The sequence below is a fragment of the Massilia sp. genome, from assembly GCF_046293535.1.
GTDB lineage: Bacteria > Pseudomonadota > Gammaproteobacteria > Burkholderiales > Burkholderiaceae_D > Telluria.
The window spans coordinates 1-50836 of the sequence record NZ_JBKBOV010000041.1 but is presented as its reverse complement, the minus strand read 5'-3'; the positions used below and the strand labels follow the sequence as shown (position 1 = coordinate 50836).

Here is a 50836-nt window from a genome sequence, read left to right as displayed (position 1 = left end):
GCCTTGAATTCTGCCGTGTGCACCTTGCGTTTCTTTGCTTCACCCATTTGCTGTCATCCTTTCGCGGACAACAGCTTAAACTACCCCGTGGTCGCTGTCTCAAAAGGTGGATCCACTATACTCGCGTACATCAAGCACCAGGTCGCGCCAGCGCTGGTCGATGTCGTTTTTGCCAGCGAAGCGCCTCACGAGCTTGCTAATTGCGGCATACCGCGCGTCAGCGGTTTCGGCGCTCTCTGCGGTGAAATTAGAAAGAACCTCTTTTAGCTCGGTCCGGAATTCCCGCACTTCAGGCCGGTTCTTGTCATTGGCGATAATCTGGATACGAGTGCCGACGTTAAAATCGACGGACTGGAGCGCATCGTTGACAATGTCGAGTCGCTCGCTGATTTCCTTCCTGGCCTGCACGATATGCGAATTAAGCGCGATCAGGTGCTGCCAAGTCTGGTTGTTCAAGAGGTTGACGAAGTTATCGAGGAAGCTTGGCAGGTTGTCGTTCTCCAGCCGGTCCAGCATCGCCATATAGTCGTCCGCGAACTCAACCCCGCTGCCAAGGTTGCCGGCTTGGTTCCGGAACGTCGCCACAAACTGTTGAAAAGCCGACGAGATTCGATGGTCGCAGCCGGCGACCGTCCTATCGTGCTGGAACCGCTGGGCCTGCAACGATTTCTCGACGCGCAGCACCATCTCGGGCAGCGATGCAAGAGTAAGCACTCCGTCGACGGCTTGGTAAGCACGCTCCAACCCTTCGAGTTGGGCGGGCGTAAGTACAGAAGGAACACGCCGCTTTAGTCTGGCCAGAGTCTCAGCAAGCGTGACGCGCTCCAGCTCCAGGCGTTTTGCCGCTGCCTCATGGGCAAAACGCTCTTTTTGAACATGGTTCAACCGCTCCCCCAACTCCACGATCCGCGCTTCAAGAGATTTGAGTTCCTCGTTCCCATCTTCAAGATCCCGGATGACTCCGCGCAGCAGCTTTGCCGACTGGACCAACGGGCTGGTGTCGATCTCGGCCCAGTCGGCATCCGAAACCGTGGCATACGGGACTAGCTTTGCCTGCTCGGCTGAGCGTGCGTTGTCGATGGCTGCCAACTTGTGCTTGATCTCACCATGCAGCTTATTCTGCTCGAGCAGACGGGCATGAAAGTGCGCCTGCTTTTCTGCGTTATCAAAACCCATAATCCAGTTGCTGCGGTCGTCGATTTTGTAACGGTCATTCTTTTCGTGGCGGCGGCTATTATGTTTTACCTGTCCTTCACGAGTCACGCCGCGTTCCACCTTGCGCAACTCTGCGACACTGCCAACGCACTGATACGCGAAGGACGCCATCAGTTCATTTTTCAGCCACTGGTCCCAACGCCCTGGCTTGAATTCGATTTTATGAACCAGATGGTTGGCAGGACTGGTGCGCAGTCCGTGCACCTCGTTTTTCGTCGTGCGCAGGTACACGACGTGCCCGCGCATGTTGTTGGCGTTGACAAACGCGGTGACATCCTCGTAGAGGCGCTGATCGTCGCCATCGACGAGGATTGTCAGAGCGAACCTGCGCAAGACCCGCTCGATAGCTCCGGTCCAGGCCTCCTCGCTCTTCTTGACTTGCATGAGTTCGCCTGCAAACGGCAACATCTCCTCAGGCACATTCACGCCCTTGGCGATCCTCGCACGCATTTCCAGATCAGCTCCTGGGATGCTCGACGACTGTCCCTCCATGGCGCGGATTTCCGTCACCAGTTTCTCGACCGCACGGCGTGCGTCGATCTCTTGCTCGGCTAGCTGGTCACGTTCGCTTTCACCATTCGTGCGGTGGTGGTTCGAGATCGCCGCAAGCGCCTCTACGGCGTTCTGCTTTTGCATCGCGAAGATCGTGCCGCTGCCAGGAAACTCCCACCCCAGTGTATTGAAGGCATCAACGACCTTCCGGCGCCTGCGCTCCACGCTGGCCTGCTCGTCTTCCAGCCGGCTCAACTCGTCTTTCTTGGCCGCGATGTCGCCTCCACCGATGCCGCGATGACGCATCTGCAGGTCGATTAGCTCAGTATTGAGTGGTCCTTGTGCCGCGATGGCCGCATCTTCCTGTTCTTTGGCGAGCGAGATTTCGCGGTCGAGCTGTCCTATCCGCTCACTGGTCAATCGCTCCTCAAGCTGGACCACAAATTCCGGATTGCCCTGCTCGAGGTCACGCACGCTGGCGACCTGAACAAGCGCGGTCTTCTTTTCGATAATGGCGTCGCGCGCGGGGCGCAATAGGGCCACTTGGTCGCGAGCTTCGATAACCTGGCGTCGCGCACTTTCAAGGTTCTCGAACTCGCTAACGAGGGCCTCCGCCGCGTCAAACGCACTTTGGGGCTTGTCCAGCATGTAGTTGCGCAGGAAGTCGTCGATATTTTCCAGGTTTTTTGCCGCCTGCGCCTTGTGCAACAGAGTCAGGGCCAGGTCGCGCTCAATCCCCAAGCGACTGCAAAACCGCTCCTTGTACGCTTTGAACTCACGCGCAAAGAACACATCCGGCAGCGCCGCCTTGGTCGCCTTGATGTTGAAGCCGCTCTTCACGAATACATCCAGCTCCTTAAGGTCAAAGGCGCGGTCCGCCACCAGATAATAACTATGGACGTCATCAGGCTGGCAACCGGCACCCTTGATCCAATAGATCTGTGCGAGCGTCACTGCACGGCCGCTTTCGGTCTCGTAGGTCTCCGCGATCGCAGACCATGTCGATCCCGACCGCAGATGCTGATGCACCGCGCGGCCGCTGGCTTCATCGGTCTGCTGTCCCCAGGTGCCGCGGACATACGTGACGAAACTGCGGTCGCGCGTCTTTTTGTTGCCGTCACGGGAAGCTGCATTGAAGTTGATATGCGTCGGCGGCGTAATGAGCGCCGAATGCGCATCCAGCAACGAGGACTTGCCAGCGCCGGATGGCCCCGTGATCAGGTGCCCCACGCGCGGGAAGGTGAATCGATGGTGCTGGCTCAAGGTGCCCCAATCGTACACCTGCATGCCAACACAAAAGTAACGATCCGCCCCGAACATGTCGTGCAGCCCATTCAATCCGCTCATTCTTACTCCATATCCTGCGGCTCAGCCGCATGTGCCGAAGGATCCGCATCCTTCAGATTTTTGTAAAGCTCGCGTAACGCGTTCACCTCATCGACCCCAAGCATGAGCTTGAGAACTCGCGAAATTTCGTATTGCTCGTGCACGCCGGGAACCTTGTGCAGGACTCCCACTTTCTTATGTACCCTAGTCACTGCGGCCGTCACCCGTGCGCGGAAATCGGCACTGTTGCGGTTCCCGGACGCGTCGTACACCACCATGTGGTCAAGAGTTTCTTCCATCGAGACTGTGGGCAACAAGCCCTGCGCATCGGCGTGGCTCAGCACTTGACGCAAATACAGCATGAGCAGCGAATCGTAGAGCCGCAACTGATGGTCGCGCAGCAAGCGCGGCGCTTCGAGCTCGCCTGTATCCGCCTGGCGCTGAAACGCAACACGCGCCTCGAGATCGATGATCAGTTCAAGATACAGGTCGCACAGGCGCCTCTGGATCTTCTCGCGATGCCTGATTAGCGTGTTCCATAAATTCGGGTGCCTGCGATGGTCGACATGACCATTTGCCAGCAGATGCACCAGGATGCGCCTCGCGTCGTTCGGCAACTCTCCGGTATCTCCCATGTAAAGCGCAGAAGCGGGTTTTGTTGGCTCGTCCTGCATGTCGTCGGTGCTGATATCGGAGAGTTCGACTACGTCGACCTCGTCGCCCGCCACATCATTCATTGAAGCGCCCTTTGATAAAAGTAATATGAGGAATGTCGCCGCGGCGCTGCACGTGATCGGTGCCAGTCCACTCGACGGTCTCGCGCGCATCGTGAACGACACCGTCTTTCGATCCGATCTCGATCAGGCCGATGATCGTCCCGAGCCCTTGGCTGGCAGGATGCACGCTCAAGATTTCACCGATGGTCGCGGATGGCCTGCTCGACAGGACGTCGGCAATCGCGGCGCGTAGGGCCCGGATATCTACATCGGATTGCTTGATCGCCGAGGCAATGTCGCTCAGCGATGCCGTCGATTCCGGCGCATCGGCCATCGGCACGTATGTCACCCGCAATTCAGGGTCATACATCTGAATCCCCATTGAACGGATTTTGGAGTACGGCAGATTGACTTTGAAGTCCAGCAAGGCATACGGCTTGGTCCGCTCCTGCAGCGCGATCGCCGAGCGTTGGGCATCGCGGATCATAGCGGTCATGCGGCGCTGTTCCATGTAATCGGAATTGCGCACGAATCGCTCCAGACTCTTGGAGAAGTGCGTGAACTCTTCCCGCACCGCGCCACTCTGGTCAAGGAGACTGCGCTTAATGCCACGCAGAAACGATCGTTCCTGTGGATTCAAGCCTTGCGTGAATTTACGCTGCAGGATCTGTTCGAGCTCATCGTCGAGCGCGGACGAGCTTTCGGGATCGTTCAGCAAATGCCAAAACGACTTGAATGTACGCCCAGCCTCGCTTGCTTCGATCCGCCGGATGCCATCGAACACGATCTGGAGCACTTCGCCGCGACTGCCCTCGTGTGACATGACATGTTCACGCAGTTCCTGATGCAGCCGGGTGATTTGATCACGCACACGGCGAAAATCGCCTGTCAGGTCACTGGCAAGGTTCATAATTTCGCGCAGGCGTTCCATCGCCACGTTATACGGGAGTACCCGGATACTGCCGCTCTCGATGCGTTCGATCTCGTCTTCAATGCGCGCCTTCTCAGCATTCAGCCTGCGCAGACGGCTGGCTTTGTCCGTGTCGGTGTCCTCGGACAGCTTGCCAAGCGCCGACAGCACGATCGATAACCGGCTTTCCGTCGCCGACGACTGCGGCCGGTCGATTGCCAACACGAAGTGGATCGCCGCCACAGCATCCGCGGTCAACTCGTACGTATCCTCGACCGCACCAGGGAGCTTGTCCTTACGCAGGTAGCCGGCGTTGTACCAGTTAGCAATATATTGCTGAGTCGTTTCAGGGAAATACTCCCCGTTAGCACGTAGGTCTTCGAGGTCTAGCTCGACCTTTTGGAAAAACGTCGATGCCGGCAACTGCCGCTCGCGACCGTTGAGGTGGGTGTGCAGAATGCCAAGTACCTCAGCTGACAAGTTGGCCTGCAAAACGCTCCAGACCACGCTCTTGCGAAGACGCCGAAGCGATTGGATGATGCGATAGGACTTCACCGCGCCACTCCCATGCTGACCAGTGCAGTACCAGTCTGCTTCCTGCTGAATTGCACCACCACAGTTTCATCCGCCATACGTTGAGCTCCAGTGTTTGCCACAAACAGCAGCGTACCATCCCTGCATTTCCATCAGGATACATCATCATCTTGATGATGTAAATGATGTATTTTGATCTGATAGCGTCGCATGGTAATATCCGTTTATGTCACGCTCCTCTCTTGCCCCCCAAGATCTCTCCCGCAATCAGCTTGAACGGCTCGCGCACATTGATTTCCGTTTGTACTTCTTAGGACAACTGCGCCGTCTAGATTTGCAGGATCGGTTTGGCATTGCGCCGGCTGCGGCTACACGGGACATCGCCTTATATAAGGACATTGCGCCGTCAAATATCGTATTTGAAGGATCAGACAAATCGTATGGCGCCTCGGACACCTTCGTTCCGAGATTTGAGCATCATCCGCTTCGCGTGCTGACCATGTTGTCTCAAGGTTTTGGTGATGGGGTGGGAGACGCACTCGGTCCGATGGTGCCATGTGATTTGCCTGCGCCTCTGAGCCTGCCGAAAGTTCCGATCCTGGCGGCCGTGACTCGAGGGATTAACCTGGCTCAGCCATTACGGGTTACCTACTTTTCGCACAGCAGTGGCGTTACGACACGTGATATCGTCCCGCTCGCACTAGTGAATTCAGGCGTACGCTGGCATGTACGTGTATTTGATCGAAAAAGCCAGCAATTCAGAGACTTCGTTCTCACACGGATTACGGACCTCCAGCTCCTTCCTGACAACACTGTTCTAGCGCACGAGAGGCTCAATCACGATCTCCAATGGAACCGGGTTATTGAGCTCAAGCTCGTTCCCCATCCGCGAAATTCCCGTGCCGAGCTCGCGCAACTTGACTATCAACTGGATGAAGGCGTTCTCACGGTCCGGGTGAGAGCTTCCAACGCGGGATACATACTTCGTCACTGGAGCGTTGATTGCTCTCCGGACCACAGTCTGAAAGGGCGCGAATATGTCTTGTGGCTACCTGATTCCCTAGCACTGTATGGCGCTGAAAGCGCAGTGGTCGCGCCCGGTTATGTACGGCCCGAGCTTGATAATGGGCTGCCGGTTTTCCGAGCCGCCTCCGAATGCATTTGAGTCAGGCAATCCATCTCGTCTTCTGGCACTATGCCAGCCCATTCAATACGTGAGCCGCCAATGCAGCTACTAAGAGCGCCTAACAAAACCTCTCGACATACCGCCAACAGATGAGCGAGCAGACAAGCGACAGGAACGCCTGGCGCATGTCTGCTCGCCGCTCATACCGGATGCGCAATCTTCGGAAGCGGTGTAGCCAACTCAAGGTTCGCTCGACGACCCAACGCCACCGTCCAAGCCTTTCGCGCGACTCCACGCCATAGCGCGCGATACGAGCCGCGATGCCCCGACTGCGGAGCCAAGCCCGATGGGATCTCGAAGCGTACGCTCGATCCGCATGCAGCTTACCTGGGCGTTTGCGGGCACGGCCTGCCAGGCCCTTAACTGCCGGGATTGACTCTACCAACCGGATGAGGAAACGAGAGTCGTGCACCTGCGCGCCCGAGATCTGGGCCACTAGGGGAAGCCCACGCTCATCCACCAGCAAATGGTGTTTGCAGCCGAGTTTGCCGCGATCGGTTGGATTTCGGCCTGTGTCCTCGCCTCCAGCAGGTGCCGGTACGGCTGCAGCGTCAACGCAAGCTCGATCCCACATGATCTGGTCGTGCTCTCGGAGCCGTTGAAGAATCGCCTCGTGGATGCGCTGCCAAACGCCGGCTAGCATCCATTCGTGAAGGCGACGCCAGCATGTCATGCCGCTGCCGCAGCCGAGTTCGCGCGGCAGGTACTCCCATGGTATTCCAGTTTTGAGAACAAACAGAATTCCAGTCAGGGCCGCGCGATCATCGATTCGCGGGCGGCCGCCTTTCGGCGATGAGCGATGGGTTGGAAGATGAGCTGCTATAAGGGACCACAGGTCTTCGGAAAGAAGTGCGCGGGCCATGGCATCAGTCCGTCTAAAAACACGGACGCCATGTTAGTGCTCTGACTGAGCCTGCGTACGTCCGCTATCGACCCGAAGCGGACTGTTATGCGTTGTCAATCGATGAGCTGCGTCCTAACTTCGATTCCAGCTCGCATACGCGTGCGCGCAATGCAACGACAGGAGCTTGCGACAACCAAATGGTGCCGATTGCGAATGCAAAAATCGCGGGCACGGACATTTCACCCTCAATGCGCTGCCCGACGTAAACGCCTCCAAGACCCATCAAAAAAGCTCCCGCCGCAATCATCAATTTGGACAACATCCAATCTCCAGTACTTGTTATGGCTGACTACGCAGTATAGTTTACGAGCACAATATTGTGTCAATGTCGACCAGTGCGAAGGACCGCTCCTGGCCGATAGCGGACGGTCGGCACGGCTCAGTGTACCCGCCTGTTGCCCTTGGAGCAACTACAGGGTTTTGTTAGGCATTCTTAGCGGCATTCCATACTACGACGCACTGGTCGAGCATGCCGGCGCCAACAGTGTGCATCCTGCTGCTGGACGAAGGGTTGGGTGAGCATTGAAATACGCAGCCCAAGAAAGCACTGCTTGATCAGCCAAGACGTACATGCACACAATTTCCCCGTCGACTTCTGCTTCTAAGCGGTTAAGACGCTGATACGCACCATCAGGGCCCACTTCAATCGTGAAAGTCATATTGAAGGGGCCGATATTCGTTTTGGGCCTGCTCAGAGTTCGATGCTTTAGTCGGTTACAGACATCATGGAGCGTCCGAAGAGGCTTTGATTGGTTGATATAGACGTCCACATCGTCGCAGCGCATATCATATCGGGGATCGGACTTTATCCAATCTTTCAGGTGAAAACAGACTTCGAAGAACACATAGGCCTCGAACTCGACATTTGCGCCAGCGTCTGTCGCCGGCAGCCGTTCGCGTGTCATCTGAAGTTTGCGATAGTGATAATTGACCCGCGCGATGTGGTATTCCATTGCTCGATTGTACGATAACTCGACCGCGCGACTAAGACCAAGCTTGCCACCTATGGTCGATCTGACTGAAAGAAGTCAATACCGTCAGTACGGCTCTCGAGTGGTGTGTCGAGCGAAGAGTTTTTCAAAGAAGTTCACGATGAGTTGCGTTGAAACTGGGCCTACAATATAGCGGCCGTCGTCCTTACGTTGGACGTCCACGAATTCTGCAGCGCCAAACCGGTAGACCTCGTACCCCTGAAGGCGCAATCGGCGGTCCTCCGCTGCCATCTCAGCGTACCGCCGGGGCGACGCCACTTCGCCATTGGCAAAGTGATGCTGGCCGTCCACTTCGACGACAACACGCGTGCTGTGTTCAAGCAGGAGCAGGAAATCCATTCTCTGTCGCGGCAGGACACGATTCTTCCCTCGCTCAACTGCCGCTCGGGGATCGTAATGCAAATACACTTGAGGGATTAGCGCCGGCAACTTTTCGCCCATTTTTTGGGCGAAATACGCATAGTACGTCTTAAACACGGCAAATTCTCCTGGCGAGTTGGCTGCCGACACCGCTGCCAGCAAGTGCTGATACAAAGTCTTGTTTGCAGTGTCACGATCATCATGCCGCTCGCGCTCTCTCCACCAGTCGGCCAGTGACGTCCAAAGGAGGCCGCTGGCCGAGAGGGGGCGATCGTAGATAAGCGCATCGGAATCGTTCGCGATGGCGATGTCATTGTTGATGGCATCCGCAAAGTACAAATCTGGTTTGCAGTTGACGGAAGCGAAGATCAAGTTCTTTGGCGAGCCCGCCACACCTGACTCGGCGCGCACGATGCCATACTGTGGATGGCGGGAGATTTCGCCCGTTACGCTGAGCGCGAATCCGTCAGCAATTAGCAGCTTGTTCAAGGCCTGTACAAGGAGCTCCTGATCCTGGCCGCGACGGCAGACAGGATCAACCACTTTCTCCAGCAAATTGAAGAAGCGCTGCTGCGAGCTGGTGAGCGCTCCACAAAGTTCGAGCAACTGGTAGTTGGACAGATCGTTATCTTCGACGTAGTGCCGCTGAATATCCTCACGCAGCGTCGCGTAAAAGCGGTCCGAGTAGAAACTCGGCTTCTCAAGGTTTGGGGACAGCACTGCTATACCGTCCCACACCGGCAAGTCGCCGAACAGCTCACCCACCGAATTGAGCTCAGTAAGCACGGCCCGTCTCGTGAGATCGGTGACACGATGCTGGGAATGAGTTGTCAACTCGCTGACAAAGTCTGCGAGATCGGGAACGTCGTACTCTTCAATGACCCGGTGTGCAAGCGCCAGAAGATCCGGGCCTTTAAAGGTCGTGATTCGTGTGCGCACGTACTTACGCTTACTATTCATCGCTTCGGATGAATCTCCGTCTCGCAAACCAAGCGCGACGCAGGCTGCCGGCAGCGAGGGAGCACTGACTGCACCCCACAAAGCGTCAGCAATCGCCTCGCGGAGCGTCTCAAGCGGAGGTGTACGGTTTGTATTCGCCATTACGTTACTGGTCTCGAAGGACGGATGGCAAGCTCCAGACGGCTAATGTAATCGGTCATCGGTCAGCCGTATTTTGCTGGCTTTGAGCAAATCATACCCCAGGGCAGTTATCAATCAAGTTCTCAGCGTCGCTCACGTTTTGTCCGAATTGAATCAGTCTGCAATGTTACGAGCAAGAAGACCACTTGGGCGGGTAGCTGGACCTATCTGCTGCAACCAGCTGCTCTTGGCCGAACCCGGCCGTTCGCAAGGCTCAGTGCACAGCCCATGTCGCTCTGCTGGCAAGTATAGGTTTTGATAGAGATTCTAAAGGCTTGAAAATAGTGGAGATTCAACTCGACTTTCCACCTATATCGAGCCCCGTGTCTCACGGCCATCTGCAAGTTGCGTTTGCTCAAGTTTCACCTGCGCATAACCTTGAATAATTAAAAGGTTTTCATCACAGCAGGTAGCGACTCTCGCAACCGTAGACGGTCACCATGGCAGATACCCGGTCTGGCGTCCCTGAAGTAGAACTTGTGCCTCGCGCCAGCGTTCCCGCAGCCGAGTACGCCGAATACAAGGTGCTGCGGCACAAGCTCCCGACCAGCGTCCTGGGCCAACTCGATCCGGCGATACGGGCGAGCACGGTGGTAACGCTGGACGGTCTCCCTTTTCCGGTCAAGTTCCGCAACCAGGAGCGCTGGAGGAATGGCAGCGCCTGTTTACTGCCCACGACTGGAGCCGGCGCGTGTGGAACGACTGGGCCGGCGCGCGCGCCACTTGCCTCGACTGCATTAATGAGCTGTGCTGGCAGGTGAACCAGCACCTCGAGCGGCATTCGCGCTACCAGCGTCCGCCTGGCTGGGCTGACTCCACGCTCGCGATCGTCGCCAGGTGGGCGGCCAATATTCATTTCGATCGAAAAAACGGCGCGTTGATCGAGACGACGCCGGCGCTCGATGCGCTTCTGATGCAATCTGATATCGATGGCACGCTGCCGATGCAGTGGTTCTCGCCGCCATTCGATGCGCAGTACCTCCAGCTGAACCGTGCCACGGCGGAGCATTTCAGAACGCTCGAAGACCGCGCCAAGGGACGCTGGATCGAGGGCATTTTCTGTTTCGTGAGCAGGCCAGGGCCGTCCGAAAACCGCAATGAATTCATCACTGTGATTGAACTGATGGTTGTCTACGCCTCGAGCGACAGGGGCATCAGTACGCGACTGCTGCGCGGCCCCTTGCTCTCGCCGGAAGAGACCGTCATGAAGTGGGCCGAGGGGATCTTGACGCCTGAGAGCGGCCAGCGCGCCACCTACGACGATGTGCTAATAAAACTGATCAACAACATGGTGAAGGTGTTTCTGTACCTCGGCCTGAAGGACGCGCGCAAAGAGGTGAATACGGAACACAGCGTTGCACTGAAGCGCTTGGCGGGCGTGGGGCCGAAAAAGCAGGCCAAACTGCAGCGCTGCATGGATTCCTTGTATGACCGCATCACGGTCGGCCCTGCGACCGCACCGGCGATTCTGCCGGCGCCCGGCGCGACCGGCATCAGGGCGCCGCACTGGCGGCGCGGCCATTTCCGAGCCCAGCCGTGCGGCCCCGCGCGCAGTTCACGCAAGCTGATCTTTGTCGCTCCAATCCTCATCCATGCTGACTAGCTCGGCGGCCAGGCGCCGCCACCGAAAGCGTACGAGCTCACAACAGGCCGGACCGGGCATTAAAGCGACAGCGACCGGCAACGAAGCAGCGCATTCACCCTGCCGGGTTCACGGCAGAAACAAAGCGATTCGATCTACGCGCCGACAACTGATCGCGGCGCAGAAGTACGGTTTCACGGGGAAGTCAGCGCTCTGGAGCAAAAACTACCGAGAAACTGCTGCGCGGCGCGACTTCGCAAGGGCTTGCGTTTTGTCACTGGCCAATCGCAATTTAATAACTACAGTCAAGAAGTTCGTCGCAAGTTCAGACGCGCTTTAGTAGCGACGTCGAACATCTCGAATTCAACAATGCCCAGCTCAACCGATGAGCAAAACGATGACTGACCTGCAAGCACTGCTGGAAGCCTACCGCAGCACCCGCCTGTTGCGCTTGTCGTTCCCAATGAGCGACGGCCCGCACGCCATGCTCGTGGTGAACCGGTTTGAAGGCACGGAATACCTGTCGCGTGACTTCGAATTCAAGGTGGAACTGCTCAGCGACGATGCCGGGATCGAACTCGAGGCGATGCATGGCAAGCTGTTGTGCGTATCGCTGGTACAGGACGACGGCAGCTTGCGTCCCTTCACCGGTTATGTCGCTTCGTTCAAGCTGGTCAAGACGGACGGTGGCGTGGCCTTCTATGACGCCGTCTTGAAGCCATGGCTGGCGTACACGCGCCTGCGCCGGAACAACCGCTTGTTCCATGCGCAAAGCTTGCACGAACAGGCGGAGACGATCTTCGCCGACTACGGCGGCCTGCCCGCCTGGGAATGGGAAGTCGCTGGCGAACAGCCGCAGTTCACGATGGCCACGCAATGGGACGAGACCGACCACAACTACCTGTGCCGTCGCTGGGAAGCGGCCGGCTACAGCTATTGGTACGAGCACAGCGGCGAAGGCCATACGCTCAGGGTCTGCGACGACACCCGCGCCGCGGCCCCGGTCGACGGGCCGTCGCCCGGCATCCGCTTCCATGGTGCCGGTGGCGCGGCCGAAGAAAATTCGATCGACCACTGGAGCCCGTTGCGCCAGTGGGCGTCCGGACAGGCAGCGGTGAGCGGCTTCGACTTCAAGAATCCACGCCCGGTACATGCGAATACCGTCACCATCAACCAGCAAGGCGATATTCCGCAGTTGGAGGTGCACAGCTACGAGGGGCATTACGGCTTCAAGCACCAAGCGGGCGGCGACCAACTTGCGCGCTTGCGCATGGAAGAAATCGAATCCCGCGGCAAGCTCTATGAAGCCCGGGGCAACAACCGGCAAGTCGCACCAGGCAGATGGTTCAAGCTGTTTGAGCATTTCAGCGAAAGCGAGGACAGCGAATTCCTGATCCTGGAAGTGCATCACGAAGCCAGCAACAATTACCTGCAAGGCAAAGGTGCACTCGCCGAGTACAAGAACCGCCTGGTCTGCCAAGACAAGGCCGTGCCCTGGCGTCCGGGACGCGGCTTCAACAGTACGGACACCAGACTGCTGGCCCTGCAGACCGCCACCGTGGTCGGCTTGGGCGGCCAGGGCAGCCTGAACGTGGACCGGTACGGGCGCATCCAGGTCAAGTTTCACTGGGACCGCGACGAAAGCGGTAGCTGCTGGGTACGGGTAAGCAGCAACTGGGCCGGCGGCGAGAAGGGCTTGACCAGCCATCCGCGGGTCGGGTCGGAAGTGATCGTGCAATGGCTCGATGGCAATCCCGACCATCCGATCGTGACCGGTTCCGTGTACAACCAGAGCTATATGCCACCGTGGAAGCTGCCCGAACAGCGGGCGCTGACGGGGTTCAGAAGCCGGGAGCTGAGCGCCGAGGGCGGCAACACGCCCGGCGGACGCAGCAACCATCTGGTGCTGGATGACACACAGGGGCAGATCCAGGCCCAGCTCAAGAGCGACCATCTCGCGAGCCAGCTCAGCCTCGGCCATATCCACCGCATCGAAGACAATGCCGGGCGCAAGGACGCGCGCGGCCAGGGCTTCGAACTGCGTACCGACGGCATTGGGGCGGTGCGCGCCCAGCAGGGCCTGCTGCTCAGTACCGAGGCGCGGCCGAATGCCCGCGCCCATATCACCGACATGGCGGAGACGCTGGGGCGCATGGCGCAGGGGCAGGAGTTGCACGACAGCCTGTCCCAGACGGCGCAGCAGGCGCAGGCGCACCAGCCGGGCGACCAGGACCAGGTCGTCGCCGCGCTGCGGGCGCAGGTCGACGCCATCAAAGGCCAGGGGGGCGCGCCTAGCCAAGGCGAATTCCCGGAATTCCAGGCTCCCCACCTGCTATTAGCCAGCCCCGCCGGCATCGAAACCAGTACGCAGGGTTCCACCCACCTGATGAGCGTGGAGCACACCGCCCTGACCAGCGGCGGCCATGCGAGCCTGAGCGCGGGAAAGAGCCTGCTCGTCAGCGTCAAGGAAGCGGTGCGCATGTTTGCCTACAAGGCCGGCATGAAGCTGGTGGCGGCCAGCGCCGACATCGACATCACGGCCCTGAAGGACAGCGTCAACATCCTGGCCAAGCTCAACATCACCCACACCGCCAACCGGATCACGATCACGGCAAAGGAAGAGGTGGTGATCAACGGCGGCACCAGCTTCAGCCGCTGGAACGCATCGGGGATCGCCCATGGCACCAGCGGCAAATGGGTCCAGCACGCGGCGCACCACAGCTTCGAACCCGCCAAGAGCGAAGGCACGCCGAGCTTGCCGCAGCCCGTGCAGCTGGCGCCGGGGCAGCTCGACCTGTATCACCAGTACGTAAACCTGGAAGGCGGCAAGAAGCAAGGCATCCAGCAAGGCGAGTACACCGTCGTCGACGCCGAAGGTGGCGTCCACCAGGGGACGCTCGATGCCGACGGCTTTGCCAGCGTGGCTGGCCTGCCGATGGGGATGGCCACGGTCAGCTACGGCAAGGACCCGCGCGACCCGTGGGATGAAGGCAGCTACTTCGGCCAGGGAACCGAATGGCCAACTGTGGCGCTGCCCGAGGTTGGCGCCGCTGCGGTGGCGACGCCTGACCGGCCTGCACCGAAGGCGCCGAACCCCGGACTGCTCGCCAGCGCCAAGGCTGCGGCAGGCAGTCTCAACGGCGCAGCGGGTAAGCTCAGCGCAGTAGCGCAAGCTTCGGAGCAAGCGGCAAATGCGGTGCAGTCGCTGCCAAAGGGCGGCGCGCAAGCATTGCTGGCACCGGTCGGACAGGCGGCCATGGCCAATATGGCGGGTAAGCTCCCCGGCGGCGCGACGGGCCTTGATACCTACGGCGCGTTCAATGCCGGCAAGCCTGCCGCCGCCGTCGCGTCCACCTTCGGTTTGCCCGGATCGCTGCCGCGCATCGGCGCTGAAGTTCCACCTTCGATCCCGAAAAAATCCGTCATATAAAAAGATAAAAAGCCACCATGACCGAACCCACGCAGGCCCCGTCCAAGCCCGCCGAACGCGCGCCGGAAGTCGCAGTCGCCCCGCTCAACACCATCGACCAGCAAGACATCGGCGCCGCTGCCGCCGCCTTCGACAAATGGCTACGCAAGATCAGCCATGACTACGTCACGCTGGAGCGCCTGAGCACTGTAGCCGGCAGCCTGCCGGTGATCGGCAACATCATGGCGCTGATTGACGCTGTCATGGATATCGTGGCGATCATCCAGAAAGGCCTCGCCAAGGGTGCCAAGGAAATCGATTTTCTCCTATGGGTAAGCCTCGGCATCAACCTGATCGGCATAGCCCCGGGGGCAGGCAACGCAGCGCGCATGAGCCTGCGGCCGGCGCTGCACCTGGTCCGGCAAAAGCTGCGCTCGGGCGCCAAGGATCTCGGCAGCGCGCTGGTCGAGGTGCTGGTCGTGCATCTCAACGCCAGGCTGGCCGGAGAGATCGATACCTTTGTCGACAGCGCGATGGGCAAGCTGGCTGGTATCCTGGACGATTGCGCCAATACTGCCGACGGCATCGCCGACGATCTTGTCAAGACCCTCAAGCGCTGCATCGGCCAGGAACCGCTGTTCGACGTGGCCACCCCGGCGGAAGTGGAGACCAAGCTGCACGACCCAAAAGCGCAAAGCAGCTGGCGCCGCATGATTGGCGCCCTCGGCCGGCAATACAAGATGAGCGCGAACTATGTTGTCGCGGCGGCGGCCAGCCAGCTGCCGAAGAGCGCGACAGAAGGGGTCAACAACCTCATCGGCCACCTGACCGCCTTCAAGCCGGCGTTTCGCAACAAGCTCGCCGCCCTGGCCGACGAGCAGAAGCAGATGAGCATCCGGTGGATACTGGCGCGGCTGCGCGACGCCGTCACCAAGCACAAGCGGCGCTACCCAGCGCTGGTCCCATCCAGTAAGGGCGCGGACCATAGGAAGAACAAGCCCGAACACGAGCTGGGCGCCACCAGCCGGCAACGCCCGGCCACGGGTGACGCCAATGCTTGCAAGCTGTGCCCCGCCAAAGGCGGCACCGCGCACTCGATCAGCTTCGCCACCGGCGCCGAAACCTTCACCCACCTTGACTTCGTACTGGACGCGCCGATGCCCATCGGCTGGAGCCGCACCTACCGCAGCCAGATGGTCGCCTATGACCGCGGCAATCTCGGCGCGCGCTGGCTCACCCCGTACAGCACCCGCATCGACGTCGTCGGTCAGGGCAAGCCGACGGCCCTGCTCTATCACGCCGCCGACGGCCGCAGCCACTGCTACCCATACCTTGGCGTCGGCCAACGACACTACGACCCGGTCGAGCAGATCACGCTCACCCGCATGAGCGCCACCCTGCTCACGCTCGACTTTGGCAAGCCGCTGCCAGAGGGCGAACGCAGTCCCTGGCGCGAAACCTACGAGCTGGTCGACACCGTGCGCGCCAAGGCGGGCGAGCTGGGCAAGGAGCATTTCCGGCTGATCGCACTGCATTCCCGCGACGGTGCCGCCCTGGGCCTGCGCTACGACCACGTCGTCGCCAATGGTCCATACGCCGGCGAGGAGGTGCTCAGCGACATCATCAGCAAGCAGGGCGAGATCATCGTCGCTCATGCCGGCACCCAGATCGACCCTGATAGCGGCCGCATCCTGGCGCTATGGGAAATCCGGGACGGCAAGCTGCTGCGCCAGCTGGCCGCCTACGACTACGACGATCACGGTGACCTGGTCCGCGCCCAGGACGAAAATGCGGCCGCCTGGCAGTACCAGTACGACCGCCACCTCGTCACCCGCTACACCGACCGCACCGGGCGCGGCATGAACCTCGCCTACGACACCAGCATCGACAGCGGGCTTCACGCCAAGGCGATCCGCGAGTGGGCCGACGACGGCAGCTTCGACACCCGGCTCGAGTGGGACAAGAACATCCGGCTGACCTACGTCCTTGATGCGCTCGGCCACCAGACCCGCTACTACTATGACATCGCCGGCTACACCTACCGCATCGTGTATCCGGACGGGAGCGAGGAATGGTTGTTCCGCGATGACGCCAAGAACGTCGTCCGTCACATCCATACCAACGGCAACAGCGAGCATCACCGTTACGACGACCACGGGAACCTGCTCACGCACACGCGCGCCGACGGCAGCCAGGTCCACTTCGAGTATGACAGCCAGCACCGCGTCACCGGCATCCGCGACGCCGAAGGCGGCGCTTGGCGGCGCGACTACAATGCCCAGGGCCACCTCGTCGAGGAAATAGACCCGCGCGGCAACAAGACCCAGTACGCGTACGACAAGGCCGGCCGGCCGATCGAAGTCCTTGACGCCAAGGGTGGGGTCAAGAAACTCGCCTACACCCTGGACGGTCAGCTCGCCAGCTACACCGACTGTTCCGGGCATAGCTTTCAATGGGAGTACGACGAGCGCAAGCGCCTGGTCAAGAGCATCGACGCCGCAGGCAACGTCACCCGCTACCGCTATACGCCGTTGAGTAGCGAAACGCTGGCGCAAGCGCACAGCGAAGGCAGCGGCAACCATCCCGGCCAGCTGGAGGCCGTCATCAATCCCGACGGCAGCCACGAGCAGTTGCGCCACGACGCCGAAGGCCGGCTGCTGGCGCACACCGACGCATTGCAGCGCACCATCGCCTACCGCTACACTGCGGCTGGCCTGATCGCGACGCGCACCGACGCGCTGGGACAGAGCCTGCGCTACCAGTGGGATTTGCTCGGCCGCCTGACCGCCCTGGAAAACGAAAACGACAGTGTCTATCGCTTCCAATACGATCCTGTCGGCCGCCTGCTGCAGGAACAGGGCTTCGATGGAAAGGCAACCGAATACCGCTACGACGAAGCCAGCGGCGTGCTGGCGGAAACCGTCGAAGCCGGCGTGACGACACGGCTCGACTATGACCCCATGGGTCGGCTCGTGCAACGCCGTGCCGCAGCGCCCGGCAAGCCCGAGCAAATCGAAACCTTCGCCTATAACGCTAACGGCCAGCTGGCCGAAGCGAAGAACGAACACGCCAGGCTGCAATGGTTCTACGACGACGCCGGCAACTTGGTGCGCGAGCACCAGAACTACCAAGGCCCGTTCCATCCCGACAAGCGCACCGCGGTCTGGCACCACCACTACGACGAACTCAACGAGCGCACCGGTACGACCCGCCCCGATGGCCACCACCTCGAATGGCTGACCTACGGCGCCGGCCACGTACACGGCCTGCTGCTCGACGGGCGGGACCTGGTCTCCTTCGAGCGCGACGCCCTGCACAGGGAAACCGACCGCACCCAGGCCAACGGCCTGCTGCAAACGATGAAGTATGACCCGCTTGGGCGCCTGATCGAACAGCAGCTCGGCGCCATCGCACAGGCCAGCCGGAAGGACCGGCATTTCTTCCCCGGCACATACCGTCCCGACGTCCAGGTCGGCATGCAAGCCGCGATCCTGCGGCGCTACCGCTATGACCTGTCCGGCCAGCTGACCAGCGTCGAAGACAACCGGCGTGGACGCGTCGAATACCGCTACGACCCGGTCGGACGGCTGCTGGCGGCAAACAGTGCATTGGGTCATGAAACTTTCGCTTTTGATCCGGCCGGCAACATCCAGGCAGCCGATACCGCGCGGCAGGATCCCATCACCCGCCGTCCCCCGCTGCCGAAACTGCTGGACAACCTACTCAAGGAATACGCCGGCGTCCGCTACCGCTACGACGAACGCGGCAACCTCGTGGGACGTACCCAGGATGGCCTTCGGTCCGAATATGAATGGGATGCGTTCAACCGGATGACCCGCGCCACCACTTGGCATGGCGTCGCCAACTTTGCCTACGATCCGCTGGGGCGGCGCATCGCCAAGCACAGTGGGGCGCTGGAAGGCGCTGGCTTCCGGGAGACGAGCCGGACCATGTACGGCTGGGACGGCGACACGCTGGCGTTGGAAAGCAGCGTGCACCAAGGCTTTGCGGCCGGCGAACGGACGGTGCATTATGTGTACGAACGCGACAGCTTCGTGCCGCTGGTGCAGGCCACCCGAAACCAGGCGCTTCGGCTGGCGCCCACCACCGATGTAAAAGCGCTGATGGCAGGCAACGACGGCAAGTACGATATTGCGCTTGATCCGTTATGGAACGGTGAGTATGAGCAAGAAGCCGAGCCGTTTGGTAAGGATGAGATCGCCTTTTATCAATGCGATCATCTAGGTACACCGCAGGAATTGACCGACCATGAAGGCAAGGTTGCGTGGTCGGCACAGTACAAGGCGTGGGGGCAAGCGAAGGAGGCGATTAGCGAAGCGGCGCGCAAGGCCGGGATGCGCAATCCGATTCGGTTTCAGGGGCAGTACTTTGATGAAGAGACGGGACTGCATTACAACAGATACCGTTACTACGATCCCGATACGGCGCGGTATCTGACGCAGGACCCGATTGGATTGGCGGGTGGCTTCAATGTATATTCGTACACACGTAACCCAACTGGTTGGACTGATGCCCTTGGTCTGTCTGGCAGTTCCGCTCAGCGCAGAAATAAAAGGCGAGCGCAAGCCAAAAGCGGCAATGTGACCTGCCCCACAAGTTGCCCGTGTCCGTCGACACAAGGAAGCGTTGATACTCCTTATGGTCCTGCGTTGCAGAGTAATGCGCCAGAAGCTTTGGCAGCAAGAAAGCAGGTGCAAAGTGGGGTTACTTTGTATAGGGCTGGAACAATGGGCAAAAGCCAAGCTGCTGAGGCTCAGTTCTGGTCACTTGAGCATCCAGACAGCCCAGGTTATGCGCAACGCTATGGAATTCCGCAAGAGAACATCGCAAACGCGGACTTTGTAGAAACTGGTGTTCTTAAACCGGGTACGCCCTTTGTGACGAGGGCTGCTCCCGCTGTTGGTAATAATCCAGGAGGGGGAATTGAGGTCGTCACTCCTGCTCACGGAGTTCGTCTTAAAAATTTTTGTACGAGATAGCCAAAATGAATTCATATGACCACTACTCTCAGGCAAGAGAATTAGCCAAATTACTTGCACGTGATGGAGCTGCCGCTCTTTCAGAAGAAGTGCTTGATGCAATGGTTATTGGTTCAACAGGGACAGAAATCTTTATGTTATTGCGAGTGGCAGTAAAGAAATCTTTAGCTCAACCTAACCTATCCAGTGATGCAATGCAGCTTGCACAAACACTTCTGACTCACCTAGAAAAAGCACTGCAATGAGGCAATAACAAGATAAGCGTTGGATTTTTCATTCCGAGCAGCCATCGGAGGCAGCGAATGGGCGAAAGCCAGTAATCGCGGCCGGTGCCGCGCTGTCGGCGTTCAGCGGGCAATCGCAGCACAAGCGCCTCAGCGCTTGGACATTCGGTTCAAAGACGGTCCGTCCGCGATCCGGCTACCCAGCAAGTTGGTCGCCCACGAGGAAGTCTCGCGCGGCTTCCGCTTCGTACTCGAGGTGCTGTCGGACGACTCGCGCATCCCGCTGGAGATCATCATGGGAAAAATGGTGGCCATCTCCCTAAACAAGATAGAAGAGGTTTAATCATCTGGCGTTACCCGCAAGCCCAAACTGAAAACTGATCGATGAGGCGGAGTGGTTGATACCTAGGTACATCCGTCCGAGCGAAGTTGTAGCGCAGAGGAAAGTGCCATGATAATTATTGCGACTCGCGATCTGAGCAAGGGAGATGTGCCACAAGGAGATTTCAACTGGTCTACATTTTCAATGTTTGCCTTGACGTTTGATCCTCTGTCCGAGGCTAAAGACGAGTTCAATCAAGTACCTGCAAGCGCAACACCATCTGACACATGGACTGCAGTGGAATTGCGGTACTTTCTCTACTGTCGGCAACGCATTGGAAGTAATCAGGGAGGGTTGAGACCGGAGGCAATTGACAAGGTTCAGGCAGCTCTGAGCATTCTTCGTTCAAAGATCTGAATACGCGGCCGCAGCAACCGTTATCCGTCACCGATTCCACTGGAGAGCCAAATGTCATTAAAGATCATTACAGTCGGGGACAAGACCGATCATGGCGGCACAGTTGTTAGCGGTTCGCCCAACCACGACATCAGAGGAAGAGCGATCGCCCGACTGGGTGATAAAGTTGATTGTCCGCTGCCCTACCCTGGTGGCAAACCGCACGGCGTAAACAAGATCATTACCGCCCACAGCACGTTCACAGTCGACGGGGTGCCGGTTGCGGTCGAGGGATGCACGACGGAATGCGGGTGCAAGTTGATCGGCAGCGTGCCTGCAACGGTCGGTTGAACCCGAATCGTCACGTGACGTACTTGTGACGTGACTCCTGATAAGCTACCATTCCTCCCCCTTTGGCATGACTGGTTATCACAGTTGGCAAGCGTTGCAAGTCATTGATTAATAAAGAATGCTCATTTCGACCCGGCGACTTTTAATCCGTTGGTCGCTGGTTCGAGCCCAGCACGGCCTACCAGAATCAGCAGAAACGCCAGCCTTCAGGCTGGCGTTTTTGTTTTCGGTAACTGCCGCCCCTGCCTCATTGCCGGATCGCACGTCCGTCCCCGCACCCGGCGGAACATGATACAAAAAAGGCAATGACCCCTTGTTTTTTGTATCATTTCCCGAACTCGCGCTGACCTCGCCGGTCATATCATTCCCGAGCCTGCAGCCGCTACCGTTGGTTACTCCCTACGTATGAGCAGAATTGCTTGACATTGCAGAGCGATAGGAAGATATTGTTTTTTACAAGCAACACCTTGAAGTCGTAAGCAATTGTGTGCGCTCTTGTATTCGTCCGACGCACATGTAAAATAGACAACATCAGATGCGCCTGCCCGTCAGGCGCATCGCGGACTGGATTTTTATTGTGAAGCGTAACTGGCCTTGCATGTCGACCACTTCTCATCTTCACGCTTCGGACGCGCGCAGGCACGCTGCCAGCACCGCCCGGCCTGCCTGAACGGCCGGTGCGCCCAGCGCCCCGCAGCCGGATTCTCCCGTCAGCAAACGCTCCAGCACTTACCGTCAACCCATTGAATGCTTGTCTCCGGTGGAGACGGCAGAAGGAATCAGCATGAATACCGAGCACTCGCACCCACGCACCCACACCGGCACCGTCGACCGCAGCAACCCCAAGGCGCCGAAGCGTACGTTTGCAAAAAGCATCGTCGCGAACAGCCGACGCCTGCGCCAGCGCATCGGCGTGGCCATCGGCCTGTGCCTCGGCATGACAGCCCTGGTCGTCACGCTCGGATAAGCCGGCACGCGCAAAAAGAAAAGCGGCAGGCCCTCCGGCCCGCCGCCCGATCGACGAGGCTTGCGAAACGGCGTCCTGCCGGCCGCCGCGCCGCAAGCCGGTCTCGTCAGAACTCTTCCCAGCCCTCGGTCGCTTCCACGGCCCGCGCCTTCTCGGCCTTGCGGGCTGGTTGCGCTGCGGCCGCCTTCGGCGCGTTGCGTGCTGGCGCCTTGACCGCCGCGCGTGACGCTGGCGCCGGCACCCGCACCAGGCTTGCCGCCGGCGCCGCTGCCGCTGCCGGCGCGGCTTGCGCATCGAGGCGGAAGATGCCGACCGCCTGCGCCAGTTCGGCCGCTTCCTGCTGCAACGACTGGGCCGCCGCCGAAGCCTCCTCGACCAGGGCGGCGTTCTGCTGGGTCACCTGGTCCATCTGGGTCACGGCGCTGTTGATCTGCTCGATGCCGGCGGTTTGTTCCTGGCTGGCAGCGGTGATCTCGGCCATGATGTCGGTGACACGGCCGACGCTCTGCACGATGTCCGCCATCGTCGCGCCGGCCTGGTCCACCAGTTCGGAGCCGATGTGCACCTTCTCGACCGAATCGTCGATCAGCGCCTTGATCTCCTTGGCCGCCGCCGCGCTGCGCTGCGCCAGGTTGCGCACCTCGCCCGCCACCACCGCGAAACCGCGGCCTTGCTCGCCGGCGCGCGCCGCTTCCACCGCGGCGTTCAGGGCCAGGATATTGGTCTGGAAGGCGATGCCGTCGATGACCGTGATGATGTCCACGATGCGGGTCGCCGACGTGTTGATCGCGCCCATGGTGCGCACCACCTGCTCCACCACTTCGCCGCCCTTGCCCGCCACCTGCTGGGCCGACACCGCCAGGGCGTTGGCCTGGCGCGCGTTGTCGGCGTTCTGCTTGACGGTCGAGGTCAGCTCTTCCATCGACGAGGCGGTCTCTTCCAGCGAACCGGCCTGCTGCTCGGTGCGCGCGGACAGGTCGAGGTTGCCGGCTGCAATCTGACCGGACGCCGTGGCGATGGTATCGGTGCCATTGCGCACCCGGGATACGATCTGCACCAGGGACGCGTTCATCTCCTTCAGGGCCCCCAGCAGGCGGCCGGTCTCGTCGTTCGCGCTGACCTCGATCTTCTGGGTCAGGTCGCCCGCGGCCACCGCGCCGGCGATCTGCACGGCCTGCTCGAGCGGGCGCACGATCGCGCGCACCAGCATCCAGCCGACCGCGGCGGCCATCAGCAGGCCGAAGGCCAGACCGGCCAGGCACAGCAGGCGCACGGTCTCGTAGTTCTGCTGCGAAGCTTCGTATTCTTCCTTGGCGACGCGCTGCTGCAGCGCGATCAGGCCGTCGCCGGCCTGGCGCAGCGGCTCGAACAGGCGGGCCATGTCGCCGGACACGATCTGGTTCGCCAGCGCGGCATCGCCGGCGTGCACCGCGGCGATGGCAGGCTGCAGGGCCTGGGTCATGAAGGCCTTGTAGGCGTCGCCGAATTTGGCGCTCAGGACTGCTTCTTCCGGCGTCAGTTCGGTCGCCTCGTAGGCCTTCCAGTTCGCCGCCATTTCCACCACGTTCGCATCCACTTCCGACATCATCTCCTTGCGCCTGGCGGCATCCTCCAGGGGCGCGGCCTTGGCGACCAGCAACTGGTCCAGCGTAATCAGCTGCATCATCCGGCTCAGCTGGCCAAGCGCGACGACACGGTTGTCGTGCAGGTCCTTCAATTGGGCATTCGACTTGGCAAGGTTGTAGAGGCCGATCGCTGCGCCGGCGATCAGCTCCGCCGCCAGGAAGACGAGCACGAGGATGAGACGGGTCTTGATGGTGAGATTTCTAAACATGGAAATTGATGGTGATTTGACGACACGTTTATTGTATTGTGGAAATGCATTCCTACCCATGTGAAATACACTTAATTCCGGCCTTTCTCATACCGTAACGTTGCTCATGCACTACAAATAAGCGCGCGCGCATCAGACCGCGTCTTGTCCCGGAATCGACCAGGGAGCGGCCTTAGCCCTTGTCCCTACAGCGGAGCTGCCATTTTGCCTATAGAATGCTGCGATTGATTTCCGCAGCGCATGAGCTGCCCCGCAAAGGCTCCAATGAACTTCCCCGTCCTGATCAACCTGGTCCTCGCACTGCTGGTGTGCGTGCTGCTGTACCGCCTGCAGGCGAACCACGTGTCCTTCACCAAGCGCGTGTTCTCGGGTCTCGGGCTCGGCGTGGTGCTGGGCGCGGGCATGCAGGCGGTCTACGGCGCCGCCTCGCCCGACGTCGCCGCCACCAATGCCTGGCTGGACGTGCTCGGCAGCGGCTACGTGAAGCTGCTCCAGATGATCGTCATTCCCCTGATCATGGTGTCGATCGTGCAGGCCATCCTCAAGCTGCGCAATGCCGCTTCGCTCGGCACCATCAGCACCTTGACGATCGGCATCCTGATCGCGACCACCATCGTGGCGGCCGCGATCGGCATCCTGATGGCCAAGCTGTTCGGCCTGAGCGCGGTCGGCCTGACCGGCTCGGCCGCCGAAGTGGCGCGCGGCGAATACCTGCAGGGCAACCTGGCGACGGCAAAGGAAATCTCGTTGCCCTCGATGCTGCTCTCGTTTATTCCGGCCAACCCCTTCCTCGACATGACCGGCGCGCGCAAGACCTCGACCATCGCGGTGGTGGTGTTCGCGATCTTCATCGGCATCTCGGCCACCGGCATCGCCGGCAAGAAGCCCGAGGTGTTCGCCTCCTTCAGCGGCTTCGTGCACGTGGCCCACGTGATCGTGATGCGCATGGTCACGCTGGTGCTGCGCCTGACGCCCTTCGGCGTGTTCGCCCTGATGGCCAAGATGGTGGCGGGTTCGAGCCTGCAGGACATCCTCGGCCTGGCCAGTTTCGTTGTCGCCTCCTACTGCGCGCTGGCGCTGATGTTCCTGGTGCACCTGATGCTGGTCGCCGGCAGCGGCCTGAACCCGCTGCGCTACGTGGCCAAGATCTTCCCGGTGCTGGCCTTCGCCTTCACCTCGCGCACCAGCGCGGGCTCGATCCCGATGAGCGTGGCGACCCAGACCGCGCGCCTGGGCACGCCGGAAGGCATCGCCAACTTCGCCGCCTCGTTCGGCGCCACCATCGGCCAGAACGGCTGCGCCGGCATCTATCCGGCCATGCTGGCGGTGATGATCGCGCCGACCGTCGGCATCGATCCGTTCACCGTCTCCTTCCTGCTGCCGCTGCTGGCGATCGTCGCCTTCGGTTCGATCGGCGTGGCCGGCGTGGGCGGCGGCGCCACCTTCGCGGCCCTGATCGTGCTGTCCGCGATGGACTTGCCGGTAGCGCTGGCCGGCCTCCTGATTTCTGTGGAGCCCTTGATCGACATGGGCCGCACGGCCCTCAACGTCAGCGGCTCGATCACCGCCGGCACCTTGACCAGCCGCATACTCGGAGAGACCGACATGCGCGTGTTTCATAGCGACGCGGAAATCAATTTAGATAGCGAATCGCAAGCCGTGTAAGAGGGCTCCGACGCCGCGGCGAGCCTGTCCGGAAAGACCGCAATCGTGCGCTTTCGGCCCGTAGAATCCGTCTATGATGACGTCATGTCAATATCCGAGACGGGCAGGTAATGGAACAAAAGTGGCCACAAGAAGTCTGGCTGGTCAGGCATGGGCAGAGCGCCGGCAACGTCGCGCGCGAACTCGCGGAAGCCGCCGCCGGACATCTCATCGACATCGCCGACCGCGACGTCGACGTGCCCCTGTCCGAGCTGGGTGAGCGCCAGTCCGAGGCGCTCGGTTCCTGGTTCGCCTCGCTGCCGCCGGACCAGCAGCCGACGGTGGTGTTGCACTCGCCCTATGTGCGCGCTGCCGAGACCGCCAACATCCTGATGCGGCGCCTCGACCGTTCGCGCCTGGTGGTCGAATCCGACGAGCGCCTGCGCGAAAAGGAATTCGGCATCCTCGACCGCCTCACCACCTACGGCATCGCGCACCACCACCCCGAACTGTACGAACAGCGCCAGCACGTCGGCAAGTTCTACTTCCGCCCGCCCGGCGGCGAGAGCTGGTGCGACGTGATCCTGCGCCTGCGCAGCGTGGTCGACACCCTGAACCGCGAGTTCTGCCGCGAGCGCGTGCTGATCGTTGCGCACCAGGTCACGGTCAATTGCTTCCGCTACCTGTTCGAGCGTCTCGACGAGAAGACCATCCTCGAATTCGACCGCGCCGGCGATGTGCCGAACTGCTCGGTCACCTCCTACGAATACGACCCCGATCTCGGCAAGGGCGGCCATCTGGCCCTGCGCCTCGTCAACTTCGTGGCGCCGCTCGAATCGACCGGCACCCCCGTCACCGCCAGCAAGGACCTGCCTGCAGCACCGAAGGCCTAAGCCCATCCCATGGAAACGCTCATCGACACGCCTGATCGCGCCACCGCCGTGCATGACGTCGACACAGCCCTGCTGCAGGGCTGGCCGGTGCCGATGCCGGCCGTCGAAGGCGACAAGGAGATCCGCGGCCACGTGCTGGTGCTGGGCGGCTGCTGCGAGATGCCGGGGGCGGTCATCCTGGCCGCCACCGCGGCCCTGCGTGCGGGCGCCGGCAAGCTCACCATCGCCACCGGCCAGAGCGTGGCCCAGCTGGTGGCCCTGGCCATGCCCGAGGCGCGCGTGATCGGCCTGGCCGAACAGGCCAGCGCCGGTTTCAGCATGGAGGCGGTCGCCTGCCTCGACCCGTTGGCCGAGCGCGTCGACGCGGTGCTGATCGGACCCGGCATGCGCGACGAACCGGCCACCGCCGCGCTGGTGCATGCGCTGCTGCCGCGCCTGGACGCGGCCGGCACGCAAGTGGTGCTCGACGCCTGCGCCATGGGCACGCTGCTGCATCCGCCCGCGGGCTGGCCGCCCGGCATGCCCTGGCGTTTCGAGCGTCCGGTGATCCTCACCCCGCACGCGGGTGAAATGGCGCACCTGACCGGCACGCCCAAGCCGGACATCAATGCCGCACCCGACCCGCGCGCACTGGAGGCGGCACGGGCCTGGAACGCGGTGGTCGCATTAAAAGGCGCGCGCACTGTCATCGCAACGCCGGATGGAACGTTGTACCAGCATGAAGGCGGCAATGTTGGCCTGGCCATCTCCGGCTCGGGCGACGTGCTGGCCGGCGTGATCGCCGGCCTGGTCGCCCGCGGCGCGGCGCTGGACCAGGCCACCTGCTGGGGCGTGGCGCTGCATGCGCGTGCCGGCGAGCGCCTCGCCGAGCGCATGGGCACATTAGGATATCTAGCGCGGGAAATATCTCAGGAGATACCCGCGCTCCTGGAACAGGTCGCGGGCAAGGATGCCGGCGACAGCGAGACCATCCGGCCCACGCCGGTGGGATGGGGAGCGGAGTTCTAGTACGTCCGCTCTCCAGCAAGTACGACAGTGTGCGATCCGAACCGGCGGCCGGGCTGCCAGTCTAACCGAGTCGGATCGTGCACTGACCGGGGCCGCGTGTTGCGTCGGTTCCCTGATGGTTCCACTGCTGGGTTCCCGAACCCTCAGAGGACCTAACCTGGCGCCGTGGTAGTCCCGGGCCTCACCTGGACGCTGCGGCACAAGATAGACGTGAACGAGGAGTTTAAACAATGAAAGCACTGACCAAAGCACCAAAAATCCTGCTGACTGCTGCCGTGTTGGCCTCCCTGCTGGGCGCTTGCCGCAAGAACGAGCCGGCAACCGACACCACGACCACCACGCCGGACACCTCGGCCACCGCCCCGAGCAGCACCTCGGGCGCCACCGGCACCACGGGTGACACCGGCACCGGCGCAACCGGCACCGGCACCACCGGCACCGACATGGGCACTGGCGCCACCGGCACCGGCGCAACCGGCACCACCGGCACCATGACCGATCCGGCAGCCACCGGCACCGGCGCAACCGGTACCACCGGCACTGACGCAACCGGCACCACCGGCACCGGCGCAACCGGCACCGGCACCTCGGGCACCTCGGGCACTACCGGCACCGGCACCGGCACCGGCACGGGTGGCACCGGCGGCACCACCGGCGGCACCACCGGCGGCTGATCGAGCATCCGCCTGGCAACGAACGGGGCCCGCGATGCGGGCTCCGGGACTTCCGGTACTCACCGGGAGCTTGGTTTCGTGCCGTCATGCGCGGCGACCGCCAGCCCGGCCGGGCTGGCTTAGTCGTATTCTGTTTGCCCTCCCCCCTCCTCCATTTCCCACCTCCACGCTTCGCGCTTCAGCACCCTCCCCGCAATGAGGGTCAGGTCTGACATTTAGACACGGGCTGAGCACGACAGCAGCGTAACGGTCGAGCTCGTGTCCGAATGTCAGACCTGACCCCCATGGTGTGCGCATGAAAAAAGCCAGCCCGAAGGCTGGCTTTGTGCGGCTGATGCCGGTGCGGCTCAGGCTGGCTGCGGGGTGCCGCGGCCGCGGCCGCTCACGAAGCGGCCGATGCGCACGATGCCGCGGAAGACCAGGCGCACCATGACCAGGGTCAGGATGGCTTCGACGAAGGTCGTCAGGAAGGCCAGGGCCACGTTGTGGCGCTTGGCGCGGCGGTCGAACTTCGCGAACATGCGATCGCGCGCGATCTCGATGCTGTCGTAGAAGGTCGGCACCACCAGCAGGGTCAGCAGCGTCGAGGTGATCACCCCGCCGATGATGGCGATCGCCAGCGGCTGGTAGAACTGGCCGGCGTCGCCGAAGGCCATCGCCACCGGGAACATACCCGCGATCAGGGCGAAGGTCGTCATCAGGATCGGACGCAGGCGCTTGCGGCCGGCCTGCATCAGCGCTTCCTCGCGGTCCACGCCTTCCTTCTCCAGCGCACGGGCGGCGTCGATCAGCAGGATCGCATTCTTCGCCACCAGGCCCATCAGCATGAGCACGCCGATCATGCTCATCAGGTTGAGCGTGTTCTTGGTCAGGATCAGGGCCAGCACCACGCCGATCAGGGACAGCGGCAGCGACAGCATCACGCCGATCGGTGCGGTGAAGGAACCGAACTGCATCACCAGGATCAGGTACATCAGCAGGATGCCCGAGAACAGGGCGATCATCATTTCCCTGAACAGCTCCTGCTGGTCCTCACCCTGGCCGCCCAGCGCCAGGCCATAGCCCGGCGGGAAGTCGAAGCTCTGGGCCAGCTTCATGGCGTCGGCGGTCACTTCGCCGGCCGAACGGCCCTGGGCGTTGGCGGACACGGTGATCAGGCGCTCGCCATTCTTGTGGCGGATGCCGGCCGGGCCCTTGCCCATGGTGATGCTGGCGATCTGCTCGAGCGGCACCATCATGCCGGTACCGGCCACCGCGATCGGCAGGCGCTCGATGCTCTCGGTGTTGACGCGGTCGTCCGGATGCAGGCGCACGGCGACGTCGCGGGTCTCGCTGGTCGGGTCGACCCAGTCGCCCACCTCGATGCCGGCGAAGGCCACGCGCAGGGCCTGGGCGGCGTCGTTCACCGAGATGCCCATGGCGTTGGCCAGGCCGCGGTCGAGCACGATCTGCAGTTCGTTCTTCGGGTCCTGCTCCGACAGGGTGACGTCGACGGCGCCCGGCACCTGGCGCAGCTTCTCCATGTAGGCCGAGGTCAGCTCCATCAGCTTGCGCGAGTCCGGACCGGTAAACTCGACCTGGACCGGCTTGCCGCCGCCGCCCAGGTCGTCGATGACGGTGTACTCGGCACCCACCAGCGGGGCGATCTTGGCGCGCAGTTCGGCGCCGATCTCGGAGCCGCTGCGCTCGCGCTTGCTGCGCTTGCCGATGTCGACGTAGACACGGCCGCCGCTCAGGTCCACGTAGCTGTTGGTGTCCTCGGTTTCCGGGATCGAACGGGCGATCTCGGCAGCCGCCTCCACCTTGCGGCGCGAATATTCGAGGCTCGACGAGGCCGGCGTGCGGATCTCGACCATGATCGTGCCCCAGTCCGATTTCGGCATGAAGCTCGAGCCGCCGAAGAAGTGATGCAGGGTGATGGCGCCGATGAAGCTGGCGACGGCGATGGCACCCATCCACTTGCGGTGGTGCAGGGCCCATTCGATCACGCGGCCGTAGCGGTCGGCCTGGTGGTCGAACCAGACGTTGAAGCGCTGCAGCACCCGGCTCAGGCCCTTCTTCGGCGCATGCGCATGGTCAGGCGGGTCGCCCCAGTAGGCCGACAGCATCGGGTCGAGCGTGAAGGAAATCAGGAGCGACACGATCACCGAGCAGGTCACGGTCAGGGCGAAGGGGCGGAACCATTCGCCGGACACGCCGGGCATGAAGGCGACCGGTACGAACACGGCCATGATCGAGAAGGTGGTGGCGGCCACGGCCAGGCCGATCTCGGCCGTGCCTTCGAGCGCGGCGGTACGGCGGTCCGAACCCATTTCCATGTGGCGCACGATGTTTTCGCGCACCACGATCGCGTCGTCGATCAGCACGCCGATCGCCAGCGACAGGCCCAGCAGGGTCATGAAATTCAGCGTGAAGCCGCACAGCCACACGGCGATGAAGGCGGCCAGCACCGAGGTCGGCAGCGCCAGCGCGGTGATCAGGGTCGAACGCCAGGAATTCAGGAAGGCGTAGACCACGAAGATGGTCAGGATCGCGCCCAGCACCAGGGCTTCGATCACGTTGTTCAGGCTGCTCTGGGCTTCTTCGCCGCCATCCTGGACGACTTCCACCTTGGTGCCTTCCGGCAGTTCCTTGCTGACTTCCTTGACGACCTCGTGCACCCTCTTGGCCAGCGACACGGTCGAGGCATCCGGCGAACGGGCGATCTGCAGGCCGACGTTCGGCTTGCCGCTGCGGATCGACAGGCTGTTGATGTCGGCGAAGCCGTCCCGGATCTCGGCCACCTGGTTCAGGCGCACGATCTGGTCGCCGTTGCGCTTGACCACGATCTGCGAGAAATCTTCCGGGCGCTCGATGCGGCCGACCAGGCGGATGCCCTTCTCGTCCAGTTCGCTGCGCAGCTTGCCCACCGGCGCGTTGGTGTTCTGGGTACGCAGGGCATTGGTGACGTCCGACACCGAGACGTTGAACTCGCGCAGCTTCTCGGCGCGCAGCAGGACCGACAGCTCGCGGCGCAGGGCGCCGTTCACGGTCACGGTCGAGGCGCCCGGGATGGCGCGGAACTTGTCAGCCAGCACGTCCTCGGCATAGCGCGAAATCTCGGCATGCGACTGCGTGCTCGAGGACAGCGCCAGCTGCATCACCGGCTGGGCGTTGATGTCCCAGCGCCGCAGCACCGGCTCGCGCATCTCGACCGGCAACTTGTAGCGCACCGCGGCGATCGCGTTGCGCACGTCGTCCGAGGCTTCGATGACGTTGCGGCCGAAATTGAAGTCCATCCAGATCGACACCCCGCCTTCGTACGAGTTGGAGCCGATCTCGTTGACGCCCTGGATCGCCAGCAGCTGCTTTTCGATGCGGTTGGTGATCTCGCGCTCCACGGTCTCGGGCGAGGCGCCCGGATACGGGATGTTGACCGACAGGGCCGGACGCTCGACGTCCGGGTTCTGGTTGACCTTGAGCTTGGACAGCGCGAGCAGGCCGATCAGCATCATCCCCACGATGATGACGACCGTCGCGACGGGTCTCTTGACACTAAAATTGGAGAGGAACATTTTTAATTATCCTTGGTTGTCCTGTGTTCCTTACTTGCCCTGCACCGGGGCCGCATTGGCGGCGCTGGCGGCGCTGGCCACGACGGCGGCCGGCATCTCGACCTTCTGCCCATCCTTCAGGTTCGAGGTCGGCGAGCGCAGCACGATGTCGCCGGCCACCAGGCCCTGCTTGACTTCGACGTTGCCGGTGCGCGGATCGCGCGCGCCGACCACCAGCGGGACCTTGTTCAGGGTCTTGTCCTTGATGCGCCAGGTATAGGCGCTGTCGCCGGCCTTGACCAGCGCGGCTTCCGGCAGCATCAGGGCGTTCGTGCTCTGGGCGTCGATGCGGCCCTCGGCGTACAGGCCGGCCACGCGCGGCTGGGCCTTGTCGGCGAATTCCACCACCACCTCGACCTGGCGGGTGATGGCGTTGGCGGCCGGGTCGATGCGCTTGACCACGCCGGCGAACTGCTGCTCGCCGTAGCCGTTGACGCGGAAGTTGACCTTCTGGCCGAGCTTCACGTTGGCGATCTCGTCGGCCGAGACGCGGGCCTGGAAGCGCATGCTGTTCGGGTCGATGACCTTGACCAGTTCCTTGCCGATGGTGGCGGTGTCGCCGTTCGAGACCTTGCGCTCGGAGACGATGCCGTCGAACGGCGCGCGCACCACGGTGCGCGAGAGCTGCTGGCGCGCGGTGGCGGCGCGGCTCCTGGCGGCCGACAGCTCGCTCTGGGCGCTGTTGCGGCGCACCTCGGCTTCGTCCAGGCCGACGGCCGAGGTCATGCCCGAGGCGCGCAGGGTCTTCATGCGCTCCAGCTGGCGGTTGGCCTGGTCGAGCGCCTGGCTGGCGGCGCGCACCGCTTCGTCGGCGGACGCGACGGTATCGCGAATCGCGGTTTCATCCAGGCGCACCAGGACGTCGCCGCGCTTGACCGGCTCGCCGTTCTCCTTCAGGACCTGCAGGACCACGGCCGAGACTTCGGCGCGCAGGTCGGCCTTGCGCTCGGGCTGGATCGAGCCGGTGACGACCGGGCCGCTCGACAGGGTGTCGCTCTGGATGGTCAGCACGTCTTCCGACGCGACCTTCAGCTGCGCGGGACGCTTGTCCTTGGGATCGGACTTGCCGCCGGCCTGGGCGGTTTCCTGGCCCGGCTTGGCGGGTTCCTTGGACTCCTTGCTGCAGGCGGCGAGCGCCGAGGCAATGGCAAGGACGAGTAGTGTTTTGCGCAGCATTGTGGTTCTCCAGAGAAGGACTCAGTGGTTGTTCTTGTAAAAATTCGGGTATAGACAGCCAGCGCGCAGTATCAAGTAGTGCCCTTGCGACTTCAAGTGAGGACGCTGCGTACTGCGGAATTCGAGGGATGAAATGCGATATTTCGCGACGAGCTGCATTCCAGGCGGACTGGAATGTGGCCGATTCCGGACAGGCGGACGTCCGAAGCTGTCCGCCCCATGTATTTACAGGTCAGGCGCCGAAGAGCGCGTGGATCAGGAAGCCCATGCCGATGCCGGTGGCGATGCCGCCGCCGATCTCCACCAGGGTGTGGCCCATGCGCTCGCGCAGGACCACGTGGCCGACGGTGTCGCAGGCCAGCTTGTTGATCGCCGCGGCCTGGCGCCCCACGTGCTGGCGCAGGCTGTTGGCGTCGATCATCACGATGAAGGCCAGGGTCACCGCGACGCCGAAGGCCGGATGGCCGATCCCCTCGCGCAGCGCGATCAGGGTGGCCATGCTGGTGACCACGGAGCTGTGGTTGCTGGGGAAGCCGCCGTTGCCCACCAGGTTGAAGGCCCAGCGGCGCTGGCGCGCGCTGGTAATCAGGAACTTGATCGGGCCGACCACCATCCAGGTCAGCACGGGTGTTACGAGATATGCGAGATCCATGTCCAAATCCAGGTGAAGATGATTGCTGCGGGCAGGCCGGATGTCCCGCCCTGATGCCGGGCAGAATTATCTCAGAAGCAAGCCTGCACCGATACAGAAACCGGGCGTATCAAGGACATCCGTAGCGCCGCCGCATCCGGGACGCTAATATTCTCCCAACACACCAGACAGGCAAGGAGGCGGTATGCGGCATTTCCGGTTGTCGATTGCGGTGACGGTCATCCTGATGGCCCTGGCTGGCTGGTGGGGCTACGAGCAGCGCGGCATCCCGGGAATGTTGCAGGCGCTCTGGATCACGGGCGTGCTCGGCGTGCTCGAAGTGTCGCTTTCTTTCGACAATGCGGTCGTCAACGCCTCGGTCCTGCGCGGCTGGAACGAGTTCTGGCGCAAGCTCTTCCTCACGGTCGGCATCCTGGTGGCGGTGTTCGGCATGCGTTTGCTGTTCCCGCTGGTCATCGTGTCGGCGGCGACCGGGCTCGGCCTGGTCGAGGTCTGGCACCTGGCGATCGACAATCCCACCGAATACTCGCGCCACCTGACCGAGAAGCATGCCGAGGTGGCAGCCTTCGGCGGCGCCTTCCTGATGCTGGTCTTCCTGAATTTCCTGTTCGACGAACAGAAGGAGCTGCACTGGCTCGGCTGGATCGAGGAAAAGGTCGGCAAGTACGGCACCGAGGGCCTGGCCATCGCCCTCACCCTGCTGCTGGTGTGCGGCGCCATGTACCTGATCGAACCGGCGCGCAAACTGCCGGTGTTGATCGCCGGCGTCACGGGCGTCTTGATCTACATTGGGGTGAAATGGCTCAGCGCGCTGCTCGAGAAGGAAGAAGAAGACCCGGCGGTGGGCAAGATGATCGCCCAGGGCAGCATCGGCGGCTTCCTCTACCTCGAGGTGCTGGACGCCTCGTTCAGCTTCGACGGCGTGATCGGCGCCTTTGCGATCACCAACGACGTCGTGATCATCATGCTTGGCCTGGCCATCGGCGCCATGTTCGTGCGTTCGATGACGGTATTCCTGGTCTACAAGGGCACGCTGGAAGAGTTCGTGTTCCTGGAGCACGGCGCCCACTATGCGATCGGCATCCTGGCCGTGATCATGTTCGCCAGCGTCCACTACCACATTCCCGAATGGTTCACGGGCTTGTCGGGGCTGGCCTTCATCCTGGTCTCGCTATGGTCCTCGGTGCGCTACCGGCGGCGCATGGCGCACGAGAATGCAAAAGAGGCGGCCTGAGGCTTGCCGGCAGTTTGTGATTTTGCCCATCCGTGGCAGAATGTGCCCGGCTGCGATGCTGCCAACCTGACAATTCACACTCTTAATGCCGAAAACCATGCCGAAACGCGCTACCGCCCTCATCCTGTCCGCCCTCGCCGCGATCGTCGTGCTGTTCGCGCTGTATACCTGGTTCACCCTGAGCTGGTCGTATTCGGAAGGCGAACGCGCGGGCTACCTGCAGAAATTCTCCAAGAAGGGCTGGCTGTGCAAGACCTGGGAAGGCGAGCTCCTGCTGTCGAGCATGCCGGGTGCGATTCCCGAGCGTTTCGCCTTCACCGTGCGCGACGACGCCGTGGTCAAGCAACTGCAGAACGCAATGGGACAGCGGGTGCAGATCACCTACGAACAGCACGTGGGCGTGCCGACCTCGTGCTTCGGCGAGACGGGCTATTACGCCACGCGGGCCACGACCGGCCCGGTGAACCCGGTAGCGCCGAGCGAGGCGCCGGCCGCGCAGTGATACGCTCTATGTATTAATGGGGTACTGGTGATATGCGTGGCATATCAGAACCTGGAGTCATGGGCGCCAGTGGCGCGCATGACGGTCATTCCACCTGTACCCTCAGCACGTCGCTCCGGCGCAGGCCGGAGCCCAATGTGACCTTCGACGCGTCTCCGACGCATCGAGGAGATCACTCTCCGCTCTTCCTCTGATTCAGGATCACGTCCGCCAGCCGCGTCGCCGCCTGCGACGCCGAGGCCGGCGGCGCGCTCTTGAAACGTCCCAGCACCTCGCGCGTGATGTTCACCGACGCCACCCGGTGCTCGGCCTCCGCCTTGTGCTCGCCGATGGCGCGCTCGAGGGCCGCCAGTTCGCCCGCCTGCTCGTCGTGGCGCTGGGCTTCCAGCTCGGCCAGCTGCCTGCGCGCGTCCGCCATGCGCTGGGTCGCCTCGGCGGCCTTGCGCTGCATCTCGGCGTGGCGCTGGGCGTGTTCGAGCAGCGCGCGCTGGGCCTCGCGCTTCTCGACCGCGGCCTGCAGCGCGGCCTGTTCAGCCAGTTCCCGTGCACGCGCCAGGCTGGCCTGTTCTTCCTCGGCCGCGGCGCGCGCCTGGGCGGCCTGGGCCGCCGCCTGCTCGGACGCCAGGCGCGCGGCCGCCGCTTCGTTGGCGCGGGTGTCGGCCGCCGCCTGCTGGCGCTGCGCGGCCTGCTTGCGCTCGACCAGCGCCAGCGATTCGCGCGCGGCCTCGGTGGCGGCGCGTTCTTCCAGCAGGGCCGCCTGGGTCAGCTCCAGCTGGCGGCGCTCGGCCTCGGCGCGCTCGGCCTGGGCCCGGGCCAGTTCGGCCGCGCGCTGCGCCTGCGCCTGCTGGGCACTGGCGGCCGCTTCGGCATGCTCGGCTTCCTCGATCGCGGCGCGCGCCTGCGCCCGCTGCGCCGCCAGGGCCTCCTGCTGCGCGCTTTCGGCGCGGCGCTCGGCGTCCAACTGTTCCCGCAACTGTGCGGCGGTGGCCTGCGCCGCCGGGGCGCGCGCCGCGGCGGCGCGGGCCAGTTCACGCTCGGCCTGCAGGCGCTCTTCTTCGCGCGCCAGCGCCGCCTCCTCGCCCGCCAAGCGCTCGCGCTCGGCCTGGGCCAGGCGCTCGGCCTGTTCGGCGCGCAGCCGGGCGGCCGCCAGGGCCGCCTGCTGCGCTTCCGCCTGGCTGCGCGCGGCGGCCATGGCCGCGTCCTCCAGCGCGTTTTCCTGCGCTAATGCGTCGGCGGCGGCCTGCGCCAACGCTTCGCGTTCCTCGGCCAGCGCGCGCTGGCGCTGTTCTTCTTCCGCCTGGCGCGCCGCCGCCTGGCTGGCCGCCTCGTCGGCCGCGGCGCGCTCGCGCGCATGGCCGGCGGCCACGGCTTCGGCTTCCAGGCGCGCCTCCACCCGCGCGCTCGCCTCTTCCTCGAGCCGCGCGCGTTCCTCGGCCACCTCGCGCAGCCGGCGGTCGGCCTCGATGCGCGCCTCGGTCGCGGCCAGGATGCGGGTTTCGGCGTCGCGCCGGGCCTGCGCGGCGGCGGCGGCCGTCTGCTCCAGGCGTTCGCGGTGGGTGGCGGCGTCGCGCAATTCCTTCTCGGTCTGCAGGCGCATGCGCAGCGACTGCGCCGCGACGCGCTCGGACTCGGCCTGGGCCAGCGCGATCGCCTCGCGCTCCTGTTCGATGTGGGCCAGGGCGCGCGCTTCTTCCAGCGCGCGCGCCTCGGCGGCGGCGCGCGCGAAGCTGGCGGCCAGCGCCACCTGGTCGGCGCGCTCGCGCTGCTGGGTCAGTTCGAGCGCCTCGGCTTCGGCCTGGGCCAGCTTCTCGGCGGTCTGGCGGGCGCCGCGCTCGGCGCGCTCGCGCTCGCGCGCCAGGATCGCCACGCGCGCATCGGCGCTGGCGTTGTGCAGCACTTCTTCCTTGGCCGCTTCGACCGCCGCCATGCGTTCGGCCGCCTGCAGGCGCGCCTGCTCGGTCTGCGCCAGCAGTTCCTCGGCGGCGCGCGCGGCCTGGGCCGCCATCTCGGCCTGGGCCTCCACCTGGGCGCTGGCGCGGCGGCGCGCTTCTTCCTCGGCGCGGGCGCGCGCTTCCAGCGCCACCCGGGTCTCGGTTTCCTGCTGCACGCGGGCGCGCAGTTCGGTGGTCTCCTGGCGGATCGCCTCCAGGCGCTCGCGGGATGCCTGGGCGGCGGCGCGCAGCGACTCCAGGCGGTCGCGGTCGGCGGCGATGGCTTCTTCGGATGCCTGGGCATTGGCCAGCGCGGCGGCGGTCGCGGCCGCATCGAGGGCGGCGCGCTCCTCGGCCAGCGAACGGGCGCGCGCCTCGGCATGGGCGCGGCTCTCGGCGGCGACATTGGCCTTGGCTTCAGCCTCGACGCGGGCGATGGCCTCGTGGATCTCGCGCATGTCCATCGGGCCGCGCGCCGCCGGGGCCTCAGGGACGATGCTCCCGGCATGCTCCGTGCGCGCATGCTCCAGGTCGATCGTGAAGTCGGTGTCGTCGTGCTCGGGCTTGATGGGTTCCATGCTTGTTCTCGGTGAGGACGCAGGCTGCGTCTACGGGATTATCCGGGAAATCGCGCCCGCGTGTCACGCCGAACTGGACGGCAAAACCGCCCCAATTCCGGCTATACGGGCCACAGGGGCGGCTCATCCATCAGGGCCACCTGCTCGCGCAGCTCGAGGATGCGGTCCTGCCAGTAGCGCTGGGTGTTGAACCAGGGGAAAGCCGCCGGGAAGGCCGGATCGTCCCAGCGCATCGCCAGCCAGGCCGAATAATGGATCAGGCGCAGGGTGCGCAGCGCCTCGACCAGGTAGAGCTGGCGCGGGTGGAAATCGCAGAAATCCTCGTAGCCGGCCAGCACGTCGGCCATCTGGCCCACCATCTCCTGGCGCTCGCCCGAGAGCAGCATCCACAGGTCCTGCACGGCCGGCCCCATGCGACTGTCGTCGAAGTCGACGAAGTGCGGGCCGTCCGGGGTCCACAGCACGTTGCCGCCGTGGCAGTCGCCGTGCAGGCGCAGCAGTGGCAACTCGCCGGCCCGCTCGTAGCAGCGCGCCACGCCCGCCAGGGCCTGCTCGACCACGCTGGCGTAGGTGGCGGCCAGTTCCGGCGGGATGAAGCCGTGCGAGCGCAGGAAATCGAAAGGTGCGCGTCCGAAGGTCTGCGGGTTGAGTTCGGGCCGGTGCAGGTAGGACCTGGCCGCGCCGACGGCATGGATGCGGCCGATGAAGCGGCCGATCCATTCCAGGGTGGCGGGGTCGCCCAGCTCGGGCGCACGGCCGCCGCGGCGCGGAAAAACGGAAAAGCGAAAACCGGCGAAGGCGTGCAGCGTGCGCGCGCCGATGCTGCTGGCCGGCACCACCGGGATCTCCAGCTCGGAAAGCTCTTCCACGAAAGCGTGTTCCTCGAGGATGGCGGCCTCGCTCCAGCGCTCGGGGCGATAGAACTTGACGACCACCGGCGCGCCCTCTTCCAGCCCCACCTGGTAGACGCGGTTCTCGTAGCTGTTGAGCGCCAGCAGGCGGCCGTCGCCGTACAGGCCGACGCTCTCGAGGGCGTCGAGCACCGTTTGCGGGTCGAGCCGGGCGAACGGATGGGCGTGGCTGTTTGCTTCAGTAGACAGGTTTTCCATCCGCGCATTGTACGCGCCGCAGCGCTTTTCTATGCTTCTACCCTCCGCAGGCGTTACACTGGCGCCTTCAATACGCAACAAGAGCATCCCATGCATCTCGACGAGCCCCTTACCGATAAAGAATTCGACGAACTCGACCAGTTCCTGCTGTCCGACCGCTCCCCCGAGGACGCGATGACGATGGACACCCTGCACGGCTACCTGACCGCGATCGCGATCGGACCGGAAACCATCATGCCGGCCGAGTGGCTGCCGCGCGTCTGGGGCGAGGATGGCAAGCAGGCGCCGAAGTGGAAGAACGGCAAGGAAGAACAGCGCATCATCAACCTGATCATGCGCTTCATGAACGAAGTCCTGATCACCTTCGAAGCCGCACCCAAGGAGTTCGAGCCGCTGTTCTGCGAGCACGAGGTCGATGGCGAAGCCTTGATCGACGCCGAAGCCTGGTGCTGGGGCTTCTGGGAAGGCATGGAGCTGCGCCCGGGCAGCTGGGAGCCGGTGTGGGAGTCGGAGGTGGCCGAACTGATGCGCCCGATCTACCTGCTGGGCGCCGACGAGATCGACGAAAGCGAACTGGCGGAAGTCGAAGACCCGCGCAAGGCGCACGGCCTGGCGCTGCAGATCGAAGCCAACATCCCGGCCATCTACCGCTACTGGCTGCCGCAACGCAAAGGCGCGGTCGAGACCGTCAAGCGCGAGGAGCCGAAGGTCGGCCGCAACGACGACTGCCCTTGCGGCAGCGGCAAGAAGTACAAGAAGTGCTGCGGCGCCGACGCCGGCTGAAGCGCTTCACGGCCGCCTGACGCTCAGGCGGCCGATTCCTGCAATCCCAGATCCAGTCCCGCCAGCAGGTCGCCGGGCTGCACCATCCCGGCCAGCCTGCCCTGCCCGTCCACCACGAATACCTGCGTCGCGCCCTCATGGAAGCGGCTCAGCAGCGCCGTGACCGGCGCCGCGCCGTCCACAACGCTCAAATCGGGCTCGAGCAACTGGCCGACCGTCGGCGCCGTATCGCGTCCGAACAGCAGCGCCGTCGCCCGCCGCGCCCGCGCCGGCAAGGGCCGGCTGGCGCTGCCGCCGGCCGCCACCAGGCCGGCCATGCTGAGCACCCCGACCGGGCGGCCGGCCGCATCCACCACCGGCAGCGCCGGCAGGCCGTGGCGCACCAGGAGCGCCCGCGCCGCCGCCAGCGGCATGTCCGGATTCAAGGTGGCGGGCACGGGACGCGCCAGTTCGGCGCAGCGATGCCGGCGCGCGCGCCGCTCGGCGGCGTGCTGTTCGGTCTCGGCGAAGATCGTGGCCAGGTCGTCGCGGCTGACGTCGAGCGTCTCGCCATAGCTGTCCAGCGCCGCATCCAGGTCTTCCCTGGCGAAACCCGCCTTTTCCTCGGCCGGGCGCGCGGCCAGCTGCGCGTGCGGATAACGGTGCCCCGACAGCCGGTTCCAGGCCACCGCGCCGAGCACCATCAGCACCGAATTCAGGCCCACCGGCGCCAGCGCGAACCAGTAACCGGTCTTGGCCACCGCCGCCCCGCCCAGCACGGCGGTGACGGCCACCGCGCCGCCGGGGGGATGCAGGCAGCGCAGCGATGCCATCGCGGCGATCGCCAGGCCGCCCGCCAGGGGCGCCGCCACCAATGGATCGGCAGCCTGGGCGCAGGCCACGCCGACCAGGGCCGAGACGACGTTGCCGCCGATGACGGGCCAGGGCTGGGCCAGCGGCGCCGCCGGCAGGCAGAACAGCAGCACTGCGGAGGCGGCCATCGGCGCGATCAGGTAGGGAAGCGACTGCAGCGCCGCGGCGCCCAGCGCGGCGCGGCTGAGCGCGGCGGTCAGGAGCAAGGCCAGCAGCGCTCCCAGGGCGGCGGGCACCTGGCGGGTGAAGGAGGTCGGTCCGGCCGGGCGCAGGCGCGCCAGCCTCTCCAGCAAGGTCGATAACATGGAAACGATTTGCAACAATGGAACTTGCCATTACACCACAGCTTGCGCGGGCGCGTATTCCCCCACGTGGACGGTAAGCATTCTGTCAAGCAATCATGTAGGATAAGCAACGCACTGCGGCCGGCTTGCCGCAGACACCAACCACGAGGACCCGCGATGACACTATTCCCACGACGCCCCCTGTCCGCCCTTGCGCTTGCCGCTGTCGCCGCCTGCTTCGCCGGCTCGGCCCTGGCCGCCGCGCCGATGGCCAAGACCCCGCCCCCCGGCTGGTCGCGCATGATGCTGGGCCAGTTCGAGATCACGCCGCTGTCGGACGGCACCGTCGACCTGCCGGTCGACCAGCTGCTGGCCCAGGACCCGAAGAAAACCCGGGACACCCTGGCCAGGGCGCACCTGAAGCCGATGCTGGAAACCTCGGACAATGCCTACCTGATCAACACCGGCGGCAAGCTGGTCCTGATCGACACCGGCGCCGGCTCCTTCTTCGGCCCGACCCTGGGCAAGCTGGTCGCGAACATGAAGGCGGCCGGCTACACGCCCGACCAGGTCGACGAGATCTACCTGACCCACTTCCACGGCGACCACGCCGGCGGCCTGGTGAAGGATTCGGCGGCCGTGTTCAGCAAGGCCATCGTGCGCGCCAACAAGCTGGAGTCGGACCACTGGCTGAGCCAGGAGAACATGGACAAGGCCAAGGACAAGGACAGCTTCAAGGGCGCCCAGGCCGCGCTCGGCCCCTACGTGAAGGCCGGCCGCTTCAAGCCCTTCGAGGGCAGCGCCGAACTCGTCCCGGGCATCCGCGCCAACCCGACCGCCGGCCATACCCCGGGCCACACCAGCTACCTGGTCGAAAGCGGCGGCCAGAAGCTGCTCGTGATCGGCGACCTGATCCACGTGGCGGCGGTGCAGATGGAGAACCCGGCCGTGACGATCGGGTTCGACAGCGACCAGAAGGCCGCCGCCGCCGCCCGCAAGAAGGAATTCGACGCCGCGGCCAAGGGCGGCTACCTGATCGGCGGCGCCCACCTGCAGTTCCCTGGCATGGGCTACCTGCGCAGCGAAGGCAAGGGCTACCGCTTCATTCCGGTCAACTACACCCAGATGCGCTGAAAGGACAAACGGATATGCTCAATCACGTGATGGTCGGCTCGAACGATATCGAGCGCTCGAAACGCTTCTACGATGCGGTCCTCGGCGTCCTGGGCGCGGGCGAACCCTTGCGCAACCTCGCGCCCAGCGGCCATGTCCGGCTGTTCTACCGCCACGACGGCAGCAGCTTCTGCGTCAGCGAGCCGATCAACGGCGAAGCGGCGACGCCGGCCAACGGCGGCACCATCGGCTTCAAGTGCGCCTCGCCCGAACAGGTGCGCCAGTTCCACGACGTCGCGGTGGCCCATGGCGGCAGCTCGATCGAGGAAGCGCCCGGCCAGCGCGACGGCAGCCTGGGCCAGCTCTACCTGGCCTACGTGCGCGACCCGGACGGCAACAAGCTCTGCGCCATCCACCGCCCCAAGTAAGCGAGCCTGCACAGGCTACTTCACGGCGCCCTGCGGCGCCGCCTGCACGCCGTCCAGCAGGCGCAGCAGCGCCTCGACGTCGACCGGCTTGACCAGGTGATGCTGGAAGCCGGCGGCGAAGGCCTGTTCGCGGTCCTGCCGCTGTCCGTAGCCGGTGACGGCCACCAGCACGCTCGAAGCGGTTTCCGGCTGGGCCCGCAGGCGCCGCGCCAGTTCGCGGCCGTCGATGCCGGGCAGGCCGATGTCGAGCAGGCAAACGTCGGGGACACTGCCGCGGGCCCGGTCGAGCGCCATCAGGGGCTCGTGCTCGACCACCACCTCATGGCCGTGCGCGGCCAGCAGCAGGCCGAGTGTTTCGGCCGCATCGACGTTGTCGTCCACCACCAGCAGCTTGAGCGGGCGCGGCGCCTGTGCCGGCGCGCTGGCGGGCGCGGCCGGCGCCGCCTCGGGCGCCGCGCGCGCCGACAGCGGCAGGGTGATCACGAAGGTGCTGCCCTTGCCCAGGCCCGGGCTCGAGCAGGCCACCGCGCCGCCCTGCAGTTCGACCAGGTTGCGCACCAGGGCCAGGCCCAGCCCCAGGCCGCCCTGCGAGCGGTCCGAGGAGCGCGCGGCCTGCGCGAACAGGTCGAATACCCGCTCGGTCAGCTCGGCCTCCATGCCGATGCCCTCGTCGCGCACGCTGATGACCAGGGTGTCTCCCCGGACTTCGGCGCGCAGGTCGATGGCGCAGGTCTCGGGTGTGTACTTGGTGGCGTTGCCGAGCACGTTGGCCACTACCTGCACCAGGCGCGCCTTGTCGCCTTCGACCGTCGCCCACGAGGGCGGCAGGTGCACCGACAGCTTCTGGCGCCTGGCCTCGATCGCGGGCCTGACCTGCTCCACCGCTTCCTGCACCACGCCGCGCATGCCGACCTGGGCCCGCTCGAGCGTGATCAGGCCGCGCGTGACGCGCGAGACGTCCAGCAGGTCGTCCACCAGGCGCGTCATGTGGCGCACCTGGCGCCCGATGATGGTGCTGCTTCTGCGTACCCGCGCCGCGTCGAGCGTGCCGATGCCCAGCAGCTCGGCGGCGGCGCTGATCGGCGCCAGCGGGTTGCGCAACTCGTGCGCCAGCATGGCCAGGAATTCGTCCTTGCGGCGGTCGGCCTCGACCAGCTTTTCCTCGGCCAGCTTGCGGTCGGTGATGTCGCGGAAAAAGGAAGCGATGCTGCCGTCCGGCATCGGATAAGCGCGCACCTCGGTCCAGATGCGCTGGCCGTCGGGAAAGGGATGCGAATAGATCGCGGCCGACGCCACCCGGGTGCGCATCACGTCGCGGTACATGCGGCCAAGCTCCATGTCGGCCGTGTGGGGGAACACTTCCCAGTGGCTGCGTCCGATGGCCTCTTCCGCCGTCACGCGGCACAGGCGCAGGCCCTCGGCGTTCATCTCGACGATGTTCCAGTCGGCGTCGAACACGGCGAAGCCTTCGGCGATGGTGTCGAAGATGTTGCGGCTGCGGTCGCGTTCGGCCCGCAGCGCGGCCTGGGCGCGCGCCGTCTCGGCCGCCGCCCAGGTGCGCTCGGCGACGTCGCGCGCCAGCTGCACGTCGTCCTCGCTCCAGTGGCGCGGATGCAGGCAGTCGATCCCGAGGCAGGCCGTGAACCGGCCCGACTTCACCAGCGGCACCACCAGCATCGACGCGATGCCGTCGGCCACGTAGGCGCTGCGGTAGCCCATGGTGCGCACGTCGCGCGCGGTGTCGTGGACGCGTATCACGTCGCCCGCGCGCAGCGCCGCGCCCACCGCCGGACCGAATTCGTCGAGGCTGAAAGCGCGCCGGGTCCATTGGCGGCCGTCGCGCGCCCACCAGCGCGGCATCGAGAAGCGCCCCGTTTCCCCGTCCATCTCGGCGTACACCACGCGGTCCGCGTGCAGCTCGCCGCCCAGCAGCGCGCTGGCGGTGGCGATCACTTCCTCGCTCGATGCGAGCGGGCGCAGCGCGTCCGATACGGTCAGTTCGAAGGCGGCGCGGCGCTCGCTGGCGACGCGGCGGGTGGTGTCGATCACGGTGCAGAACAGGCCCGCGACCTGGCCATCGTCGCCGATCAGGGGGGCATGCGAGAAGGTGAAGGTGGCGCGCTCCGGAAAGCCGCGCCGCGTCACGGTCATCGGCATGTCCTCGAAATAGACCGGCTTGCCCGACAGGGCGCGGTCGATCAGCGGCACCATCTCCTTCCAGACCTCGGCCCACAGGTCGCGGAAACGCTCGCCCAGCGCGCGCCCGTGCTTTTGCCCGAGCAGCGGCACGTAGGCGTCGTTGTAGAGGAAGATCAGGTCCGGCCCCCAGGCCACGAACATGGGGAAGGCCGAGTGCAGCATCATGTCCACCGCCGTGCGCAGGGCCGGCGGCCATTGCCCGGGCGGGCCGAGCGGCGTCTGGTTCCAGTCATGACGGCGGATGCGCATGCGCATGCCGTCGTCCATGGTGTGCGAGCGAGAGGACATGAACCGATTGTCGCACAGCTTTTCTTGCCCGAGATGCATTTTTGCAACTCAGGCAAGGCTGCATCACGGCTTGCGCATCACGGCTTGCGCATCACAGCTTGATGAAGTGCTCGCGGTAGTAGCGCAGCTCCTCGATCGATTCGACGATGTCGGCCAGCGCGGTGTGCTTCTGGTGCTTCTTGAAGCCCGAGGCGAGTTCGGGCTTCCAGCGGCGGCACAGTTCCTTCAGGGTCGACACGTCCAGGTTACGGTAGTGGAAGAAGGCTTCCAGCTTGGGCATGCCGCGCGCCATGAAGCGGCGGTCCTGGCAGATCGAGTTGCCGCACATCGGCGACTTGTTGGCCGGGACGTATTGCTTGAGGAAGGCGATCAGTTCCAGTTCGGCCTGGGCTTCGGTCACGGTCGAGGCCCTGACGCGGTCGATCAGGCCCGAACGGCCGTGTGTGCCCTTGTTCCAGTTGTCCATCTTGTCCAGGGTCTCGTCCGACTGGTGGATGGCGAATACCGGGCCTTCGGCGATGATGTTCAGGTCGGCGTCGGTGACGACGGCCGCCACTTCGATGATGCGGTCGTTGTCCGGGTCCAGGCCGGTCATTTCCATGTCGACCCAGACCAGGTTGAATTCGTTCGGGCGCACGGCGGTGGCGCCTTCGGTTTGTGTAGCTTGTGACATAATTCTCTCTTCGCTTCTAGATACCGCATCGGTTTTTTGCGTAATCCTGCATTTTCTCACAGGCACAGCATGTCTTCACTCGGGTTTTCCGTATTGTTCGTCGTTTTCCTTGCGCTGACCTTGGGCATGCGCTTCTGGCTGGCCAACCGGCACATCCGGCATGTGCTGCGCCACCGCGCCAGCGTACCGGCCGAGTTTGCGCCAAAGGTGCCGCTCGCGGCGCACCAGAAGGCGGCCGACTACACGGTGGCCAGGACCCGGATCGGCATCGCCTCGATGCTGTGGGGCGGCGTGGTGCTGATCGGCTTTACCCTGCTGGGCGGATTGCAGGCCTTGTCGGTGTCCCTGCTCGGCCTCACCGGTCCCGGCATGGCCCACCAGATGGCGCTGGTGGTGGCCTTTGCCGTGGTGTCCGGCCTGCTCGACCTGCCTTTCGACTGGTACCGCCAGTTCGTGCTGGAACAGCGCTTCGGCTTCAACAAGATGACGCCCGGCCTGTGGGTGGCCGACATGTTCAAGGGCCTCTTCATCGGCGCCGTGATCGGCCTGCCGCTGCTGTGGGTGATCCTGGCCCTGATGGAGAGGAGCGGCGAGCTGTGGTGGCTGTGGGCCTGGTGCGTGTGGAGCGGCTTCCAGCTCCTGATGATGGTGCTCTACCCGACCGTGATCGCGCCGATGTTCAACAAGTTCACGCCGCTGGAGGATGCCAGCCTCAAGGAACGCATCGAAGGCTTGATGGCGCGCGTCGGTTTCGCCTCCAAGGGCCTGTTCGTGATGGACGGCAGCAAGCGCAGCGCGCACGGCAACGCCTACTTCTCGGGCTTCGGCAGCAACAAGCGCATCGTCTTCTTCGACACCCTGCTGTCGCGCCTCGACCCGCACGAGATCGAAGCGGTGCTGGCGCACGAACTGGGGCACTTCAAGCTGCGCCACATCGTCAAGCGCATCGTGGTGATGTTCGCCCTGTCGCTGGCCTTCCTGGCGCTGCTGGGCTACCTGAAGAACCAGGCCTGGTTCTACACCGGCCTGGGCGTGCTGCCGATGATGAACGCGTCGAACGACGGCATGGCCCTGATCCTGTTCGCGCTGGTGCTGCCGATCTTCACCTTCATGCTCTCGCCGCTCGGCTCCATCACCTCGCGCAAGCACGAGTTCGAGGCGGACGCCTTCGCGGCGAAACATACGGACAGCCGCCACCTGGTGTCGGCCCTGGTCAAGATGTACGAAGACAACGCCTCGACCCTGACCCCGGACCCGCTGCACTCGGCCTTCTACGATTCGCACCCGCCGGCCTCGGTGCGCGTGAAACACCTGACCATGGCGGCCGCATGACGATTCCAATGAAACCGAGCGACCAGCACTGCATCCACGGCGCGGCGGCGCTGGACCCGGCCGCGATTGGGGCGCGCCTGCTCGACCTGCCCGAATGGCAGGCCAAGGGCGGCACGATCACACGCGAGTTCACGTTCGCGAACTACCGCGCCACCATCGATTTTGTGAACGCGGTGGCCAGCATGGCCGAAGCGCAGGACCATCATCCCGAGATGACGGTCGGCTACCGCCGCTGCCTGCTCGCCTACACCACCCACTCGGCCGGCGGCGCCTTGAGCGAGAACGACTTCATCTGCGCCGCCCGGGCCGATGCCATCTACGTGCAGGGGCCAGGCGCATGAGTGAGCTGACCGGCACCATCATCGCGGCCCACGGCCGCCATTACCTGGCCGATGCGAACGGCGAGAAGCTGCAGTGCGTCACGCGCGGCAAGAAGACCAATGTGGCGGTGGGCGACGTCGTGCACTTGAAACGCACCTCGAACGACCAGGCCGTGATCGAGAAGATCGCCGAGCGCACCACCCTGCTCTACCGCTCGGACCAGTACAAGTCGAAACTGCTGGCGGCGAACATCTCGCGCCTGTTCATCGTCGTGGCCACCGAACCGAGCTTCGCCGACGACCTGGTTTCGCGCGCCCTGGTGGCGGCCGAGGCGGCCGGCATCGAGGCCCACATCATCCTCAACAAGGTCGACGTCGAGGAACCGCTGGCGCGCGCCCGCGAGCGCGCCGGCCTGTACGCCTCGCTCGGCTATCCGCTGCACGAACTGTCGGCGCGCGCCGATCCCGAGCACGCGGTCGCGACCCTCATGCCCCTGCTGGCCGGGCAGTCGTCGATCTTCATCGGCCAGTCGGGCATGGGCAAGTCGTCCCTGATCAACCTCCTGGTGCCGGACGCCGACATCGCCGTGCGCGAGATCTCCGAAGCGCTCGACACCGGCAAGCACACCACCACCTTCACGCGCCTGTACTGGCTGCAGGGCGGAGGCTCGATCATCGATTCGCCGGGCTTCCAGGAATTCGGGCTGTACCACCTGACCGAAGGCATGCTGGAACGCGCTTTCGTCGAGTTCAAGCCTTACCTGGGCGGCTGCAAGTACTACAACTGCCGCCACCTGGCCGAGCCCAGTTGCGCGGTGCTGGGGGCGGTGGCGGAAGGCCGGATCGCGAAGATGCGGCACGCGCTGTATGGCCAGCTGCTGCACGAGTCGTCCCAGACGCTGTATTAATGCAGGGTGGGCAGGGAACCTGCCCACCCTACGAAAAACATCGGTTTCCCTAACGTCAAATAAAAACCCTTATAATTCAAGGGATAACACTCAAGCAAAGACGATATGCCAGTCGCAAAGCCCATCAAGCATTTCCTGCAGTTCTCCGACTTCTCGCTGGATGAATTCGAGTACGTCATCGAACGTGCGAAGAGCATCAAGAGCAAGTTCAAGGCCTACGAGGTCTACCACCCGCTGGTCGACCGCACCCTGGTGATGGTGTTCGAGAAGAGCTCGACCCGTACCCGCCTCTCTTTCGAGGCCGGCATGCACCAGCTGGGCGGCGCCGCGATCTACCTGAACACCCGCGACAGCCAGCTGGGCCGCGGCGAGCCGGTCGAGGACGCCGGCCAGGTCATGTCGCGCATGTGCGACATCATCATGGTGCGTACCTTCGGCCAGGACATCATCGAACGCTTCGCGGCGAATTCGCGCGTCCCGGTCATCAATGGCCTGACCAACGAACACCACCCTTGCCAGGTGCTGGCCGACATCTTTACCTTCTACGAGCACCGCGGCCCGATCGCCGGCAAGACGGTGGCCTGGATCGGCGACGCCAACAACATGCTGTATTCCTGGCTGCAGGCGGCCGAGGTGTTCGGCTTCCACCTGAACGTCTCCACGCCAAAGGGCTACGACCTCGATCCGACACTGGTGTCCACCAGCCGCTACACCCTGTTCGACAATCCCTCGGACGCCTGCGCGGGCGCGCACCTGGTCAATACCGACGTCTGGACCAGCATGGGCTACGAGAAGGAAAACGCCGAGCGCATGAAGGCCTTCGACGGCTTCATCGTGGACGAAGCCAAGATGGCGCGCGCCGCCCCGGACGCGCTGTTCATGCACTGCCTGCCCGCGCACCGCGGCGAAGAAGTATCGGCCGGCGTCATCGACGGCCCGCAGTCGGTGGTCTGGGACGAGGCGGAAAACCGCCTGCACGTGCAGAAGGCGCTGATCGAATACCTGCTGCTCGGCAGGCTCGACAACTGAGCGAAGACAAGCAATACCCCTGACCATTTTTCACCACCCTAGTTTGATCGTCGGCCCGGTTGTTTCCAAGCGGGCCGGCTGACCATCCCGATCCCACCTCCCTCCCCACACTGGAATCTTCCATGAGCGACATTAAAAAAGTAGTCCTCGCCTACTCCGGCGGCCTCGATACCTCGGTCATCCTGAAATGGCTGCAGGATCACTACAACTGCGAAATCGTCACCTTCACCGCTGACCTCGGCCAGGGCGAAGAACTCGAGCCGGCGCGCGCCAAGGCACTGAAGTTCGGCATCAAGCCGGAAAACATCTACATCGACGACGTGCGCGAGGAATTCGTGCGCGATTTCGTGTTCCCGATGTTCCGCGCCAACACCGTGTACGAAGGCGAATACCTGCTGGGCACCTCGATCGCGCGTCCGCTGATCGCCAAGCGCCTGATCGAGATCGCCAACGAGACCGGCGCCGACGCCATCTCGCACGGCGCGACCGGCAAGGGCAACGACCAGGTGCGTTTCGAGCTGGGCGCCTACGCGCTGAAACCCGACGTCAAGATCATCGCTCCGTGGCGCGAATGGGACCTGCTGTCGCGCGAGAAGCTGCTCAAGTACGCGGAAGACGCCGGCATCGAGATCGACATGAAGCACAAGAACGGCGGCGCGCCCTACTCGATGGACGCCAACCTGCTGCACATCAGTTTTGAAGGCCGGCACCTGGAAAACCCGAGCGCGGAAGCCGAGGAATCGATGTGGCGCTGGTCGGTGTCGCCGGAAGCGGCGCCGGACGAAGCCGAATACCTCGACATCGAATACGAGAAGGGCGACATCGTGGCCCTGAACGGCAAGCGCATGGGCGCCGCCGAGGTCCTGACCGAGCTGAACCGCCTGGGCGGCAAGCACGGCATCGGCCGCCTCGACCTGGTCGAGAACCGCTACGTCGGCATGAAGTCGCGCGGCTGCTATGAAACCCCGGGCGGCACCATCATGCTCAAGGCCCACCGTGCGATCGAATCGATCACCCTGGACCGCGAAGTGGCGCACCTGAAGGACGACCTGATGCCGCGCTACGCGTCGCTGATCTATAACGGCTACTGGTGGGCACCGGAGCGCGTCGCGCTGCAGACCCTGATCGACCACACCCAGCAGACCGTGAACGGCTGGGTGCGCGTGAAGCTCTACAAGGGCAACGTGATCGTGGTGTCGCGCGATTCGAAGACCGATTCGCTGTTCGACATGAACATCGCCACCTTCGACGAAGACGGCGGCGCCTACAACCAGGCGGACGCGGGCGGCTTCATCAAGCTGAACGCGCTGCGCATGCGCATCGCCGCCAAGGCCCGCGCGGCCCGCGGCAAATAAGCTGTAGCAGGCTCATCGAAAGCCGCCTCCGGGCGGCTTTTTCATTGCTGCGACATTGCCAAAATCACGACTATGCAGCGCACCTGGTTGCGGTTCCTGCTGGGTGTCGCATTCGGTTCCGGCCTTCGCCGGAACGACGCGTTGGCAGTACAAATGTCGGTACATAACTTCAATGCTGCGCCTGCCCGTCGTTCCGGCGCAGGCCGGAACCCAAGTTTATTTGCGTACCCCCAGCACAGACACTGTTTGGCCGCTGCCAAATGGGGTTCCGGCCTGCGCCGGAACGACGAGTTGGCGGTACCAATGCCGGTACACGCTTAAGTGTCGCACCGGCCCCGTCGTTCCGGCGCAGGCCGGAAACCACGCTTTGTTTGCGTACCCGCCGCCCCAGTCCCGAGTGGCGGCGCAAGGGTACCCG

General features: G+C 63.8%; 39 protein-coding genes. 23 read left to right on the top strand and 16 right to left on the bottom strand.

The window, feature by feature from the left end; all coding sequences use genetic code 11:
- Positions 1–99 precede the first annotated feature (99 nt).
- Genes ACK4S9_RS18695 through ACK4S9_RS18685 form a run of 3 tightly spaced genes read right to left on the bottom strand, consistent with a single transcriptional unit; the run spans position 100 to position 5214 of the window.
- A complete protein-coding gene (locus tag ACK4S9_RS18695) occupies positions 100–3054 on the bottom strand; it encodes an ATP-binding protein (protein WP_409728763.1) in 2955 nt (984 codons plus the stop codon).
- Between the two features lie 2 nt (positions 3055–3056).
- The gene (locus ACK4S9_RS18690) at positions 3057–3770 is read right to left on the bottom strand and encodes a DUF4194 domain-containing protein (RefSeq protein ID WP_409728760.1); all 714 of its coding nucleotides are present in this window, start codon (positions 3768–3770) and stop codon (positions 3057–3059) included.
- Positions 3763–5214 (bottom strand): DUF3375 domain-containing protein, encoded by a 1452-nt coding sequence (locus tag ACK4S9_RS18685; RefSeq protein WP_409728757.1) that lies wholly within the window; start codon positions 5212–5214, stop codon positions 3763–3765. The genes ACK4S9_RS18690 and ACK4S9_RS18685 overlap by 8 nt, the downstream gene beginning before the upstream one ends.
- A 205-nt stretch (positions 5215–5419) precedes the next feature.
- On the opposite strand from ACK4S9_RS18685, the gene ACK4S9_RS18680 reads away from it, so the two are divergent.
- On the top strand, positions 5420–6358 hold the full coding sequence (locus ACK4S9_RS18680; protein WP_409728754.1) for a WYL domain-containing protein: 939 nt from the start codon (positions 5420–5422) through the stop codon (positions 6356–6358).
- 79 nt (positions 6359–6437) lie between these two features.
- Here ACK4S9_RS18680 and ACK4S9_RS18675 read toward each other — a convergent pair whose 3' ends face one another.
- From ACK4S9_RS18675 to ACK4S9_RS18660, 4 genes are all read right to left on the bottom strand, one after another.
- Positions 6438–7241, bottom strand: coding sequence for an IS5 family transposase (locus ACK4S9_RS18675; RefSeq protein WP_409728751.1), 804 nt, complete (start codon positions 7239–7241; stop codon positions 6438–6440).
- 85 nt (positions 7242–7326) lie between these two features.
- Positions 7327–7545 carry a hypothetical protein gene (locus tag ACK4S9_RS18670; protein WP_409728749.1) on the bottom strand — a complete coding sequence of 73 codons (219 nt, stop codon included), beginning with the start codon at positions 7543–7545 and terminating at the stop codon, positions 7327–7329.
- A gap of 187 nt (positions 7546–7732) precedes the next feature.
- Positions 7733–8236: a hypothetical protein gene (locus tag ACK4S9_RS18665; protein WP_409728746.1), complete on the bottom strand. Its 504-nt coding sequence runs from the start codon at positions 8234–8236 to the stop codon at positions 7733–7735.
- A gap of 84 nt (positions 8237–8320) precedes the next feature.
- Positions 8321–9736 (bottom strand): hypothetical protein, encoded by a 1416-nt coding sequence (locus ACK4S9_RS18660; protein ID WP_409728744.1) that lies wholly within the window; start codon positions 9734–9736, stop codon positions 8321–8323.
- A 730-nt stretch (positions 9737–10466) separates the two neighbouring features.
- Between ACK4S9_RS18660 and ACK4S9_RS18655 the strand changes: the two genes are divergently transcribed.
- The 8 genes from ACK4S9_RS18655 to ACK4S9_RS18620 all read left to right on the top strand — a co-directional run bounded on the left by ACK4S9_RS18655 (position 10467) and on the right by ACK4S9_RS18620 (position 22026).
- A complete protein-coding gene (locus ACK4S9_RS18655; protein ID WP_409728741.1) occupies positions 10467–11378 on the top strand; it encodes a hypothetical protein in 912 nt (303 codons plus the stop codon).
- A 376-nt stretch (positions 11379–11754) separates the two neighbouring features.
- The gene (vgrG, locus tag ACK4S9_RS18650; RefSeq protein WP_409728738.1) at positions 11755–14787 is read left to right on the top strand and encodes a type VI secretion system tip protein VgrG; all 3033 of its coding nucleotides are present in this window, start codon (positions 11755–11757) and stop codon (positions 14785–14787) included.
- A gap of 17 nt (positions 14788–14804) precedes the next feature.
- Positions 14805–19766 (top strand): RHS repeat-associated core domain-containing protein, encoded by a 4962-nt coding sequence (locus tag ACK4S9_RS18645; RefSeq protein ID WP_409728735.1) that lies wholly within the window; start codon positions 14805–14807, stop codon positions 19764–19766.
- Positions 19767–19771: 5 nt separating this feature from the next.
- Positions 19772–20011: a hypothetical protein gene (locus ACK4S9_RS18640; protein WP_409728732.1), complete on the top strand. Its 240-nt coding sequence runs from the start codon at positions 19772–19774 to the stop codon at positions 20009–20011.
- 19 nt (positions 20012–20030) lie between these two features.
- Positions 20031–20333: a hypothetical protein gene (locus tag ACK4S9_RS18635; protein WP_409728729.1), complete on the top strand. Its 303-nt coding sequence runs from the start codon at positions 20031–20033 to the stop codon at positions 20331–20333.
- Positions 20334–20441: 108 nt separating this feature from the next.
- The gene (locus tag ACK4S9_RS18630) at positions 20442–20729 is read left to right on the top strand and encodes a hypothetical protein (protein WP_409728726.1); all 288 of its coding nucleotides are present in this window, start codon (positions 20442–20444) and stop codon (positions 20727–20729) included.
- A 51-nt stretch (positions 20730–20780) separates the two neighbouring features.
- Positions 20781–21059: a PAAR domain-containing protein gene (locus tag ACK4S9_RS18625; RefSeq protein WP_409728723.1), complete on the top strand. Its 279-nt coding sequence runs from the start codon at positions 20781–20783 to the stop codon at positions 21057–21059.
- A 784-nt stretch (positions 21060–21843) separates the two neighbouring features.
- Positions 21844–22026: a hypothetical protein gene (locus ACK4S9_RS18620; protein ID WP_409728721.1), complete on the top strand. Its 183-nt coding sequence runs from the start codon at positions 21844–21846 to the stop codon at positions 22024–22026.
- A gap of 106 nt (positions 22027–22132) precedes the next feature.
- Here ACK4S9_RS18620 and ACK4S9_RS18615 read toward each other — a convergent pair whose 3' ends face one another.
- Positions 22133–23860 (bottom strand): methyl-accepting chemotaxis protein, encoded by a 1728-nt coding sequence (locus tag ACK4S9_RS18615; protein WP_409728718.1) that lies wholly within the window; start codon positions 23858–23860, stop codon positions 22133–22135.
- Positions 23861–24124: 264 nt separating this feature from the next.
- On the opposite strand from ACK4S9_RS18615, the gene ACK4S9_RS18610 reads away from it, so the two are divergent.
- From ACK4S9_RS18610 to ACK4S9_RS18595, 4 genes are all read left to right on the top strand, one after another.
- Positions 24125–25525, top strand: coding sequence for an L-cystine transporter (locus ACK4S9_RS18610; RefSeq protein WP_409728715.1), 1401 nt, complete (start codon positions 24125–24127; stop codon positions 25523–25525).
- 110 nt (positions 25526–25635) lie between these two features.
- On the top strand, positions 25636–26397 hold the full coding sequence (locus tag ACK4S9_RS18605; RefSeq protein WP_409728712.1) for a histidine phosphatase family protein: 762 nt from the start codon (positions 25636–25638) through the stop codon (positions 26395–26397).
- Between the two features lie 9 nt (positions 26398–26406).
- Positions 26407–27405, top strand: a complete 999-nt coding sequence (locus tag ACK4S9_RS18600; protein WP_409728709.1) for an NAD(P)H-hydrate dehydratase — start codon at positions 26407–26409, stop codon at positions 27403–27405.
- A gap of 230 nt (positions 27406–27635) precedes the next feature.
- Complete coding sequence (locus ACK4S9_RS18595; protein WP_409728707.1) at positions 27636–28079, top strand: hypothetical protein; 444 nt, start codon at positions 27636–27638, stop codon at positions 28077–28079.
- Between the two features lie 347 nt (positions 28080–28426).
- On the opposite strand, the gene ACK4S9_RS18590 is transcribed toward ACK4S9_RS18595, so the two are convergent.
- The 3 genes from ACK4S9_RS18590 to ACK4S9_RS18580 all read right to left on the bottom strand — a co-directional run bounded on the left by ACK4S9_RS18590 (position 28427) and on the right by ACK4S9_RS18580 (position 33500).
- Entirely contained in the window at positions 28427–31633 is a 3207-nt protein-coding gene (locus tag ACK4S9_RS18590; RefSeq protein WP_409728704.1) for an efflux RND transporter permease subunit, read from the bottom strand.
- Positions 31634–31663: 30 nt separating this feature from the next.
- The gene (locus tag ACK4S9_RS18585; protein WP_409728702.1) at positions 31664–32848 is read right to left on the bottom strand and encodes an efflux RND transporter periplasmic adaptor subunit; all 1185 of its coding nucleotides are present in this window, start codon (positions 32846–32848) and stop codon (positions 31664–31666) included.
- A 232-nt stretch (positions 32849–33080) separates the two neighbouring features.
- Positions 33081–33500, bottom strand: a complete 420-nt coding sequence (locus tag ACK4S9_RS18580) for a divergent PAP2 family protein (RefSeq protein ID WP_209588687.1) — start codon at positions 33498–33500, stop codon at positions 33081–33083.
- A gap of 184 nt (positions 33501–33684) precedes the next feature.
- On the opposite strand from ACK4S9_RS18580, the gene ACK4S9_RS18575 reads away from it, so the two are divergent.
- Positions 33685–34734 (top strand): DUF475 domain-containing protein, encoded by a 1050-nt coding sequence (locus tag ACK4S9_RS18575; RefSeq protein WP_409728698.1) that lies wholly within the window; start codon positions 33685–33687, stop codon positions 34732–34734.
- A 97-nt stretch (positions 34735–34831) separates the two neighbouring features.
- The gene (locus ACK4S9_RS18570) at positions 34832–35236 is read left to right on the top strand and encodes a hypothetical protein (protein ID WP_409728695.1); all 405 of its coding nucleotides are present in this window, start codon (positions 34832–34834) and stop codon (positions 35234–35236) included.
- A gap of 172 nt (positions 35237–35408) precedes the next feature.
- Here ACK4S9_RS18570 and ACK4S9_RS18565 read toward each other — a convergent pair whose 3' ends face one another.
- Positions 35409–37745: a hypothetical protein gene (locus ACK4S9_RS18565; RefSeq protein WP_409728693.1), complete on the bottom strand. Its 2337-nt coding sequence runs from the start codon at positions 37743–37745 to the stop codon at positions 35409–35411.
- Between the two features lie 101 nt (positions 37746–37846).
- Positions 37847–38854 carry a serine/threonine protein kinase gene (locus ACK4S9_RS18560; protein WP_409728690.1) on the bottom strand — a complete coding sequence of 336 codons (1008 nt, stop codon included), beginning with the start codon at positions 38852–38854 and terminating at the stop codon, positions 37847–37849.
- A gap of 90 nt (positions 38855–38944) precedes the next feature.
- Between ACK4S9_RS18560 and ACK4S9_RS18555 the strand changes: the two genes are divergently transcribed.
- Positions 38945–39637 (top strand): UPF0149 family protein, encoded by a 693-nt coding sequence (locus tag ACK4S9_RS18555; protein ID WP_409728687.1) that lies wholly within the window; start codon positions 38945–38947, stop codon positions 39635–39637.
- Between the two features lie 23 nt (positions 39638–39660).
- On the opposite strand, the gene ACK4S9_RS18550 is transcribed toward ACK4S9_RS18555, so the two are convergent.
- The gene (locus tag ACK4S9_RS18550) at positions 39661–40794 is read right to left on the bottom strand and encodes an HPP family protein (protein ID WP_409728685.1); all 1134 of its coding nucleotides are present in this window, start codon (positions 40792–40794) and stop codon (positions 39661–39663) included.
- 156 nt (positions 40795–40950) lie between these two features.
- Here ACK4S9_RS18550 and ACK4S9_RS18545 point away from each other — a divergent pair, with 156 nt between their 5' ends.
- Positions 40951–41907, top strand: coding sequence for an MBL fold metallo-hydrolase (locus ACK4S9_RS18545; protein WP_409728683.1), 957 nt, complete (start codon positions 40951–40953; stop codon positions 41905–41907).
- A 14-nt stretch (positions 41908–41921) separates the two neighbouring features.
- Positions 41922–42314: a VOC family protein gene (locus ACK4S9_RS18540; RefSeq protein ID WP_409728680.1), complete on the top strand. Its 393-nt coding sequence runs from the start codon at positions 41922–41924 to the stop codon at positions 42312–42314.
- 15 nt (positions 42315–42329) lie between these two features.
- Here the strand turns inward: ACK4S9_RS18540 and ACK4S9_RS18535 are convergent, their stop codons facing one another.
- The gene (locus tag ACK4S9_RS18535; RefSeq protein ID WP_409728677.1) at positions 42330–44801 is read right to left on the bottom strand and encodes an ATP-binding protein; all 2472 of its coding nucleotides are present in this window, start codon (positions 44799–44801) and stop codon (positions 42330–42332) included.
- A 91-nt stretch (positions 44802–44892) separates the two neighbouring features.
- Positions 44893–45474 carry an oligoribonuclease gene (orn, locus tag ACK4S9_RS18530; RefSeq protein WP_409728674.1) on the bottom strand — a complete coding sequence of 194 codons (582 nt, stop codon included), beginning with the start codon at positions 45472–45474 and terminating at the stop codon, positions 44893–44895.
- A 69-nt stretch (positions 45475–45543) separates the two neighbouring features.
- Here orn and ACK4S9_RS18525 point away from each other — a divergent pair, with 69 nt between their 5' ends.
- From ACK4S9_RS18525 to ACK4S9_RS18505, 5 genes are all read left to right on the top strand, one after another.
- A complete protein-coding gene (locus ACK4S9_RS18525; RefSeq protein WP_409728672.1) occupies positions 45544–46806 on the top strand; it encodes a M48 family metallopeptidase in 1263 nt (420 codons plus the stop codon).
- Positions 46803–47147: a 4a-hydroxytetrahydrobiopterin dehydratase gene (locus tag ACK4S9_RS18520; protein WP_409728669.1), complete on the top strand. Its 345-nt coding sequence runs from the start codon at positions 46803–46805 to the stop codon at positions 47145–47147. Before ACK4S9_RS18525 ends, ACK4S9_RS18520 begins: the two co-directional genes overlap by 4 nt.
- Positions 47144–48034, top strand: a complete 891-nt coding sequence (gene rsgA, locus ACK4S9_RS18515; RefSeq protein ID WP_409728665.1) for a ribosome small subunit-dependent GTPase A — start codon at positions 47144–47146, stop codon at positions 48032–48034. The genes ACK4S9_RS18520 and rsgA overlap by 4 nt, the downstream gene beginning before the upstream one ends.
- Positions 48035–48139: 105 nt before the next feature.
- Positions 48140–49063: an ornithine carbamoyltransferase gene (gene argF, locus ACK4S9_RS18510; RefSeq protein WP_409728663.1), complete on the top strand. Its 924-nt coding sequence runs from the start codon at positions 48140–48142 to the stop codon at positions 49061–49063.
- A gap of 122 nt (positions 49064–49185) precedes the next feature.
- The gene (locus tag ACK4S9_RS18505; protein ID WP_409728660.1) at positions 49186–50418 is read left to right on the top strand and encodes an argininosuccinate synthase; all 1233 of its coding nucleotides are present in this window, start codon (positions 49186–49188) and stop codon (positions 50416–50418) included.
- Positions 50419–50836 lie beyond the last annotated feature (418 nt).

Bases quoted from the DNA above. Each gene is read 5' to 3' on its own strand.
- ACK4S9_RS18695 (WP_409728763.1), bottom strand. From the start codon at position 3,054: ATGAGCGGATTGAATGGGCTGCACGACATGTTCGGGGCGGATCGTTAC.
- ACK4S9_RS18690 (WP_409728760.1), bottom strand. From the start codon at position 3,770: ATGAATGATGTGGCGGGCGACGAGGTCGACGTAGTCGAACTCTCCGAT.
- ACK4S9_RS18680 (WP_409728754.1), top strand. From the start codon at position 5,420: ATGTCACGCTCCTCTCTTGCCCCCCAAGATCTCTCCCGCAATCAGCTT.
- ACK4S9_RS18675 (WP_409728751.1), bottom strand. From the start codon at position 7,241: ATGGCCCGCGCACTTCTTTCCGAAGACCTGTGGTCCCTTATAGCAGCT.
- ACK4S9_RS18670 (WP_409728749.1), bottom strand. From the start codon at position 7,545: ATGTTGTCCAAATTGATGATTGCGGCGGGAGCTTTTTTGATGGGTCTT.
- ACK4S9_RS18665 (WP_409728746.1), bottom strand. From the start codon at position 8,236: ATGGAATACCACATCGCGCGGGTCAATTATCACTATCGCAAACTTCAG.
- ACK4S9_RS18660 (WP_409728744.1), bottom strand. From the start codon at position 9,736: ATGGCGAATACAAACCGTACACCTCCGCTTGAGACGCTCCGCGAGGCG.
- vgrG (WP_409728738.1), top strand. From the start codon at position 11,755: ATGACTGACCTGCAAGCACTGCTGGAAGCCTACCGCAGCACCCGCCTG.
- ACK4S9_RS18645 (WP_409728735.1), top strand. From the start codon at position 14,805: ATGACCGAACCCACGCAGGCCCCGTCCAAGCCCGCCGAACGCGCGCCG.
- ACK4S9_RS18640 (WP_409728732.1), top strand. From the start codon at position 19,772: ATGAATTCATATGACCACTACTCTCAGGCAAGAGAATTAGCCAAATTA.
- ACK4S9_RS18630 (WP_409728726.1), top strand. From the start codon at position 20,442: ATGATAATTATTGCGACTCGCGATCTGAGCAAGGGAGATGTGCCACAA.
- ACK4S9_RS18625 (WP_409728723.1), top strand. From the start codon at position 20,781: ATGTCATTAAAGATCATTACAGTCGGGGACAAGACCGATCATGGCGGC.
- ACK4S9_RS18620 (WP_409728721.1), top strand. From the start codon at position 21,844: ATGAATACCGAGCACTCGCACCCACGCACCCACACCGGCACCGTCGAC.
- ACK4S9_RS18615 (WP_409728718.1), bottom strand. From the start codon at position 23,860: ATGTTTAGAAATCTCACCATCAAGACCCGTCTCATCCTCGTGCTCGTC.
- ACK4S9_RS18610 (WP_409728715.1), top strand. From the start codon at position 24,125: ATGAACTTCCCCGTCCTGATCAACCTGGTCCTCGCACTGCTGGTGTGC.
- ACK4S9_RS18605 (WP_409728712.1), top strand. From the start codon at position 25,636: ATGGAACAAAAGTGGCCACAAGAAGTCTGGCTGGTCAGGCATGGGCAG.
- ACK4S9_RS18600 (WP_409728709.1), top strand. From the start codon at position 26,407: ATGGAAACGCTCATCGACACGCCTGATCGCGCCACCGCCGTGCATGAC.
- ACK4S9_RS18595 (WP_409728707.1), top strand. From the start codon at position 27,636: ATGAAAGCACTGACCAAAGCACCAAAAATCCTGCTGACTGCTGCCGTG.
- ACK4S9_RS18590 (WP_409728704.1), bottom strand. From the start codon at position 31,633: ATGTTCCTCTCCAATTTTAGTGTCAAGAGACCCGTCGCGACGGTCGTC.
- ACK4S9_RS18585 (WP_409728702.1), bottom strand. From the start codon at position 32,848: ATGCTGCGCAAAACACTACTCGTCCTTGCCATTGCCTCGGCGCTCGCC.
- ACK4S9_RS18580 (WP_209588687.1), bottom strand. From the start codon at position 33,500: ATGGATCTCGCATATCTCGTAACACCCGTGCTGACCTGGATGGTGGTC.
- ACK4S9_RS18575 (WP_409728698.1), top strand. From the start codon at position 33,685: ATGCGGCATTTCCGGTTGTCGATTGCGGTGACGGTCATCCTGATGGCC.
- ACK4S9_RS18570 (WP_409728695.1), top strand. From the start codon at position 34,832: ATGCCGAAACGCGCTACCGCCCTCATCCTGTCCGCCCTCGCCGCGATC.
- ACK4S9_RS18565 (WP_409728693.1), bottom strand. From the start codon at position 37,745: ATGGAACCCATCAAGCCCGAGCACGACGACACCGACTTCACGATCGAC.
- ACK4S9_RS18560 (WP_409728690.1), bottom strand. From the start codon at position 38,854: ATGGAAAACCTGTCTACTGAAGCAAACAGCCACGCCCATCCGTTCGCC.
- ACK4S9_RS18555 (WP_409728687.1), top strand. From the start codon at position 38,945: ATGCATCTCGACGAGCCCCTTACCGATAAAGAATTCGACGAACTCGAC.
- ACK4S9_RS18550 (WP_409728685.1), bottom strand. From the start codon at position 40,794: ATGTTATCGACCTTGCTGGAGAGGCTGGCGCGCCTGCGCCCGGCCGGA.
- ACK4S9_RS18545 (WP_409728683.1), top strand. From the start codon at position 40,951: ATGACACTATTCCCACGACGCCCCCTGTCCGCCCTTGCGCTTGCCGCT.
- ACK4S9_RS18540 (WP_409728680.1), top strand. From the start codon at position 41,922: ATGCTCAATCACGTGATGGTCGGCTCGAACGATATCGAGCGCTCGAAA.
- ACK4S9_RS18535 (WP_409728677.1), bottom strand. From the start codon at position 44,801: ATGTCCTCTCGCTCGCACACCATGGACGACGGCATGCGCATGCGCATC.
- orn (WP_409728674.1), bottom strand. From the start codon at position 45,474: ATGTCACAAGCTACACAAACCGAAGGCGCCACCGCCGTGCGCCCGAAC.
- ACK4S9_RS18525 (WP_409728672.1), top strand. From the start codon at position 45,544: ATGTCTTCACTCGGGTTTTCCGTATTGTTCGTCGTTTTCCTTGCGCTG.
- ACK4S9_RS18520 (WP_409728669.1), top strand. From the start codon at position 46,803: ATGACGATTCCAATGAAACCGAGCGACCAGCACTGCATCCACGGCGCG.
- rsgA (WP_409728665.1), top strand. From the start codon at position 47,144: ATGAGTGAGCTGACCGGCACCATCATCGCGGCCCACGGCCGCCATTAC.
- argF (WP_409728663.1), top strand. From the start codon at position 48,140: ATGCCAGTCGCAAAGCCCATCAAGCATTTCCTGCAGTTCTCCGACTTC.
- ACK4S9_RS18505 (WP_409728660.1), top strand. From the start codon at position 49,186: ATGAGCGACATTAAAAAAGTAGTCCTCGCCTACTCCGGCGGCCTCGAT.